At 55.1% G+C, this 57,671-nt stretch carries 53 protein-coding genes, 4 tRNA genes and 3 pseudogenes (1 of these 60 running past the window's edge); 17 read left to right on the forward strand and 43 right to left on the reverse strand.

The window, feature by feature from the left end; genetic code table 11:
• From HU748_RS16650 to gltX, 4 genes are all read right to left on the reverse strand, one after another.
• Window positions 1-76: transfer RNA gene (locus HU748_RS16650), tRNA-Ala, on the reverse strand.
• Window positions 77-129: 53 nt separating this feature from the next.
• A tRNA-Glu gene (locus HU748_RS16655) sits at window positions 130-205 on the reverse strand.
• Between the two features lie 71 nt (window positions 206-276).
• Window positions 277-352: transfer RNA gene (locus tag HU748_RS16660), tRNA-Ala, on the reverse strand.
• A gap of 236 nt (window positions 353-588) precedes the next feature.
• Entirely contained in the window at window positions 589-2,070 is a 1,482-nt protein-coding gene (gene gltX, locus HU748_RS16665; RefSeq protein ID WP_054893088.1) for a glutamate--tRNA ligase, read from the reverse strand.
• A gap of 143 nt (window positions 2,071-2,213) precedes the next feature.
• Here gltX and HU748_RS16670 point away from each other — a divergent pair, with 143 nt between their 5' ends.
• Complete coding sequence (locus HU748_RS16670) at window positions 2,214-3,287, forward strand: HlyD family secretion protein (RefSeq protein WP_186666792.1); 1,074 nt, start codon at window positions 2,214-2,216, stop codon at window positions 3,285-3,287.
• A gap of 49 nt (window positions 3,288-3,336) precedes the next feature.
• Complete coding sequence (locus HU748_RS16675; protein ID WP_186667005.1) at window positions 3,337-4,827, forward strand: MDR family MFS transporter; 1,491 nt, start codon at window positions 3,337-3,339, stop codon at window positions 4,825-4,827.
• Window positions 4,828-4,863: 36 nt separating this feature from the next.
• On the opposite strand, the gene uvrB is transcribed toward HU748_RS16675, so the two are convergent.
• On the reverse strand, window positions 4,864-6,879 hold the full coding sequence (gene uvrB, locus HU748_RS16680; protein WP_186666793.1) for an excinuclease ABC subunit UvrB: 2,016 nt from the start codon (window positions 6,877-6,879) through the stop codon (window positions 4,864-4,866).
• A gap of 288 nt (window positions 6,880-7,167) precedes the next feature.
• Here uvrB and HU748_RS16685 point away from each other — a divergent pair, with 288 nt between their 5' ends.
• Window positions 7,168-8,364: an amino acid aminotransferase gene (locus HU748_RS16685; protein ID WP_186721168.1), complete on the forward strand. Its 1,197-nt coding sequence runs from the start codon at window positions 7,168-7,170 to the stop codon at window positions 8,362-8,364.
• A 62-nt stretch (window positions 8,365-8,426) separates the two neighbouring features.
• Window positions 8,427-8,502, forward strand: a tRNA-Asn gene (locus HU748_RS16690).
• A gap of 80 nt (window positions 8,503-8,582) precedes the next feature.
• Here the strand turns inward: HU748_RS16690 and HU748_RS16695 are convergent.
• The 7 genes and pseudogenes from HU748_RS16695 to HU748_RS26310 form a co-directional block, all read right to left on the reverse strand.
• A complete protein-coding gene (locus HU748_RS16695) occupies window positions 8,583-9,143 on the reverse strand; it encodes a DUF1285 domain-containing protein (protein ID WP_186721173.1) in 561 nt (186 codons plus the stop codon).
• A gap of 10 nt (window positions 9,144-9,153) precedes the next feature.
• On the reverse strand, window positions 9,154-9,759 hold the full coding sequence (locus tag HU748_RS16700; RefSeq protein WP_186666796.1) for a DUF4823 domain-containing protein: 606 nt from the start codon (window positions 9,757-9,759) through the stop codon (window positions 9,154-9,156).
• 65 nt (window positions 9,760-9,824) lie between these two features.
• Entirely contained in the window at window positions 9,825-10,793 is a 969-nt protein-coding gene (locus HU748_RS16705) for a radical SAM protein (protein ID WP_186721174.1), read from the reverse strand.
• A gap of 130 nt (window positions 10,794-10,923) precedes the next feature.
• The gene (locus HU748_RS16710; RefSeq protein WP_065861191.1) at window positions 10,924-11,559 is read right to left on the reverse strand and encodes a TetR/AcrR family transcriptional regulator; all 636 of its coding nucleotides are present in this window, start codon (window positions 11,557-11,559) and stop codon (window positions 10,924-10,926) included.
• Between the two features lie 571 nt (window positions 11,560-12,130).
• Window positions 12,131-12,913, reverse strand: a complete 783-nt coding sequence (locus HU748_RS16715) for a TatD family hydrolase (RefSeq protein WP_186721175.1) — start codon at window positions 12,911-12,913, stop codon at window positions 12,131-12,133.
• 39 nt (window positions 12,914-12,952) lie between these two features.
• Window positions 12,953-13,939 carry a DNA polymerase III subunit delta' gene (locus HU748_RS16720; protein ID WP_186721176.1) on the reverse strand — a complete coding sequence of 329 codons (987 nt, stop codon included), beginning with the start codon at window positions 13,937-13,939 and terminating at the stop codon, window positions 12,953-12,955.
• A pseudogene (locus HU748_RS26310) lies at window positions 13,932-14,270 on the reverse strand (dTMP kinase); the annotation flags it as partial. The gene HU748_RS16720 and the pseudogene HU748_RS26310, both read right to left, overlap by 8 nt.
• A 115-nt stretch (window positions 14,271-14,385) precedes the next feature.
• Between HU748_RS26310 and HU748_RS16730 the strand changes: the two are divergent.
• Genes HU748_RS16730 through HU748_RS16750 form a run of 5 tightly spaced genes read left to right on the forward strand, consistent with a single transcriptional unit; the run spans window position 14,386 to window position 21,466 of the window.
• A complete protein-coding gene (locus HU748_RS16730) occupies window positions 14,386-15,189 on the forward strand; it encodes a deoxynucleotide monophosphate kinase (protein ID WP_186721177.1) in 804 nt (267 codons plus the stop codon).
• Window positions 15,190-15,198: 9 nt separating this feature from the next.
• Window positions 15,199-17,154 carry a hypothetical protein gene (locus tag HU748_RS16735; RefSeq protein WP_186721179.1) on the forward strand — a complete coding sequence of 652 codons (1,956 nt, stop codon included), beginning with the start codon at window positions 15,199-15,201 and terminating at the stop codon, window positions 17,152-17,154.
• Window positions 17,147-19,168 (forward strand): tyrosine-type recombinase/integrase, encoded by a 2,022-nt coding sequence (locus HU748_RS16740; RefSeq protein ID WP_114942732.1) that lies wholly within the window; start codon window positions 17,147-17,149, stop codon window positions 19,166-19,168. The genes HU748_RS16735 and HU748_RS16740 overlap by 8 nt, the downstream gene beginning before the upstream one ends.
• On the forward strand, window positions 19,168-20,160 hold the full coding sequence (locus HU748_RS16745; protein WP_114942731.1) for a hypothetical protein: 993 nt from the start codon (window positions 19,168-19,170) through the stop codon (window positions 20,158-20,160). Before HU748_RS16740 ends, HU748_RS16745 begins: the two co-directional genes overlap by 1 nt.
• Before the next feature lies 1 nt (window position 20,161).
• Window positions 20,162-21,466 (forward strand): site-specific integrase, encoded by a 1,305-nt coding sequence (locus HU748_RS16750; RefSeq protein ID WP_114942730.1) that lies wholly within the window; start codon window positions 20,162-20,164, stop codon window positions 21,464-21,466.
• A gap of 219 nt (window positions 21,467-21,685) precedes the next feature.
• Here the strand turns inward: HU748_RS16750 and HU748_RS16755 are convergent, their stop codons facing one another.
• The 6 genes from HU748_RS16755 to HU748_RS16780 all read right to left on the reverse strand — a co-directional run bounded on the left by HU748_RS16755 (window position 21,686) and on the right by HU748_RS16780 (window position 26,780).
• Window positions 21,686-22,540 carry a hypothetical protein gene (locus tag HU748_RS16755; RefSeq protein WP_186721181.1) on the reverse strand — a complete coding sequence of 285 codons (855 nt, stop codon included), beginning with the start codon at window positions 22,538-22,540 and terminating at the stop codon, window positions 21,686-21,688.
• Between the two features lie 78 nt (window positions 22,541-22,618).
• On the reverse strand, window positions 22,619-23,350 hold the full coding sequence (locus HU748_RS16760; RefSeq protein WP_114942729.1) for a hypothetical protein: 732 nt from the start codon (window positions 23,348-23,350) through the stop codon (window positions 22,619-22,621).
• 407 nt (window positions 23,351-23,757) lie between these two features.
• The gene (locus HU748_RS16765; protein ID WP_114942728.1) at window positions 23,758-24,105 is read right to left on the reverse strand and encodes a hypothetical protein; all 348 of its coding nucleotides are present in this window, start codon (window positions 24,103-24,105) and stop codon (window positions 23,758-23,760) included.
• Between the two features lie 262 nt (window positions 24,106-24,367).
• Window positions 24,368-24,658, reverse strand: a complete 291-nt coding sequence (locus tag HU748_RS16770) for a hypothetical protein (RefSeq protein WP_114942727.1) — start codon at window positions 24,656-24,658, stop codon at window positions 24,368-24,370.
• Between the two features lie 189 nt (window positions 24,659-24,847).
• Window positions 24,848-25,516, reverse strand: a complete 669-nt coding sequence (locus tag HU748_RS16775; protein ID WP_238343393.1) for a KilA-N domain-containing protein — start codon at window positions 25,514-25,516, stop codon at window positions 24,848-24,850.
• A gap of 292 nt (window positions 25,517-25,808) precedes the next feature.
• The gene (locus tag HU748_RS16780; protein WP_114942726.1) at window positions 25,809-26,780 is read right to left on the reverse strand and encodes a hypothetical protein; all 972 of its coding nucleotides are present in this window, start codon (window positions 26,778-26,780) and stop codon (window positions 25,809-25,811) included.
• Between the two features lie 293 nt (window positions 26,781-27,073).
• On the opposite strand from HU748_RS16780, the gene HU748_RS16785 reads away from it, so the two are divergent.
• Window positions 27,074-27,886: a hypothetical protein gene (locus HU748_RS16785; RefSeq protein WP_114942725.1), complete on the forward strand. Its 813-nt coding sequence runs from the start codon at window positions 27,074-27,076 to the stop codon at window positions 27,884-27,886.
• Between the two features lie 230 nt (window positions 27,887-28,116).
• On the opposite strand, the gene HU748_RS16790 is transcribed toward HU748_RS16785, so the two are convergent.
• From HU748_RS16790 to HU748_RS16800, 3 genes are all read right to left on the reverse strand, one after another.
• Window positions 28,117-28,986, reverse strand: coding sequence for a radical SAM protein (locus HU748_RS16790; protein ID WP_114942724.1), 870 nt, complete (start codon window positions 28,984-28,986; stop codon window positions 28,117-28,119).
• 7 nt (window positions 28,987-28,993) lie between these two features.
• Window positions 28,994-29,866: a hypothetical protein gene (locus HU748_RS16795; RefSeq protein WP_114942723.1), complete on the reverse strand. Its 873-nt coding sequence runs from the start codon at window positions 29,864-29,866 to the stop codon at window positions 28,994-28,996.
• Window positions 29,867-30,268: 402 nt separating this feature from the next.
• The gene (locus HU748_RS16800; RefSeq protein ID WP_114942722.1) at window positions 30,269-31,333 is read right to left on the reverse strand and encodes a hypothetical protein; all 1,065 of its coding nucleotides are present in this window, start codon (window positions 31,331-31,333) and stop codon (window positions 30,269-30,271) included.
• A 148-nt stretch (window positions 31,334-31,481) separates the two neighbouring features.
• On the opposite strand from HU748_RS16800, the gene HU748_RS16805 reads away from it, so the two are divergent.
• The 5 genes and pseudogenes from HU748_RS16805 to HU748_RS16825 all read left to right on the forward strand — a co-directional run bounded on the left by HU748_RS16805 (window position 31,482) and on the right by HU748_RS16825 (window position 37,217).
• Window positions 31,482-32,632, forward strand: a protein-coding gene (locus HU748_RS16805) for an IS3 family transposase (RefSeq protein ID WP_114942721.1) whose coding sequence is annotated in 2 segments (ribosomal slippage) — window positions 31,482-31,719 and window positions 31,719-32,632 — 1,152 coding nt in all. Because the reading frame shifts where the segments join, the coding sequence is not laid out codon by codon here.
• 116 nt (window positions 32,633-32,748) lie between these two features.
• A complete protein-coding gene (locus HU748_RS16810) occupies window positions 32,749-33,534 on the forward strand; it encodes a hypothetical protein (RefSeq protein ID WP_186721183.1) in 786 nt (261 codons plus the stop codon).
• Between the two features lie 548 nt (window positions 33,535-34,082).
• Window positions 34,083-35,213, forward strand: coding sequence for a DUF3800 domain-containing protein (locus tag HU748_RS16815; protein WP_114942719.1), 1,131 nt, complete (start codon window positions 34,083-34,085; stop codon window positions 35,211-35,213).
• A gap of 633 nt (window positions 35,214-35,846) precedes the next feature.
• A pseudogene (locus HU748_RS16820) lies at window positions 35,847-36,298 on the forward strand (FCD domain-containing protein); the annotation flags it as partial.
• Between the two features lie 205 nt (window positions 36,299-36,503).
• Complete coding sequence (locus HU748_RS16825; RefSeq protein WP_114942718.1) at window positions 36,504-37,217, forward strand: hypothetical protein; 714 nt, start codon at window positions 36,504-36,506, stop codon at window positions 37,215-37,217.
• 169 nt (window positions 37,218-37,386) lie between these two features.
• Here HU748_RS16825 and HU748_RS26250 read toward each other — a convergent pair whose 3' ends face one another.
• The 9 genes from HU748_RS26250 to HU748_RS16870 all read right to left on the reverse strand — a co-directional run bounded on the left by HU748_RS26250 (window position 37,387) and on the right by HU748_RS16870 (window position 46,549).
• The gene (locus tag HU748_RS26250; protein ID WP_189657718.1) at window positions 37,387-38,184 is read right to left on the reverse strand and encodes a hypothetical protein; all 798 of its coding nucleotides are present in this window, start codon (window positions 38,182-38,184) and stop codon (window positions 37,387-37,389) included.
• A 628-nt stretch (window positions 38,185-38,812) separates the two neighbouring features.
• On the reverse strand, window positions 38,813-39,367 hold the full coding sequence (locus HU748_RS16835; RefSeq protein ID WP_162801906.1) for a hypothetical protein: 555 nt from the start codon (window positions 39,365-39,367) through the stop codon (window positions 38,813-38,815).
• Between the two features lie 209 nt (window positions 39,368-39,576).
• Window positions 39,577-42,069 (reverse strand): NERD domain-containing protein/DEAD/DEAH box helicase, encoded by a 2,493-nt coding sequence (locus HU748_RS16840; RefSeq protein WP_186721185.1) that lies wholly within the window; start codon window positions 42,067-42,069, stop codon window positions 39,577-39,579.
• A gap of 145 nt (window positions 42,070-42,214) precedes the next feature.
• Window positions 42,215-43,318, reverse strand: a complete 1,104-nt coding sequence (locus HU748_RS26480) for a hypothetical protein (protein WP_238343394.1) — start codon at window positions 43,316-43,318, stop codon at window positions 42,215-42,217.
• Between the two features lie 3 nt (window positions 43,319-43,321).
• Window positions 43,322-43,939: a hypothetical protein gene (locus tag HU748_RS16850; RefSeq protein WP_162801904.1), complete on the reverse strand. Its 618-nt coding sequence runs from the start codon at window positions 43,937-43,939 to the stop codon at window positions 43,322-43,324.
• Between the two features lie 248 nt (window positions 43,940-44,187).
• Window positions 44,188-44,766 carry a recombinase family protein gene (locus HU748_RS16855; protein WP_186721187.1) on the reverse strand — a complete coding sequence of 193 codons (579 nt, stop codon included), beginning with the start codon at window positions 44,764-44,766 and terminating at the stop codon, window positions 44,188-44,190.
• 285 nt (window positions 44,767-45,051) lie between these two features.
• The gene (locus HU748_RS16860; RefSeq protein ID WP_114942671.1) at window positions 45,052-45,549 is read right to left on the reverse strand and encodes a hypothetical protein; all 498 of its coding nucleotides are present in this window, start codon (window positions 45,547-45,549) and stop codon (window positions 45,052-45,054) included.
• Complete coding sequence (locus HU748_RS16865) at window positions 45,550-46,140, reverse strand: MbcA/ParS/Xre antitoxin family protein (RefSeq protein ID WP_114942670.1); 591 nt, start codon at window positions 46,138-46,140, stop codon at window positions 45,550-45,552. It abuts the gene before it with no gap.
• Window positions 46,133-46,549 (reverse strand): hypothetical protein, encoded by a 417-nt coding sequence (locus HU748_RS16870; RefSeq protein ID WP_114942669.1) that lies wholly within the window; start codon window positions 46,547-46,549, stop codon window positions 46,133-46,135. Before HU748_RS16870 ends, HU748_RS16865 begins: the two co-directional genes overlap by 8 nt.
• 92 nt (window positions 46,550-46,641) lie before the next feature.
• On the opposite strand from HU748_RS16870, the gene HU748_RS16875 reads away from it, so the two are divergent.
• Complete coding sequence (locus HU748_RS16875; RefSeq protein ID WP_240320387.1) at window positions 46,642-46,953, forward strand: helix-turn-helix transcriptional regulator; 312 nt, start codon at window positions 46,642-46,644, stop codon at window positions 46,951-46,953.
• A 329-nt stretch (window positions 46,954-47,282) separates the two neighbouring features.
• Here HU748_RS16875 and tmk read toward each other — a convergent pair.
• The 10 genes and pseudogenes from tmk to HU748_RS16925 form a co-directional block, all read right to left on the reverse strand.
• A pseudogene (gene tmk, locus HU748_RS16880) lies at window positions 47,283-47,576 on the reverse strand (dTMP kinase); the annotation flags it as partial.
• A gap of 9 nt (window positions 47,577-47,585) precedes the next feature.
• Window positions 47,586-48,770 carry an endolytic transglycosylase MltG gene (gene mltG, locus HU748_RS16885; protein WP_186707949.1) on the reverse strand — a complete coding sequence of 395 codons (1,185 nt, stop codon included), beginning with the start codon at window positions 48,768-48,770 and terminating at the stop codon, window positions 47,586-47,588.
• 3 nt (window positions 48,771-48,773) lie between these two features.
• Window positions 48,774-49,595, reverse strand: a complete 822-nt coding sequence (gene pabC / locus HU748_RS16890; RefSeq protein ID WP_186666802.1) for an aminodeoxychorismate lyase — start codon at window positions 49,593-49,595, stop codon at window positions 48,774-48,776.
• Window positions 49,595-50,839, reverse strand: a complete 1,245-nt coding sequence (gene fabF / locus HU748_RS16895) for a beta-ketoacyl-ACP synthase II (RefSeq protein ID WP_186666803.1) — start codon at window positions 50,837-50,839, stop codon at window positions 49,595-49,597. The genes pabC and fabF overlap by 1 nt, the downstream gene beginning before the upstream one ends.
• A gap of 175 nt (window positions 50,840-51,014) precedes the next feature.
• The gene (acpP, locus tag HU748_RS16900) at window positions 51,015-51,251 is read right to left on the reverse strand and encodes an acyl carrier protein (protein WP_186666804.1); all 237 of its coding nucleotides are present in this window, start codon (window positions 51,249-51,251) and stop codon (window positions 51,015-51,017) included.
• A 204-nt stretch (window positions 51,252-51,455) separates the two neighbouring features.
• Window positions 51,456-52,196 (reverse strand): 3-oxoacyl-ACP reductase FabG, encoded by a 741-nt coding sequence (gene fabG / locus HU748_RS16905; protein ID WP_054925392.1) that lies wholly within the window; start codon window positions 52,194-52,196, stop codon window positions 51,456-51,458.
• Between the two features lie 17 nt (window positions 52,197-52,213).
• Complete coding sequence (gene fabD, locus HU748_RS16910) at window positions 52,214-53,152, reverse strand: ACP S-malonyltransferase (RefSeq protein ID WP_186721191.1); 939 nt, start codon at window positions 53,150-53,152, stop codon at window positions 52,214-52,216.
• Between the two features lie 127 nt (window positions 53,153-53,279).
• Window positions 53,280-54,290 carry a phosphate acyltransferase PlsX gene (gene plsX, locus HU748_RS16915; RefSeq protein WP_186666807.1) on the reverse strand — a complete coding sequence of 337 codons (1,011 nt, stop codon included), beginning with the start codon at window positions 54,288-54,290 and terminating at the stop codon, window positions 53,280-53,282.
• Between the two features lie 3 nt (window positions 54,291-54,293).
• On the reverse strand, window positions 54,294-54,476 hold the full coding sequence (rpmF, locus tag HU748_RS16920; protein WP_008096416.1) for a 50S ribosomal protein L32: 183 nt from the start codon (window positions 54,474-54,476) through the stop codon (window positions 54,294-54,296).
• A gap of 13 nt (window positions 54,477-54,489) precedes the next feature.
• On the reverse strand, window positions 54,490-55,017 hold the full coding sequence (locus HU748_RS16925; protein ID WP_081255215.1) for a YceD family protein: 528 nt from the start codon (window positions 55,015-55,017) through the stop codon (window positions 54,490-54,492).
• 95 nt (window positions 55,018-55,112) lie between these two features.
• On the opposite strand from HU748_RS16925, the gene HU748_RS16930 reads away from it, so the two are divergent.
• Window positions 55,113-55,691: a nucleoside triphosphate pyrophosphatase gene (locus HU748_RS16930; RefSeq protein ID WP_186707957.1), complete on the forward strand. Its 579-nt coding sequence runs from the start codon at window positions 55,113-55,115 to the stop codon at window positions 55,689-55,691.
• 33 nt (window positions 55,692-55,724) lie between these two features.
• Here HU748_RS16930 and HU748_RS16935 read toward each other — a convergent pair whose 3' ends face one another.
• The 3 genes in view from HU748_RS16935 to rluC are tightly spaced (at most 6 nt apart) and all read right to left on the reverse strand, a layout consistent with a single transcriptional unit that may run on beyond the window.
• Window positions 55,725-56,720, reverse strand: a complete 996-nt coding sequence (locus HU748_RS16935; protein WP_186707959.1) for a S49 family peptidase — start codon at window positions 56,718-56,720, stop codon at window positions 55,725-55,727.
• Window positions 56,721-56,722: 2 nt separating this feature from the next.
• Window positions 56,723-57,403 (reverse strand): HAD family hydrolase, encoded by a 681-nt coding sequence (locus tag HU748_RS16940; RefSeq protein ID WP_186707961.1) that lies wholly within the window; start codon window positions 57,401-57,403, stop codon window positions 56,723-56,725.
• A gap of 6 nt (window positions 57,404-57,409) precedes the next feature.
• Window positions 57,410-57,671, reverse strand: the final stretch of a protein-coding gene (gene rluC, locus HU748_RS16945; protein WP_186666811.1) for a 23S rRNA pseudouridine(955/2504/2580) synthase RluC. Its footprint extends 695 nt past the window's final position; the window shows 262 of its 957 coding nt (coding positions 696-957); its start codon lies beyond the right edge, outside the window; its stop codon occupies window positions 57,410-57,412.

Consider the following 57,671-nt stretch of genomic DNA (forward strand, 5'->3'; position numbering starts at 1 on the left):
TGGTGGAGCTAAGCGGGATCGAACCGCTGACCTCCTGCATGCCATGCAGGCGCTCTCCCAGCTGAGCTATAGCCCCGGATTTCTAGCCTCTCGGCCCAGCGACATCATGAAATATCGCTTGTGCAATACTGGCGTCCCCTAGGGGACTCGAACCCCTGTTACCGCCGTGAAAGGGCGGTGTCCTAGGCCACTAGACGAAGGGGACGAACCTTCTTACCTTCAAGACATGGTTGCTGGACCAGTCTTTCTTCACGACCTTGATCATGAAGCGGAATTTGGTGGAGCTAAGCGGGATCGAACCGCTGACCTCCTGCATGCCATGCAGGCGCTCTCCCAGCTGAGCTATAGCCCCACAATGTCGCTTTGAACCGAATCACCGGCTGGGTGCCTGATGCTTCATTTTCGTTCATCGCTGTGGACGGGGCGCATATTAAGATCGGATTGCAGCACTGTCAAACGAATTCGTGAAAATATTCAAAATTTTTTTCACAGATAACAATCACTTACCGCCCTGCCCTGCTCCTGGGGAATGCCGGGTGCCGTGGCAGCGGGACAAGCCCGCTGCCACGGCATTGTGTGACAAGCCAATCAGGCAATGTTTGCCAGCAGCTTTTCCCACTCTTTGTTCTCTTTCTTCGACACACCGCCCAGCAGCTCCAGTGCCTGACGCAGACGGTAGCGGGTCAGGTCGGGGCCGAGAATCTCCATGGCATCGAGCACCGACACCGAGCTGGCTTGCCCCGAAATCGCGGCGAACATCAGCGGCATGGCGTCACGCAGCTTCAGCTCCAGGGCCTCGACCACCGCCTGGATGCAGCCGGTAATACGCTCCTTTTCCCACTGCCGCAGGCTTTCGAGCTTCCACAAGATCAACTGCATGACCTGACGCACCTGATCGGGCGACAGTTTCTTGTGCTCGAACAGCTTGGCATCGAGCTTGAGGGCGCCCTCGAAGAAGAACCCGCCCAGTGGCGCGATCTGGCTGAACGTTTCGACACGCCCCTGTACATGCGGTGCGATCTTCATCATGTAGTCGCTGTTGAACGCCCACTTCTGCACACGCGCAGCAAACTCCTCGACCGGCAGGTCGCGCAGCCACTGGCCATTGAGCCAGGACAGCTTCTCGATGTCGAAGATCGGCCCGCCAAGGGAAATGCGCGACAGGTCGAAATGCTCGACCATTTCTGCCAGGGAGAACTTTTCACGCTCGTCCGGCATCGACCAGCCCATGCGCCCCAGGTAGTTGAGCATGGCCTCAGGCATGAAGCCCATACGCTCGTAGAACGTGACCGAAGTCGGGTTCTTGCGCTTGGACAGCTTGGATTTGTCCGGGTTACGCAGCAGCGGCATATAGCACAGCTTGGGCTGCTCCCAGCCAAAATACTCGTAGAGTTTGATCAGCTTCGGCGCCGACGGCAGCCATTCCTCGCCTCGCAGGACGTGGGTGATGCCCATCAGGTGGTCGTCGACCACGTTGGCCAGGAAGTACGTCGGCAGGCCGTCGTTCTTCATCAGCACCTGCATGTCCATGCGGTCCCACGGAATTTCGACATCGCCACGCAGCATGTCAGGCACCACGCAGATGCCCTCGCTCGGCACTTTCATGCGAATCACGTGAGGCTCGCCAGCGGCCAGTCGACGCTGCACTTCCTCGGCGCTCATTTTCAATGCGCGGCCGTCATAGCGCGGTGTTTCGCCGCGAGCCATCTGTTCGGCACGCATCTGATCCAGCTCTTCGGCGGTGCAGAAGCAATAGAACGCATGGCCGGCATCGACCAGTTGCTTGGCGTACTTGGCGTAGATCTCACCGCGCTCGCTCTGCCGGTACGGGCCATGCGGGCCGCCAACGTCCGGACCTTCGTTCCATTCGATCCCGAGCCAGCGCAGGGCGTCGAAGATCTGCTGTTCCGACTCGCGGGTCGAACGCAACTGATCGGTGTCTTCGATACGCAGGATGAACTCGCCGCCGTGCTGCTTGGCAAAGCAGTAGTTGAACAGGGCGATGTAGGCGGTGCCGACGTGGGGGTCGCCAGTGGGCGATGGCGCGATACGCGTGCGAACGGTGGTCATGGACAGTCTCGGACGAAAGATGAAACAAAGGCGAGATGTTAGCAGGGTGCGGGCATCGGGCTCCAGCAATGGCGCTATCGTCACTTGTGGCGGTGCATTGCCGAGCTGTTAAATTTGCTTACATTTCTGGAACGATAGTCCCTATGCCTGCTCAACTCAAACGCCGCCTGCTGATCTTTCTCGCCTTGGTGGTGCTGATCGCCCTCGCCTTTCTCGCCCATTGGTACTTCAAGGGGCGCTTCTACGAAAGTACCGACAATGCCTATGTGCAGGGTGAGATCACACGCATTTCCAGCCAGCTTGGTGCGCGGGTCGACGAGGTTCTGGTAGAGGACAATCAACACGTCATGCGAGGCGACCTGCTGGTCCGCCTGGAGGTCGCCGACTTCCAGCTGGCGGTCGAGCGCGCCCGGGCGGCACTGGCGACGCGAGAAGCCGAGCGTGTCCAGGCGCAAAGCCGACTGATCCAGCAAGACAGCTTGATCGCCGCCGGTCGAGCCCAGGTGGCCGCCAACCAGGCCACTCTCGATCGCTCGCGCTTGGACCTCAATCGTGCCGAGGCCCTGCGCAAACCCGGGTTCGTCTCGGAAGAGCGAGTCACCACCCTGTCTGCAGAAAACCACGTCGCCCGCTCCCAGGTCGACAAGGCCCAGGCCGACCTGCAGAGCCAGCGCCAGCAGATAGATGCACTGACGGCCGAACTCAAGCGCCTCGATGCACAAATTGCCAACGCCCGAGCAGACCTGGCACAGGCAGAACTCAACCTTACCCGCTGTGAAATCCACGCCCCCATCAGTGGCACCATCGGTCAGCGCAGCGCACGCAACGGTCAGGTGGTGCAGGCCGGCGCCTATCTGCTATCGATCGTCCCGGACGAAGACATCTGGGTGCAGGCCAACTTCAAGGAGACCCAGATCGGCAACATGCATCGGGGCCTGCGTGCCGAACTGACCTTCGACAGCTATCCCGACACCCCGATCGAGGGCCGTGTCGATAGCCTGTTCGCTGCATCCGGGGCGCAATTCAGCCTGCTGCCACCGGACAATGCCACGGGTAACTTCACCAAGGTGGTACAACGCATTCCGGTCAAGCTGACCTTTGCCGCCAATAACCCCTTGCATGGCCGTATTCGCCCAGGCATGTCGGTAACCGCCACCGTCGACCTGCGCGACACGGCCGATCAGGCAGAGCGCGGCGAGCCCCACGATGGCCGGTGATCAACTGCTGCGACCGACCGCGGAGCCGAGCAGGCGCGACTGGATTGCGGTGATGAGCGTGATGCTCGGCGCATTCATGGCAGTGCTGGACATTCAGATCACCAACTCCTCGCTCAAGGATATCCAGGGGGCACTGTCTGCCACCCTGGAAGAGGGCTCGTGGATCTCGACCTCCTACCTGGTGGCGGAAATCATCATGATCCCGTTGACCGCCTGGCTTGTGCAGCTGCTTTCCGCCAGGCGCCTGGCGGTGTGGGTGTCGCTCGGTTTCCTGGCGTCCTCGTTGTTGTGCTCGATGGCCTGGAACCTGGAAAGCATGATCGTGTTTCGCGCCCTCCAGGGCTTTACCGGCGGCGCCCTGATTCCGCTGGCCTTCACCCTGACCCTGATCAAACTGCCCGAACACCATCGGGCCAAGGGCATGGCAATGTTCGCCATGACCGCGACCTTCGCGCCCTCCATCGGGCCGACCCTGGGCGGCTGGCTCACCGAAAACTGGGGGTGGGAATACATCTTCTACATCAACATCCCGCCGGGGCTGGTGATGATCGCGGGCCTGCTCTACGGGCTGGAGAAGAAACAGGCGCACTGGGAGCTGCTCAAGAGCACCGATTACGCCGGCATCGTCACCCTGGGGGTCGGCCTGGGTTGCCTGCAGGTGTTTCTGGAAGAAGGTCATCGCAAGGACTGGCTGGAGTCCAGCCTTATTGTCGGCCTGGGTACCATGGCCCTGCTCTGCTTGATCACCTTCGTCATCCTCCAGCTTTCCCGAGCCAATCCCCTGATCAACCTGCGCATCCTCGGCAACCGCAACTTCGGCCTGTCGAGCATCGCCAGCCTGGGCATGGGTGTGGGGCTTTATGGGTCGATCTATCTGCTGCCGCTGTACCTGGCGCAGATCCAGGGCTACAACGCCCTGCAGATCGGCGAGGTGATCATGTGGATGGGTATTCCACAGCTGTTCCTGATTCCGCTGGTGCCGCAACTGATGAAGGTCATTGCACCCAAGCTGCTCTGTGCACTGGGGTTTTGCCTGTTCGGGGCTGCCAGCTTCGGCTCGGGAGTGCTCAACCCGGACTTCGCAGGGCCGCAGTTCAACCATATCCAGATCATTCGTGCACTTGGGCAGCCAATGATCATGGTCACCATCTCGCTGATCGCCACGGCTTACATTCAGCCTCAGGATGCGGGCTCGGCCTCGAGTCTGTTCAACATCCTGCGCAACCTGGGTGGCGCCATTGGTATCGCCTTGCTGGCCACCTTGCTGGATGCACGGACCAAGGTGTATTTCGACTACCTGCGCGAATCAGTGGTCCCGAGCAACCCGCAAGTGGCGGAGCGACTGGCCCAACTGGCCGAACGGCTAGGCAGTGACAGCGCAGCACTGGGGCGCTTGAGCGAAATCACCCACCAGCAGGCACTGATCATGGCCTACAACGATGCGTTCCACCTGGTAGGGATCGGTTTGGCAGTCAGCATGGTGGCAGTACTGCTGACACGCAAACTGCCACAGGGGCTGAAGGCCGGGGAGGCACATTGACCAGTATCCCGGCCGCTTCTGCACCGATGCGCGCGCTTAGCTGGCAATAAGCCGCTCACGCAACTGCCCGATCTCATCGCGCAACTGAGCGGCGGCCTCGAACTCCAGGTCGCGGGCCAGCTGGAACATCTTCTCTTCCAGCACTTTGATGCGCTTGGTGATCTCGCCAGGGGTCTGCAGCTCTGCCTCGTAGCGCGCAGCCTCCTCCGCCGCCTTGGCCATGCCCTTGCGCTTCTTGCTGCGCGCACCGGGCACCGTGGCACCTTCCATGATATCGGTGATGTCCTTGACCACCCCCTTGGGCACGATGCCATTCGCTTCGTTGAACGCGACCTGCTTGTCCCGACGCCGCTCGGTCTCGTCGATCGCCCGCTGCATGGAGCCGGTCACCTGGTCGGCATAGAGGATCGCCTTGCCGTTGAGGTTACGTGCTGCGCGGCCGATGGTCTGGATCAGCGAACGCTCCGAACGCAGGAAGCCTTCCTTGTCGGCATCGAGAATGGCCACCAACGACACCTCCGGCATGTCCAGACCCTCGCGCAACAGGTTGATGCCCACCAATACATCAAAGGTGCCCAGACGCAGGTCTCGGATGATCTCCACACGCTCCACGGTGTCAATGTCCGAGTGCAGGTAGCGCACACGCACATCATGATCTGCAAGGTAGTCGGTAAGGTCCTCGGCCATGCGCTTGGTCAGGGTCGTCGCCAGCACCCGCTCCCCCACCGCCACTCGCTTGCCGATTTCCGACAGCAGGTCATCCACCTGGGTGAGGGCTGGACGCACCTCTACCTGAGGATCGACCAGACCGGTCGGCCGTACCACCTGCTCGACCACGCGCCCGGCATGCTCAGCCTCGTAGGGGCCGGGTGTCGCCGAGACGAAGATGGTCTGCGGGCTGACCGACTCCCACTCGTCGAAGCGCATGGGCCGGTTATCCAACGCCGATGGCAGACGGAAACCGTACTCCACCAGCGTCTCCTTGCGAGAACGGTCGCCCTTGTACATGGCGCCGACCTGGGGAACGCTGACGTGTGATTCATCGATCACCAGCAACGCATCGGCAGGAAGATAATCGTAGAGCGTCGGCGGCGGTGCCCCAGCCGGGCGGCCGGACAGATAGCGCGAGTAGTTCTCGATACCGTTGCAATAGCCCAGCTCCAGGATCATCTCCAGGTCGAAGCGCGTGCGCTGCTCCAGACGCTGGGCCTCCACCAGTTTGTTGGCCTTGTTGAGGTACTCAAGCCGCTCGCCGAGCTCCTCCTTGATGCCGTCCACCGCCTCGAGCAGGGTCTCGCGCGGGGTCACATAGTGGCTCTTGGGGTAGAAGGTGAAACGCGGCAGCTTGCGGATCACTTCGCCGGTCAAGGGGTCGAAGGCGGCGATGTTCTCTACTTCGTCGTCGAACAGCTCGATACGGATGGCCTCGAGGTCCGATTCGGCCGGGAAGATGTCGATCACGTCGCCACGCACCCGGAAGGTGGCGCGGGCAAAATCCATCTCGTTTCGGGTGTATTGCAGGTCGGCCAGCCGGCGCAGCAGTGCGCGCTGGTCGAGCTTGTCACCGCGATCGACGTGCAGAACCATCTTCAGGTAGGTTTCCGGGCTGCCCAGACCATAGATACACGACACCGTGGTGACAATGATCGCGTCGCGCCGCTCAAGCAATGCCTTGGTCGCCGACAGACGCATCTGCTCGATGTGGTCGTTGATCGAGGCATCCTTCTCGATGAAGGTGTCCGACGACGGGACGTAGGCTTCCGGCTGGTAGTAGTCGTAGTAGGAGACGAAGTACTCTACCGCGTTGTTCGGGAAGAACGCCTTGAACTCGCCATACAGCTGAGCAGCCAGCGTCTTGTTCGGCGCCAGCACCATGGTCGGGCGCTGGACCTGCTGAATGACGTTGGCGATGCTGAAGGTCTTGCCGGAGCCGGTCACCCCGAGCAGGGTCTGGTGCGACAGCCCCGCCTCGATACCCTCGACCATCAGGCGAATGGCCTCGGGCTGGTCGCCGGCGGGCTGGAATCGGGTGACGAGCTGGAACTCGGACATGACGGGACCTCATGGATGTCGCGGCAACTGTAAATTTAGCCAGTAGTCTATACGCAAAAAGGCGCGCCGGGGTGGCCTTCGCCGCTGCAGATGTGAACGCTCATTGCAGTGGACCCGGCAATTCGACCAATGGTCGAAAAATATTTGCGCAAAGCGCCTGAAAACCTGTGCCAGAGTGTCGCAGTGACCGGTCGGTATCACTATACTGACTCCCCGTTTGCACCGCTTCAGTGCACTGGGCTGGAGGGTGCATCTCCTATCACTCTCCTATTCAGAGCCAAGGTAACAATGAGCCTGTTTTCCGCTGTCGAGCTGGCACCCCGCGACCCCATCCTGGGCCTCAACGAAGCATTCAACGCCGACCCACGTACCGACAAGGTCAACCTGGGCGTCGGTGTCTATTGCAATGAGGAAGGCCGCATCCCGCTGCTTCGCGCGGTGATCGAAGCCGAAACCCAGCGTGTCGCCCAACATGCCTCCCGCGGCTACCTGCCGATCGACGGCATCGCCGCCTACGACCAGGCCGTGCAGAAACTGCTGTTCGGCGCTGAATCCCCACTGCTGGCTGCAGGCCGCGTAGTGACCGTGCAGGCTGTCGGCGGCACCGGCGCACTGAAGATCGGTGCCGATTTCCTCAAGCGCCTTTCGCCGAACGCGGTCGTCGCCATCAGCGATCCGAGCTGGGAAAACCATCGCGCCCTGTTCGAGACTGCAGGCTTCCCAGTACAGAACTACCGCTATTACGACGCACCGAGCAACGACGTCAACCGCGCCGGCATGCTCGAAGATCTGAACAAGCTGCCATCGGGCTCGATCGTCGTCCTGCACGCCTGCTGCCACAACCCGACCGGTGTCGACCTGTCGCTCGACGACTGGAAGAACGTGCTGGAAGTGGTCAAGGCAAAGGGCCACGTACCGTTCCTCGACATGGCCTACCAAGGCTTTGGCGACGGTATCAGCGAAGATGCCTTCGCCGTGCGCCTGTTCGCCGAGTCGGGCCTGGAGTTCTTTGTCTCCAGCTCGTTCTCCAAATCGTTCTCGCTGTATGGCGAGCGCGTTGGCGCACTGTCGATCGTCACCGCCTCGAAAGACGAGAGCACCCGCGTGCTGTCGCAGGTCAAGCGCGTGATCCGCACCACCTACTCCAACCCGCCGACCCACGGTGCAACCATCGTCGCCACCGTGCTCAACAGCCCGGACCTGCGCCAGATGTGGGAAGCCGAGCTGGGCGAGATGCGTGAACGCATCCACGGCATGCGCAAGCAGATGGTCTCGCTCCTGGCCGAGTACGGCGCCAACCGCGACTTCAGCTTCGTCGGTCGCCAAGTCGGCATGTTCTCCTACTCAGGCCTGACCGTGGAACAGGTCGCGCGCCTGAAGAACGACTTCGGCATCTATGCGCTGGACACCGGTCGCATCGCCGTGGCCGCACTGAACCAGAGCAACATCCACGTGGTCACCAAGGCCATCGTCGAAGTGCTGTAACTGCTTGATTTGCCAGGGGGCGGCTTGACTTCCCCTTGGCATTCAGTAAGATACGAGCAGATTCCGCGATAGCTCAGTCGGTAGAGCAAATGACTGTTAATCATTGGGTCCCTGGTTCGAGTCCAGGTCGCGGAGCCAGACACTGAAAAACCTCCAGATGCGCAAGCACTGGAGGTTTTTTTGTTTTCCGGGATCAGAAAGATCGTCGCAAGATGCGCTCAGCGGTCGCGCCCGATAGGGTAGAACACCCCACCACTCCAAACCCCCAACCACTCCTCGCCATCGATCACGCGCGGCACGGCAAGCTCCACCAGTTGGTAGAACACATTGCGGTGGATGAGCGCTTCGAGGTTGCTGCGCATCAGCAGGTAAGGCGATGGCTCATGCGTTGTCGGATCGGTCTCTACCCGAATAGGGTGATCAGCACCGGCATCGACCTGATCCTCGACATTGCTGGTGAAACGCAGGACCTGCTGCTCACCACTACCCTCCACTTCCAGGCTGACCGCCACGAACGGCGCATCATCGACACGAATGCCGACCTTCTCCACAGGCGTTACCAGAAAATAGTCATCACCGTCACGACGAATGATGGTAGAGAACAAGCGCACCATTGGCTTGCGCCCGATCGGCGTCCCCAGGTAATACCAGGTGCCGTCGCGGGCGATGCGCATGTCGATATCGCCGCAGAAATCAGGATTCCACAGGTGCACGGGAGGCAGTCCCTTGTCCTTGGGAATCTGCGCCAGAAGATCGTTGGCCTTACCCGTACCTGTCATCACCCGTTCCTTACCGACTCATTCCCAGGAGACTACGAGCGTACTCGCGCATGGGTGCCGCGAGCAAATCCTGCGGCGTGTTGTCGTGGAACGTCAACAAACCGCCACGGCTCTTGATGCGCGCTGTATCGATCAAGTAGCGAGTGCTGGTTTCGATCAGCATCATCTGCACTACACCGGTATCCCAGCCAAGGCGATCCACTGCCTGCTCGTCGTACCATTCATCGCCATTACCAATGCGGTCATCGGTGCGGGCGAAGCGGGTATAGAGCACGTAATGGGCGCCCACCGAACGCGCCTCGGCGATGGCGTCCTCCAGACCCAACGGCGCCTTGGCGCGACGCACCAGCGGGAAATACTCGACGAAGCTCTTGAATGCCTCTTCGGCAACGGCATTCTGCTGCGGCACCGGGCCTTTTCCAGGCGGAACGAAAGCGCCCTGGCCAATGAAGATGAACGAATCAGGCTGCAGCCGGACCGACAAGGTTCGAGTGGTATCACTGTGATCGAGCAGACCGGCGTCGCTCATCTGATAGCGAACACCTTCGCCCATGTCGCTGACTTTCATGCAGCCGCTCAACGCCATCAGCGCCAGCAGCAAGACCAGGCTACGCATCTTTCCTCCAGTGACCGGTGACGAAAAACCGGCGAATAGCCGCCAGATGCAGCTTTTGCGCCAGCTCAGCCGCCGATCACCTTCATCACGGTCACACCACCCGAGAACGCCAGCTCCTGCTTGTCCGCCAGGGCCTTGACCAGCAGCCGCTGAATCAACGGAAGCGCCTGGTGACGCGGCTTGTCGAGCAGGTCGCCGATAAAGTGACGATTCCCCGAGGACAGGCAGCCATGCAGCCAGCCGGTAGACGACAAGCGCAAACGCGAACAGGTCCGGCAAAACGGCACGCTCTCGTTGGCAATCACACCAAAGTGACCTTGGCCGGGAATCTGGTAGCGCAGGGCCGTCGCATCCAAGGCCGCTGGCGCCTGCTGGAAGTGATATTGATGGCCGATCAGTGCCAGCAATTGCTCGAGACTGACGAACTGACGCAAGAATGCATTCGAATCAAGCGCCAGATGGCCCATGCGCATCAACTCGATAAACCGCAGTTCGTAGCCTCTCGCCAGGCAGTAATCGAGCAGCGGCACCACCTGATCGAGGTTGTGTCCGCGCATCGGCACCATGTTGACCTTGATACGCATACCCGCTGCACTCGCCTCCTCCATGCCCCTCAGCACGCTGGCCAGGTCGCCGCCCCGGGCGATGCTGCGAAACGCGGTCGGGTCAAGGGTGTCGAGGGAGACATTGAGCCGGTCGATACCTGCCGCGCGCAACACGGCAAGCTTGCGACTCAACAACTGGCCGTTGGTGGTCAAGGCGATATCCTTGAGCCCCAAGCCACCGACAATCTTCAGGAACGGCTCCAGGCGAGGGCTGATCAACGGTTCGCCACCGGTAATGCGCAGGCGCTCGATACCTGCGGCATCGACCAGATAAGCCACCCCGCGCGCCAGCGCATCGGCGCAGAGCTCATCCTGTGCAGCCACCAGGCGCTTGCCATCGGGCACGCAGTAGCTGCAAGCATAGTTGCAGGCAGCCGTCAGGCTGACGCGCAGGTTGCGAAAACGCCTGCCTTGACGATCGACGATCATGGATGACTCCGGCATGAGAAAAAGCGAGCCGGCAAAACTTGACTCAAAGATCAAGTTTTTGCAAGCCCTGTCGCCGAAGCGGGCGTGGCTGGCGTAGCCTGCCCATCATGGACAGTGCCCCGCAGGGGTTTCAGGCTGCCGGTTCCGGATCGCGCTTGCGCTTGTTGCCCATGCGCACGCCGATGTCCATCAGGAACTGGAAGAAACCTTCCTGATCCTCGAGAACGTTGCTCCAGAACGGCGAGTGATACAGCGCTACAGCGCCATGCACCAGCGCCCAGGCAGCACAGTAGTGGAAGTACGGCGGCACATCCTCGAGCTTGCCTTCGCTGATACGGCCCTTGATCAACTGGGTCAGGCGCTCGAAATTGGAGGCGCGGATACGGTGCAGTTCCTCGACCATCTCCGGCACTTGGTTACCCTTGACCACCTTCTCTTCAAGACGGTCGAACAAGCGGTAGCGCTGAGGATCACGCATCCGGAACTCGAAGTAGGCACGCGACAGGGCTTCCTTGTCGCGGTCGACGTCGTCCGAATGCAACAGCGCATTCAAGTCACGCTCGTAGTCGAGCATCAGGCGCAGGTAGATCTCCGCCTTGGACTTGAAGTGCTTGTAGATCGTGCCTTTGCCGATACCGACAGCGTCGGCGATCATCTCGACGGTGACACTGTCTTCACCCTGTTCGAGAAACAGCTTGAGCGCCGTGTCGAGGATTTCTTGCTCGCGGCGGCGAAACTCACGGACCTTACGAGGTTCTTTCTGCATAGGAAGGACTGGATGACAATCGAAGCAGATTATTATGCCTAACTTGCGGCAAATTGCACGGATCATCCAACCATATCTATGTTTCATGATGAGTTTGCATGCAAACCGTGCCTGTCCGGCTTGAATCGCATGAGTGCGTGCGACGCCCCGCGCCCGGCCGACTCTCGCCTGCAACCGACGCAGCACGGCTCGCCAAGGCCACCACGCTCATCGAATTGCGCACGTCGGCACGAAGAAAGCGTATGAGTCGCGCACTCTTCAACCTTTTCACCGCACCTCTATACAAATCGGCACCTGATAGGCACAAATTCACCCAGAGTCCGCCCAATGCCATGCCCTGATGGCCCATTGGCTGTCAGGTGTATTCCAAATCTGTTTAAAAAACGACCAACTGGCGCTGGCAGTGCGAGGATACTCGCCAATACTTGAAGTGTTGGCGCGGCGCATCCCCCCCCAAGTGGCGCGCCGATAAAGGTGCCCAGGGACCGCGTACCTTTGTTTTACTCCTAATGGTCTTAACCCGGATTCCTCCCCCAGAACCCGGGTTTTTTTTGCCCGCCCGGCCTTATCCTCAGGCGACGCGCGCCAACGGGAACAGGCGCTTGAAGTTGGCGGTCGTCTGCTCGGCCAACTGCGCATAGCTCACCCCCCGCAACGATGCGATGTACTCGGCGACCTCACGCACGTACTGCGGCAGATTGGGCTTGCCGCGATACGGGATGGGCGCCAGGTACGGCGAGTCGGTCTCCACCAGCAGGCGCTCGACAGGCACCTGGCGTGCAACCTCGCGCAGCGCATCGGCGTTGCGGAAGGTGACGATTCCGGAGAGCGAGATGTAGTACCCCAGATCGAGTGCGGCCTTGGCCATGTCCCAGTCTTCCGTGAAGCAGTGCAGCACACCCGCCTGCGGCAGGCTGGCCTCGCGCAGCAGCGCCAGGGTGTCCGCCCGCGCCGCGCGAGTGTGAACGATCACCGGCTTGCCGGTCTGCCGGGATGCCTCCAGGTGCAGGCGGAAAGATGCCTGCTGCAGCTCGGCGGCCTCCGGCTCGTAGTGATAGTCCAATCCGGTTTCGCCGATAGCCACCACGTGCGGGTGGGCCAGCTCACGCAGCAGCCACTCCAGCGCAGGCGTCTCCCCCGGAGCCAGGTCGAGGGGGTGCACGCCTACCGAACAGTCGACGTCGGCGTACTGCTCGCTCAGGGCCTTGACCGCCCCGGCGTTCTCGGCGCTTACGCCGATGCATAGAAAATGCCCGACTCCACGCTCGCGAGCCGCCTGCAGTGCGGCATCGAGCGAGCCGGCATGGGCGCTCAGGTCAAGTCGGTCGAGGTGGCAATGGGAATCTACGAGCATGGAATGAGAGCACACATGAAAATAAACGATGGGGGGGAATCAGCGCGTGGCCAGCATCTGCAGCCAATGGGCCAACAAGGCTTCGAGCAGCAACACGCGATTGAGGTTGGCCTTGCCCTGCACTTTCTGGCGCTGTTCGAGAATCCAGGCCTGGACCTCGAGCACCCTGCCCTGCCTGCTCTTCTGCGCAAGGTATTGTACGACCTTGCGCATGTCGGCCAAGCCTAGCCCGTCCTCGTCCTGGGTCAATTGATAGCGCAGGATCAGGTGCGACCAGTCGCAGAACCAGTCGAACAGCAACAGCAGCGGCACATTGCTCCAGGCTTCAGCCAACTGAGAGGGCGATTGCTGCTGCTTGATCAGCTTCTTCACCCCCTCGGTGACCAGCGCGCGCTGCTCGCGCACACCCTGGGACTGCAAGGTGACGGCCATCAGTGGCGATCCCGCCGCCAGGGTCAGCAGTTCATCACGCTCGATCTGATCGAGCTCCGGCAGGGCCGTCGCCAACCAGGCGTGACTCTGCGCAAGCGTCGGCTGGGCACAGGCGACCTGCTGGCAACGGCTCTTGATGGTTGGCAACAAACGGCTGGGCTGATGGCTCACCAGCAGCAGCACGGTATCGCCCGAAGGCTCTTCGAGGCTCTTGAGCAAAGCGTTCGAAGCATTGACGTTCATCGCTTCGACCGGCTCGATCAGCACCACCTTGCGCCCGCCCAACTGCGCAGTCTGCACCACGAACGAAACCAGATCTCGCACCTGGTCGACCTTGATGGGCTTGTCGGCCTCTTCCGGCTCCAGCACGAAGTTATCGGGGTGGCTGCCAGCCTTGAGCAACAGGCACGACTTGCATTGCCCGCAGGCATCCACGCCATGCGGCTGCTGGCACAACAGGCGAGCCATCAGGCGTTCGGCCATGGCTCGCTTGCCGATGCCCTGCGGCCCGTGCAACAGGTAGGCATGGGCATGCTGGCTGCGCCCGGCCAACTGCTGCCAGAGCGCTTGCTGCCAGGGGTAGGCCTCAGCCACGGCAACGCTCCAGGATACCTGGCAGCAATGTGTCGATGGCGCGCTGTACCGCCTCGAGCGACTGCCCGGCGTCCAGCAGGCTGTAGCGCTGTGGTGCCTGGGCTGCGCGTTGCAGATAGGCCTGACGCACCGCCTCGAAGAATGCCTGGCCCTCCTGCTCGAAGCGATCCAGGCGTCCGCGAGCGGCAGCACGGGCAAGGCCGACTTCCACTGGCAGATCGAAGACCAGGGTCAGGTCCGGGCGCAGCGCACCCTGAACGAAGTCTTCCAGCACCGCGATGCGCTCCACCGGCAGGCCACGCCCACCGCCCTGATAGGCGTAGGTGGCATCTTGTATTCGTTTTGAAGAAGATGTAAACATCAAGCTAGTATACGTTCCTTTCAGTCAGTGTAAACATATATACTTTCTCCATTAAACCCAGCAAATTCGCGGCTTGGAGCCCAATATGTCCACCATCATCGGCCTAGCCGCCGTCGCAAGAAGTGGTAAGGATACAGTAGCCTCAATGCTCCTAGAGCACCCTGAAGTAGCAGCGTATGCCCTAGCAGACCCACTCAAGCTAGGGTGCCAAGCTCTATTTGGTCTAACGGATGATGAAGCCTGGCTGGACGAGATCAAGGAAACGACTATTGATCTGTGGGGAATGTCCCCACGTCAAATGTTCCAGCGCGCAGGCACTGAATGGATGCGGCATGATAATCCAGACCACTGGCTACTGCGAGCGGACAAGCAGCTAAATCACGCTGCAAGCCCCTCCTCCCCACCCACACCAACCGACCTAGATTCCCCATCCGCCACTATCTGGCTGGCAGTGCAAGCCTTTTGGGGGCTGAGTTACGACCAGACCTGGACCGCCGGCTCTCGCAGCGAGAAGGACCGTTTCTGGGGGCGAACCCCACAAGAAATGTTTTCCGTTCTTCAGGGCTACGTTCTGAGAGATTTCCCCCAGTACAGCGACCTACGCCCCCGCCGCCCCGTGCAGGGCCCGACCCGCAGCCTCATAGATTCCAGCGGAAAGTCGATTTTTATCATCAAGGATATCCGCTACGAAAATGAAGCATCTTTCTGGCGCTCGCACGGTGGAGTTATATGGCATATAACCCGAAATAACGCCAAAAAGGTCAACGCACACTCTTCGGAAGATGGAATTTCGCTCTTGGGAGTTGATTTCCATATAGAAAATAATGGTACACTTGAAGAACTGAGACATAAAGTCCAACACGCCTGGAAGAGCGTGACCAGTCTTTGAGTATGATTAATGCTAATTCCCGAATCACTATCCACCCAGGAAATAGAGGCGCGCTGCGGTAGAACTGTCCGCGCGCAATACCTAGAGCACGCGTATTTCGACTCTAACTCGAACTTATGCCAGACGCTTCATTACGTGTTTCTTCGCTATACGCCTGGGGTAGTGTTTGCCAACGGATGGATGCTCGCCAAGGGAATTAAACATTTCTTCGATTACTTGGTTGAGCATGCAAGCATCAACCCCGAGGAGCTACGACCCTCTACGTTCGGCGACATCACAATCGAGATTTTCCTGGGCTTCCAGGATTTCTTGCTCCGAAAAAAAGAGCGGATCGTATACGCAGAGAAGCTGAAAAGCGCCTTTGGAGTTGTGGCCAAGCAGCATGGCACCATCCCTCTGCTGCTTTTTCCAATTGTCGCCCGCCCGCAGTTCAACAAGACCGAACCTCTAGGCGATGATGCGTTCAACGATCTGGAACGGGGCCTGAAAGCACATATTGACCAGCTTTATAAGAAACTTGCTTACCGAGAGGTGGTAGCCGAAGCTGAACCCTACCACTTTGACTCCATTCCACCTAACGACTCAACCAATCCCCTTCTCATTGGAAAGTGGGAAATAGATCACGCCAGAAGCCTTCGCACATTGTTGGATTATGGCTTCCCAATGAGCCAATCGCTAGAAGAGCTAGCAGCCATGATGAGCCCGACGAACATCATGAGTTTCGAAAGGGACTGCGATACGATTCTTAAGACAATTTTCCACAAGTACACGCTGCGCAATAAAAATTTCAGGCTCGATAATCTGTTAGAAATGTACTTTCCAACAACCACAGATCAAGCCGCGATTATTCTCTTCCTCCTTCTCCAATCGGGATGGAACAAAGAATCTGTAATCGATATTGATGGTGATGATTTCGAGCACATCCTTTCTGGCTCTGTCGATGAGAGCCTGTCAGTGATATTTTCTGAGAAGAACAGGTCTCAAGGCTTAGATCTCCCTTACGACGCCCCGAAACAGATTACGGCATTCAGTGATCGAGAAGATCCGTATTCGATCCATAACTTGATTTTGCTGGCTGGACGGCTCTCTGCTCCGCTTAAGGGGTACGAGTTTGATACAGGACCAGGGGTGTCCACACCAGGAGAGCGCAACGAACTCTACCTTTGCTTACGAGCGTGGGGGGACTGGTTCAGGGTTGGGAGCCGCCACACCTCTGCCTCTGTCATGATCGCCTACACCAATGGCGTTCAGCAGTTCCTGAAGAAATATCAGGTACTTGAAAATGGCAAACGACTTACCAAGTCAAAAGATGTCACTACCCGCCTGCGACCAACGTGGCTTCTGAGAAAAAAGATAACTACCGCTCTGAGTATAATCAGTACCCATTTCGGGCACGCTGACAGTGGAACCACGGATATTTACTACGACTCCAGCGGCGCTGCCATGCAGGAACGTAAAGGGCGTTTGCGCGATGAGCTTGAGGCTATCACAGGCCTGCTTATCTCCCGACAGTTCAAGGGGCTTCTGAGCAAGCAAGCGAATGAGCAGGCAAGCTGCGAGGTAAAAATTTTCACCCTACCAGGTAAAGACCGCCCACTTTGGGGCTGCGAGAACCAATTGGCACCTGACTGGCCTGGTCACGAGAGTTACGTCCGGCCTGGCCAGAAGTGCTTCCAGCTGGAGAAATGCCTTGGCTGCTCTAAGGTTCGAATTTTTGAGGACTCGCTGCCTTATCTGATGGAGCGCATGGCTCACGTTGAATATGAACTCGAAGTCGAAAGCGACGGCCCTCGCAGTGCTGAACTCTATTGGGAGATGCACACCCTGGACTTTCTGATCAACTACTCCCATGAGGAGGATGAGATCAAAAAAGCTGCGCGATATCGTCGCCGCCACGCACCGCTGCTACCCCGAGATCTGGCAAGTCTTCGCATTATTTTTGAGGATGAGGCATTAAATGAGTAAGGACAACATTGACGAGCAGGATCGCCTCATCGCCGAATTTGAAAAAGACGAACAGGAAGCGGCGCTAGCGGAGTTTGAGGGCTTCCTTCAGGAGACCCAGGGAAAACTTGAGTCTTCTAAAAGCGGGTTATTGGCTAAGCTGAAATCATTCCCGGATGGAGACTTTCCCGTTTCTCTCTTCTCCCAATACCACCAGCCCTACTGGACCTTTCAAGATGGGGGGCGCGGTAGGACTGTGACTATATATTTCGATTCTGATCTTCCTGGCTCCGGGGAGCTTAAACGGTCGATCGTTTATCACCTCGTACCATCATTCACACCCTTTGCGCGAATCAAAGCCTTCTCTTCGACCAAGCAGAGAGCGTACGAGTACAGATTCATCGAAGAGTATGTATTGAAGCCGAATAAGCTTTCGGCGATCCCAGAACACATCGCCATGATCACTACGCCGATGCTCAACCAAGCATTGGATGATGCAAAAATGAGCGGTCAACCGAGTCATTACTCTGGACTTTTTTTCACTCTACGATTCTGGCTGGCGATTTCGGCACACAGATTAATTCCAGATCATCTCCGTCTGCCCGAGCAAATTTCTGCAATCGATACGCGCGAAAGGCACCAAGATGTCTTAAAGCATTTTGAAGGCTCACTTCAAGCATGGCTACCATTTTCGGAACAAGAGCTTGAACAGCTTGTGAACCATGCATTGTTTTGGCTGGAGCAAGCCTCCCCCCGGCTACTGGAGACAGCTAATTATCTGAAGGAGAGTGGCTTCGAGCAACTCGGTACGGTGAGGCGCGCCGATCGCCAACTCGACCTTGAACGCATGACTGACATCGAAATTGACGGCAGAAGAGTCATGAATTACTCCAGGACTTACGGAGTAAGGACTAAAGGTGGACAGGCGTATCGCTACTACTGGATTTCAGAATATGCACAGGCAGTCGATAAAGTTAGAAATGCTGTGTTCATATTTGTGGCCTTAGTCACTGGACTTCGCCGCAACGAGATGGGCGCGCTAAAGTTCGATCACGTGACTAAAGATGAAGCCGGACGGTATAGTATAGATGTTATTAGATTCAAGACATCTATTGACCCGAATTATAACGGGGAGAGCGATTCTTTACCTCTACCCACGTATGTTGGCGAGATTATTGAAAACCTCAAAAGCTTGCGTTCTATTCATGGTTTTTATCGCCAAGGTTTCATTTTTCAGACTGCATACACAACGACACCTGTAACGCATGAGCATCCTGATCTACCTCCTAAAATCTTGTTGGATTTGGAAGATGCGACTGGCATTGAGCGAATTCATGCACACAGGTTTAGAAAAACCATCGCGGAGATTCTGATCCATCGAAGCGAGCGAAACATTGATGTTATCAGACTCCTTTTTGGACACCACTCTTACGCAATGACGCTGCGTTACATCAGTCGCAACCCCTACCTTGTGCGTACAGTCGCAGTGGCCTTGGAGCAAAGCTATTCAAAGGAATTCCACGAGATCGTTACCGCGGTCCGTGATGGCGGTTATTCTGGACCAGCCGCAGAAAGGCTGCATGCTCAGATCTCCAAACGCCCGGACGCGTTCAAAGGCAAGCGGCTCAAGGTTTCGATCCTGGTCTACGTCAGCCACCTGCTGACCGCTGGCTCCCCTGTCTACATTGGACGCACCGCGGTAGGTACGTACTGCGTCACAGGAGAGGAATTTGATGAGGACGCCCTACCGCCATGCCTAGCCGGTCGTGGCCGCCCTGAAGGTCGAATATTCCCAGACCCCAGCAACTGTCAGATCGAGTGCCGCAACGCCGTTGTGCTCGCGAAAGCGGGGACGTCAATGCAGGAAAGCATCACCTTTTACGAAACACTGCTGGAAAACGGTGGTGACTCCGTAGGCCTACGTGCGAAACGCAAGATTTTGATAAAAATTGACGCTCTCAAACGCCACCTGGCCAACCTACATGATACCGAAGCCACCAGTTCGCTGCGCATTCCTCTGCTTGAGGTGTCCTGATGGAGATGAATGCTACACGCCGAAAGCTGATGGACCTCATCATCGCCCATCATTCCAGCTATCCAGGCAAAGCACTGACCATTAACAAGCTTTCTGAGATGGCTGGAATCTCTCGTCAAGCCTTCAACCGCTATTACGCGGATCTTAAGGACTATGCCGCGGGTAAAAAGGCCCTGGCTGACCTTATGGGTGACACCTCCAGCAGTCAGACTAAGGAACTCATCAACCAGTACCACTCGTCGCTAGTCGAACTCCAGCAGAAGCTCGACCAATCTGATTCTGATCACGAAAAGGAGATGAAAAAGACGCTAGATAGCTACATCTCATCGCTCATGATGAATGATTTGACGATTCATGGTGCGAACGATTTGCGCGTGACTGCGGAGAAGCGAGCACTCCACAATGCAGAGTTAATCAAGCAGATAAATCAGCTAGAGATCGAATTAACTCGCGCAAAGCAAGCGGTGGGACCTGGTGCGGCAAATGGCACCCGACCCGAGCAAGGTATTGGCGAGAAAATCAAGGTTGACGTTGATCTGAGCAAGGCGATTAAAGCCTATGAAGCCTCGAAAAACGAAGATGATTTTGAAGACAAAAAAGACTTGGCAATCAGTGCAGCACTGAATAGCGTGAAAAAGCTCGCCTCAGACAAAAATTGCCATATCGTACTCTTTGCAGAAAGGTACCTCACTCGCTTCTCAATCTTCTTCGACAACTTCACGTGCCCGGATGAACTTCCGCACATCATCGTACGATTCCCAATTTTTGATCGAACTGAAGTTACCGCTTTCATCGACAAGCTACCGCCCACCAGATCCCTCTCCATCTACATTCCTTATTTGAAATCTAAAAGCGAAACCAAAGCCCGGCGCAGCTTCTTCTTTAACAACGTCCCCGAGATAGAGACAAGAAACGCTGATGATGCTGATCCATTGACAATGAATCTTGATGTCACCCGCATCGTTCATTACCGAGCCACTCAAGGTGATTAAGATGCTAACCATAGAGCGAAAGGTAGTGAAGTACATATCGCCAGAATTAGGCATCCCGGTGAGTCACTATGTGCTAATCGCTCATACGGGGCAGAAAAGCCAGCTACTGAGCTTTCCAAATCTTTTCCTTTACTCCACCAGCAGACTGTCAATCAGCACATCTTCACGCTATTCGAGCATCATCTCGATGTTCTATCGGTATTTGGCTACTGAAGAAAATTTCAAGGAGCATGACCCATCCGTCTACCACGCCATTGTGACCGACCGTGAAATCAAGCGCTGGCAGTACAGCCGACAGACTGCGCGTGTTGCCGCCCAAAGCCTAAAACCGACTACCGCGACCATCTACGAAGACCTTAAAATTCTTCTGAAATATTTTCAGTGGCTCAACACCTCAGGCTACGGCACGAACATCAACGTTGAAACTCGCACCTCCGTTGCCAGGTTCAACCGCACCAAGCTGCTGAGCTACATTCAGGCAAAAGCACGGACCACGATTGATGCAAAAAACTACCGAATGCTTGATAAAGAGGCTAGGCAAAAGCATCGTCGAACCCTAATTACCAATAGCGAAATTAAAACCTATTTGCAGTGCTTTATCGATCCTGTGTACGCCACCCTCTTCAACCTAGCGCTCGGCACGGCCATGCGCCCGATGGACTTGTGCAAATTCCCATTCTTAGGAAACGGCGCCAACTCGCACATTATGCCATTTTCCGAAATGGATAAGACTCCAGAAACATTTGAGTACACTGTCTATAACAGCAAGGGAAACAAAACTCGAACAATCGTGATTCATAGGGACGACCTTAAAGCACTGGACGAAAGCTACATCAAGCCGCATCTCAACGAAAGAAGAAGGAAGTATCAAGAAAGATTTGGCCACGAGTGCCCATTATCAATTCTGTTTCTAAACAAGCATGGCGTACCTGTTACAGCCGCAAAAATTGCGTCGCGAGGCAACGCTGCGAAGACTAGAGCCCTAGAAATAGACGAAAACTTCCGAGAGTCAATTAACTTCTACGAATCCCGACACTGGTGGCCGACCATGTTCCTTATTCGCTTCTTCGGCGAGAAAATATTGACTGAATCAGCGGACGTTATGTGGGCGGCTGCCGGAGAAGTCCTGCGCAATCAGATGGGCCACGAAGATCTCGAAACAACCTTCGAGCACTATATAGATATGGCTCGGGTCGTTACGCTTGCGAATAAAGGTAGGACCACTGAGCTGTTAAAGCACGCTCATAGCGGGGTGCACAGCTTCATCGAACAACTGAATCGCGGAGAGATTGCGCTGAACGAGTGAAGTCGCCTAATTAGACCCAAGGACGCCCATTCTCGCAGGGAATTGTGACGTCGGCTGAGCGGGCCTTCACGCACCTTGATCAAGCCAAACTCCTCTCGCTGCGCTTACGAAGCACATCAACCAGTGGCCGCTTTTGGGCGGACACGCCCGGTAGATAATCGTGCCTCCTCTTTGCAAGCCTTGCAGATGCCGCTCTCGCTCAACTCGCGACGCCAAAACTCAACCCTGATGGCGAATCTTAGCGATTCGGCCGCTCAACTCAACCTTCAGCCTCTCAATGCCCTCGCCGTTGTTGTGGTACCTAATGTTCCGGAGATGAGCTAGGTCGAATGGAATATCAGCAGCGTTCTGCGTGATCAATATGACTTCCTTACCTAGTGCATGAGCTATGCCTATTTCATAGAAAACGTTGGCGTTCCGACCAGTACAATCACCAACGATCACCGCCGACCTGTCGATCAACGCTACTATGTCCTGGATGATTTCCTGATGCTCCCAGATGCTGTCCGCTCTATCAGCCTTCATTTGGCTGTTTTCAGCCACCTGCTGAATGGCAGCCCAGACAGGGTCGAAGCCCGCAAAAGGCATCATGGCCGAAATAAGATTGGAATCGATAGTTTGTGACGGCGGCAGCTTGAAGACCGTTGGTGACCGCTGATTACGCAAGGTTTCCGTCAAAAGCACGTGATAAATATCAATATCTTTGATCGACCAATGCGTTCGCGTGTAGTGGCCAAAGCGACCTGACGGCATTCCTAGCAAAGGAGCAAGCCTGATCAAGTCCTTTTGGGGAATTGGCGGTATCGCCGGATCAAAATGATATTCAAGCGTAATCTCGTCACCGCCGTTTCGCACCACCCTGCTGATACGCCCTACTCTCCCGTACTGCTGACGATCGCGACTGGTTTCCTCAATGAACAAAGCAGGATGTTTTATTAGCGACTCGAAATCAGGAACATTATTTATGGTGAACTGCCCCTTCAAATCGTCGTTTGTATACTCAAAAACCCTGCTCTTCCAGAAAATGTCTCTGCCTTCGCTCCACTCAGCAGCTTTTATCAACATGTTGAACATTTGCGGCACCACCCTGTGACCTAACAGACTACTGAATTGGAGGCTAGTGAAACACAAACCTCCAATAGCCAATTCGAATCAGCTGATCATCCGAAGTTTTTTGACCAGATCTTCCTGAAGCTTGGCAAGGCCCTCGCCGTTTTTCAAGTAGATAAGCGCTCGGTGGTGGACCATGTCCGATGGGATGTCTTGGACTATTTGAGCGAGAGGCACGACCGTTTTCCCAAGCGTGTGTGCAATGCCTGTTTCATACATCACGTTTGGGTTTTTACCTGAGAAGTCAACAATCACGATCTTCGCACGGTAAATTAGGCTAAAAATATCCTGAATGATTGAGGAGTTGTCCCAGATATCATCAGCGCGCAGGCACCTGAAGCCGACCTCTTTGCAAGCGCCCTTGATCGCCTCGTAGACACCATCAAAACCAGCGAAAGGCATCATCACGGTAACCAAGTCATCTTCTACATCCCCATCAGGGATAGAAAAGACGTTTGGTGCAAAAGAAATCTTTCGCTCTGAGGGCTTTGCGGAGATGTAGGTAACGTTTTGGTCTGGATACCACTGGTCCAAGTAGTCCTTGACCACGGTCAATGCGCCCGGATTGTGGTCCGACATAGCCCTGAGCACAGAAATGATGTTCCCACCGTAATCTGAATCTCCGAAGCTCAAGCTTCTCAACAGCCTGGAATGCCCAGTGATGATGTGGGAACTGTCCGTGAGTAAGCCTACCTCTTCCCAATTGGTGGACGTGAAGTCTTCTTCGATGCGTCGCTTCAATTCAAGAATCAATGGTGCGTTGTACTGATTCATTGCTGCCTTTCCTTGGATGGGTGCGATTGCAGTTCGAATTTAGCCTGCTAGGTAGCCATACGCCACCACTTCATATGATTGACTTCCCTGACCTTGGCTCTGACGAGGAAGGTGCGCTCCACTTGACCGGGTAGGCTTCCCCTTAGGTCCAGACGAGCTTCTGGGCAACGCTAGCAGCTGCACTCCCCGCTCCAGGCAGGCTGCTCGAAAAGGCCACGGCACACCAAGACAGCCAGAGTACAAATGTACTCAAAGCCCACACTGCATCCCCCAGCTTGCCAATTGGAACCGCCGTAACTCAATGAACGCGAGACCGCGCCGGATATGCAGCATGGATGTCCCACCTCAAAAGCGCCCCACCAAGGTTGAGACCTGCCCAAGAGATGGTGAGGCGCAGGATGCGCGGTTTACTTCTCAGATTCGCTCAAGGTACCAAGCCAGAAGTACACCCCATTCAACAATGCTGCCATGACCCCTAGCATTGCCGCCTTGGTGTTCAACTTTGCAGCCGCAACCGTGATTGCGACAACCATGGCCTGGTCCGGATTTTGGACCTGGGCGATATCTTCTTGCCAGGTCGCCGAAATGTGCCACAGCACCGCAGATGCGATGGTGATGACGATGCTGAAAACCACCAACAGCTTCTTGAAAGCAGGTATGACCCAAGGGTTATCCAAGCAGTAGTTGCGGACGAGGGAAACGAGCCCACCAGCAATGCTGGTAGCGGAGCGGAACAGCTTGTACAGCTTTTTCATTCTCTAGCCTTATCAGGTGAAACGGCGGCCGATTTTCGGCTCGCCCCACCACACTATTCGGCACAGTCAGGCATAACATTTACTGTCTTTCGAAAATTTTCTCACCACCAGTACTTCGCTAGCAGGTGGACCTGTCCACATAGGTCCAATGCGACGTTCGCCGCCGATTTGTGCCAAGAATTGCTCCGAATGCGACTCCGAGTGTCTGACACGCGCGGCAGGCCAAATGGCTCCCGCATTCAAGAGAACCGCTTATAACTCCTCAAACCCTATCAACTGAAACCACGGTGACATACCTAAACTTCTTTTTGTACTTCTTCTGCGCTTCAAGCTCCACAACCAGTCGACTTAAATTACTGCCATCATAAGTAACCACCTTATAGTCACCTTCATACTCGTTGGTCACATGCAATGTAACGCGAATCAACGAACCAAGCCGAGCCGCGACTGATTTCTTTAAAGGACCATCACTACTTCTGGAATCAATCTGCGCAGGCGTACTAACGCCAAACAGTGCCCGGCGCATATCTTCTTCATTCAACTCGTTGCTCATAGCTGCGCTCTTTGCTAAATCTGATACTGGAAGCACTCAGGGTTATAATAGCAAATAACATTCATAAACGTGCAGGGCCTACCGGCCATACAATCCATGTGTGCAAACCCGGGAGAACTGCCAGGCCTACACTGGACGCGCGGGCCTAGCTCAACGAAAACCTGTTAGAAAGCATTTCAATTCACCTGCTCACCCTAATTGGCCGTAGTGCTGTACCCGGCCATCACAGAGCTGGCCGAGGTACTCAGAGAGAGCAACCTTGCGATCCGAGTAGCCCTTCCCCTGACCGAGCAGCAGTACATCCCTATTTTCCATCAGTGTAATCAGTTCAAGCTCAGCGATTGTCAGCTGGTTTCGGTCCCTGCCTTGGAAGACTCCCGTGAGCACCTCGTTGATGAGCCTGGCCTCATTCATATAGTGATGGGCTTTCGTTTCCTTCCCTACCGCTCGATGAGTGATCACCAAAGCTTCGCAGAGGCTTCGATAGCTCGTCGAAGCTTGGCGACGTGCCGCTTGAACGGCCACAGCATCTCTCGATGTCAGAGCCTCTACTTGATCCTCGAACCAGATCTCAAAATCGATCGAAAGCCAGCGAGCAAACTTAGCTGCCAGTTTAGGATGAAGCCAGAGCCCACGAAGCCTCTCATTCCCACGTCGGCTCACCATCAACGTCTCCAGCGTCAAGGCTCTCCTGCTGGCCAATCCAGTGATGTACTGCTGAGTCAAATCAAGCCCAAACCAGTGCCCAGGCTCTTTCCCAAACAAACCGCCGGCATGCGACGCATTCATCCACCCTTCCATATCGAAGCTTACTGGCATGCCTTCGTACTCGTGCGTCACGATCTTCCGCATTTTCATGCAATACCTCCTGGCAAAATATCATTGCTTTTCAAATTGGCTTCGGAGACGCGTGAGCCTGCGACAGCCCCGCAGGCCACCACTGTTGGAAGGTCTCTTTGAGCGTTCAGACTCCTCGTCTGCTGAGGCTTCTCCAGCACGGAGAGAGAGGGACTAGGTATGTAAAGAAGGGGCATCGCAACGTCCTCCAGACGTCAAAATGTGATTGACGACGAGGATGCTGGCAGGGATATCCAACGGTTAAAACTGCTGAACGGGGCCGGAAAACTACATATCCGGCCGGATGTGTAGTTTATTTATTTGGATCAGATTTCGAAGGCCTGCCTCGACGCCTTGCTGAAGGCGGGGCGACATCCGACGACAACCACTTGGCCAGTGAAATGTTCGTCGCCGGCAAAAGCTCTGCGTATTTGGCATCTATGTGATCTCTGACCAGCTGGGCCATTTTGCCGGTACGGCAGGCGGCAAGATCTGGGCTGGCCCAAAGCGCCATCGCGAGCTTCGCTGCCTCGCACCGGGCCTCACGGATAGCCAAGTTACGCATCTCGACATTCGAAATGGGACGCTCCGCTGGTCGCACTGCTTCCACGAAGGCCGGAACCACTCTAGACGACACTGCTTCTTCCCTGGTTTTACGAAGCTGATCATTCTCCAAGGTCAGCATCTTCAGAGTCATAGCCTGAGCGGTACACAGCTCATCGCTCTGCGACTTGGCTTCTTCCAGGCTGGTCAGTTGGGCTCGAAGGCTTTCGATTTCTCGGTCGCGCGCATCCTCTCCAGGGAGGACAAGACTCCTCTCTATCTGGATTTTGAGTCGCTTTAGTTCGGCACGAACTGAATCAGGAGTTTGATCTTCGAGCTGCGGAAAAAGCGGAGTGACGCTGGCCTTCTGTGTCCCGAAGGAACGCAGTGCTATGGGTTGTGCTACACCCGGTTGCAGAATCGCTAGCTCATTAAGCGCCATCAACCACCTGCGATTGATGAACACATTTTCGGCACGGAAAACTCCTGCTTCCGTCTCGATGAAGACCCCTGCATGCTTAGTGACAGCGAGGTCAAGGTAGTCACCTAGGTGGGAGTAAGTCAGAGTGAAGCCGGGAATCGGTTTGCCGTATGCACGAGAGCTGACCAGCTCGCTCGACACCACATCAGACTGTCGATACGTCCTAACAGCGCTAGCAATGGCCTTGAGGAACGCTGGAGCGGTCTGCCTCAGCGATCCGATTGCAGACTCCAGAGGGACGAAGTCATCAGTTGAGTGCATCCACTGGCCTCCCACATCTAGCTTGAATGATCGGGTCCAAGAGGCACTGCTTCCCTCTCAAACTGTATGCCTATACACACCCGGATGTTAACAGGACCAAAATGCGACACCAAGCGTCATTGAGCGAACGAAATGCAATTTGAGTACAAATGTACTCCTGGCTGCATCTTGCTACTGGAGCAGCCTCAAAAACCGCTCGCCCCCTCATCACCAAGCACGAGCCAGTGGCCATCACAGCCACTTACCTTTACCCTGACCGCTTGCGCTTCAAAGGCCTCTGACGGGGGATCGATATGACTGCATCATGTCTTGAGAAGTACCGAAAGGATTTGGACGCCCTGGTGGCGGAAGCATTCTGGGTAGAACAATCCCTTACTCTCATGTACACCGACAGAGACAAATACGTCGCAGACCTGACCAACTCTCTAAAAGGGGATGCAGAGAAAGTCGCTGTTTTCATGAAAAAAATTCAGCCGTTTCCCACGGCATATCAAGAGTGGTATTCGGAAGCCGTTACCTTGGTCAGGCAGTTAATGCCAGATCGGCTTAATGACTTCATCAAGCTTTACGAAAAACCTAAGGCACGAAAGGAAGTGTCTGCGGAAAGCTATCGCATCGAAGATGCTTGCCAAGGCCTGAGCGCAAGCTTCGCAGGTGTGGTCAGGGTTGATGCGAAGGCAGCATCTGTTTTACTTCGGCAGCAGGTTGCGATCGTTAATGCGATCAAACGACGCTTCGAAAGCTCACTTTTTGAAATCAAGCAGCTCGTACAGGCAGACGTCTTCGATGACGAACTGGATAGCGCAAGAAGCCTTTTGAAAAATGGTTATACCCGCGCTGCCGGCGCCGTCGCCGGGGTCGTCCTCGAAGGTCACCTCAAAGAGCTAGCGGCCAAGCACAACCTGCCCAAAACAGCAAAAACCATTAATCCGATCAACATCGCGCTGAAAGCGGTAGATGTGATTGACCTTGCGCAGTCCAGGCACATTGATTTCCTTGGAGACATCAGGAACAAATGTGGCCATAAAAATGCTGCCGAACCTACACCAGGGGAGGTAGAAGATCTCATCGCTGGGGTGGAGAAGGTGATTAAGACAATTTTCTAGCGCCGTAGGAGCGCGCTGTTTAGAACCGCCCCATTGAAAACTGGACGCGAGCTACTGACCCAAATGGAACATCAGGAGAGAGCAGCTTCTAACGCGACGGTCAGCCCCCTCTTTCTGTACCCGACCTTGCGCGTTGACTGTTTTTGCCTGCGAGGTGCAATGCCGGGTCAGCAGGATGGCTACTAAAATTCCGTACAGCGCCGAGAAAGCCACACCCGATTGGACCTCCGTCAACGCGTGTAGCGCGGCTTCGCTTCAATCCTCTCAGCACCACACCGATCATCAATCTTTTGACGAGCGTCAGCATCAAAAATTGATCCGATGCAAACAAGGCTGTTTACCTCGTTGCCGGAATGCACATTTATCGAGCCGTCGTGGTAGATCAAAGGATAGGTCGAGCGGCGCCGCAATTGTTTAGACACTTCAACAACCGTGGTGCCTGCGCCACTAGCGATGATGCTAGCCTCCTCTGCCCTCACAGCGAATTCTTCAGCGGAGGCTTCGTGCCTCACAGCAACTGCCTGTGCAGGCCCGAGTGGCCAAAATTGATAGATGCTCCAGCCCCAAGGCGCAAGCGTGCGTACTAAACGAGCAAGTTCGGGTAGTTCGGACACGTTCTGGCTTGAGATCATGGTGTTGATCTTCACCCTCGTGCCTAAGCCCTTAAGCCAGCCCAGCCTCTGCACCACGATATCGAAATGACCAATGTAGCCGCGCATGCGATCATGGATAGCTGCCGAGGCGCCGTCCAAAGGTAAGCCGATCAGATCTACACACTCGGTGATCAGCTCAGCGTTAGCCCGCGTATGGCGGAGGGATCGCGCGTGCGTATCAAGGTGGACATTCAACCCGAGCTGATCGGCCAGGCGAACGACGTCGCCAATGAAAGAGTATTGAAATGGATCACCACCCCCTAGCGTGATGGAGGTGAATCCAAGCTCAACAACGCGTGACACGACAGCCAGGACGGTATCCCGCTCAGCTTTCGGAGATCCGAAGGGCACGTAACACCACTCACAGTTGAGCGAGCACCTGTGAGTGAAATTAAGCACGACGCGGCTTGGTCGATTGGCCTTATCAAGCGGACCAGAACGGTGCATAAGCCCTCTACGCCGGGTGATTTTGGCGGAGCTTACGAGGTTTTACCTGTGGCAGTCCTGGAGGCAACTGGTCCTTGCAGCGCACCAGCCAATGTTCCAGCGACTCCCCAGATCCTAGAAGAGTAACCAGATGGCTCCTGTAGATACGGTGCAGGCTCGGGCCGTCAGTAGACTGACAGTTTTCAATCTTCAACGTGAAGCTGCGGTTTTCGATTCGATCATCGATCACCCCTACGGTGTAAGGATCGACGTACAAAACATTGTCCGCGGCAAAGACAGTCGTATGCATGCCAAATTTGACGAACTGAATTTCAAGGTTGGGGTAGCGGTTGTGCAGGTTGATGAGATTGGCCAAATTCATCTTTGAACCAAACTGATCGCCGCTGACGTTGAGATCATTCCGATACTGCTTTTCACCTGAGTATGGGTCCAACATCACGACCCGGAACTCGACCCCCTCGTTCAGTCGCTTTTGGATCGCCGGCCAGTGCCGGTAGACCCCCTGATCAAGGTAAGAAGCGCCAGAGTTCGCACAGAGCAGCATCGATGATGCTTTAGCGATGTCAGCTTGAGTTTCAGCGTTACGCCTAGCCTGCTCAGACGCATTCAACATGTCAAAATAGTCGACAACGCCTCGCTGAAGAGCAGAGGAAGCGATCTTGCCCGCTAGGGTCTCATGCACCCAGATTTCCTTGAACCTCGGAAAGGCTTGGGCGATTTTCAGGCCCAGGAAGGCCACACAAAGGATGATCGATATGCTAAAGAAGGGCCCCCAGTAGCCCTTCGAGCTAAGGTAGGTGGTAGCTATCGCCCCGACAAAAAGCAACAGTTCGATGACAATGAACGTAATTTCGATACCTTTTCGCTTGGAATGCGACATCTATCCTTACCTTAAAGCTTTTGTCTTTATTAATTATGCAAGGGCGAAAATTTGTGCTTACGAACGTGAGCACAGATCTCGGCGCTCTCGGGAGTAGGACACCCATCTGAACGGTGAAGGGAGCACATCCAAGCCAATCCCTGCCACAGCAGCACCTGTCCTCTGGACCTGCTGCGGAACCAAACCCTTAGCACCCAGGCCGGGCACTATGATTGGCGATAACGCTTCGAAACGCCACTATTTTGGCATGATTGTGAAATTCTGAGCCTCTTCTGAAAAATCTAACCTCGCTTCTGCATCGGAGACCGGGCCAGTTCGTGCTCGATAATCCGCGCCAACTGAATCGGGCTCCTCGTCGCCGCAGCTAGTTTGCCCCTGGACGGCGAGCCGGAGTCAGTATGATCAATCTCCTTGTGCCTTCACAGAGCTGATAGCCCGCCAGACCTTTGCCCAAAATCCCGCCTTGGCATTCTCCAATTCGCCCTTCAAGCTTTTGATCTCGTTGCCCCTGCTCATATACGCCGCCTTGTATTTTCCCAGCTCGACCTTCAGTTGTTCCACTGTTTGCGTCAGACCATCATTTGAAGCCAATAAAGCAGCCTTGTCCTTTGCCAGCAAACGTTTCGCTTCAGCAATACTGTCTCGCTGCTTGGAAACATCAGAAGCAAAAGATTCCGTCTCACGGCACTTTCTGACAGCCGCCAACATATCCTGTCTGGTTTTCTCTGCCAGCTCCACTCGATCCTTGTCAGCTTGCCTAACATAATTCTGATGATATTCAATACTCACTGGGTCAGAGAGGACTCTGCAAAATAACTGGGTTGAAGCGATATCGTTAATTTTCCGGTAGCCCCGCTCAATACTTCCCTCAATGTCATTTTTATCATAATACGTCTCTATATTAATGCTTTTGGCAATCTTGATTTCGATAATGGGGATTCCGTGGTCACGGAAATCGACAATCTTTTGCATGCTGCACGGATTGGAGTAGCAGACCTCAATCGCCAGCTTCCCTCCCCACTTCTTGTAGAACGGGTTGTCAGAGGTGAACTCGCCATACAGGTCAGGGACATAGACATTGCCGTTCCCGAATCGCAGCCGAGTTTCCTCCGCTACAAGGCGTGTGAACGTGAATGGGACGACTTCATCACCAATCTTGAAATTGATCGTTTGAAGCTGTGAGAGGATGGCTATCAGATAGGCGTGTGGAAGGGACTCTCCATCGCTATCACCAGATCGAGTAGCCTGAACATCGGCGCTCTTGTACCGAAAATACCCATTCTTGACGGCGATCATCTCGCGGCGCTTCTCTACGCGGGAATGGGTACTGAAGAAAGTAAGCGCGCTAAATTCGGCAGGGTTCAGGCGGCGAATCTTGAGGACTTGCCAAATGAAGAACAGTTTGTACCGACCATCCTCCCGGTTTATGAAGCCGTTAGCATCCTTTGCACACGCCCAAATCTTCATGCCTCTCCCTTACCATGAAACGCTCTAGATCGGACCATACCAGTGCTCGACGGAGATTTCAAAGCGTGGCAGGCTCACAAAATCTTGAATCGCCCCTGGTTTCGTAGACACCTCCAAGCCTCATAATGAGGCCCAAATAGGAGGTGCCATGAGTCGTCAGCGTTACCCCGAAGAATTCAAGATCGAAGCGGTCAAGCAAGTGACCGAAAAAGGCAAACCTGTTGCCGAGGTCGCCCAGCGCCTGGGCATGTCCGTGCACAGCCTTTACGCCTGGATCAAGGTCTACAGCAAGCCCCAAAAGCAGCGTCAGCAAGACAATGATCAGCAGGCTGAACTGCGCAAGCTGCGCGCTGAACTCAAGCGGGTGACAGAAGAGCGAGACATATTAAAGAAGGCCGCCGCGTACTTTGCCAAGGCGTGCGGCTGAAGTACGCCTTCATCAACAAGCACTCGACGGATTACCCAGTGCGTCGCCTTTGCCAAACCCTCAAGGTGCATCCCAGCGGCTACTACGCTTGGCTGGCCGAGCCTCAATCTGCCCGAGCCAAAGAAGATCAGCGCCTGCTTGGCTTGATCAAGCAGGCCTGGTTAGAAAGCGGCGGCGTGTATGGCTATCGCAAGATTCACGATGACCTGCGAGAGCTAGGAGAGATCTGTGGGCGAAATCGAGTCGGTCGCTTGATGCAGGCAGAGGGGCTGCGTTCGCAAACGGGCTATCGCCGTCGTACTGGGTTTTATGGCGGAAAACCAAAAGCGGCATCGCCCAACCATCTGGCCAGGCAGTTCAAGGTCAGTGAGCCGAATAAGGTCTGGGTGACCGATATCACCTACATCCGCACCTACGAAGGGTGGCTGTATCTGGCGGTAGTGCTGGATCTGTTCTCTCGCCAAGTCATTGGTTGGTCAATGAAGCCCAGGATGAGCAGCGACCTAGCCATCGACGCCATGCTGATGGCCTTGTGGCGACGCAAGCCACAGCAGCAAGTGATGATTCACTCAGACCAAGGCAGTCAGTTCAGTAGCTCAGATTGGCAAAGCTTCCTGAAAGCCAACAATGTGATAAGTAGCATGAGCCGAAGGGGAAACTGCCACGACAATGCCGTAGCCGAGAGCTTTTTCCAGCTTTTGAAGCGGGAGCGAATCCGACGAAAGATCTACGCAACGCGTGACGAAGCCCGAAGTGATATTTTCGATTACATCGAGCTGTTCTATAACCCCAAGCGTCGACACAGTAGTGCTATGCAGCTGTCGCCAGTAGAGTATGAGAAACGCTATTTTCTGAGCTTGGAGAGTGTCTAGGAAACCAGGGGCTATTCATCTGCCCTGCGGGAGGGCGAACACAGAAACCTGTACTAAGGTGCCGGATCCACACGCAGGCAATGCACTTGCCTACCACAACATAGGGAGATTCGAACGTGAAGCATGAGGAACTGAACTCAATCTTTGCCAAAATAGATGATTGCGACTTTGTTGGTGCCAAAGCCGAGCTTCACGCGCTGGCAAAAGAATTGGCACTCAAGGGAGAGCTAGAATATTCTGATTTTCTTGCCGACTATGCTTATCGAGCATCAAGAAATTTTGGAAACTCGCAACAAACGATGCCAAGATCTGAAATAGAAAAGAAATTTAAAATTCTCGATCAAGAATTTCACAACCTGATAGAAAAACAGAAAAGCATTCTTGTAAGCGCATATGAATACTTCAAAGAATATGAAAAAATAGCGACGACAACACCTTCATATAGAACGTATTTTTCGTGGTTTAACACAGAGCACGACGATAATTTTCCATTTATCGACGCCTTCATGAAAAACGAACCGCAAACCCAGATAACGAACAAGAACATTTCCGCCGTCTTTATCAACCAACTTAAATTTTACGCACGCTTAAAAAAAGCAGGGACTACGACCTTCTTAAATCACGGCCAAAGAATTACAAATATTGAAGCGGGTAAGTTTTGGAGATATGTAGAGCTTCGAAAAACCTCCATGACACAGAAAATTGCACTAGACGAAATTGATACGATTTCTGAAAGACTAAATGGGCTAGAAGCCGAAGCAAATGAAATCCGCAGCTACTATTGGATAAACGATCGTAACTCTTCAGAATTCAGGAATGATTTCACAGAATGTCTTGAAGCATTCCATAAGGCGCCGGCAAATAGCTCAAACCTGCTAGGCAATGACAATAACAGACTCTGAAATCTTGCCGGATAACCCCCTACGAAAGGCAGAACGTCACTCATGATCTGCCTTTCATTGAGCGCGAGTCAGTAGCCAAGCGTGTCCTTGGCCTGCTCACAGGTTCCCAACCGACCACGGACCTGAGCAGCCAGGATACGTGTCTGCATCGACTGATAGGCTTTGGTCGAACCGTACTGCTGCTTCACAGTATCTAGTTGTTCTTCGCCTCAGTCATCTGTGTCACGCAATCATTAATGTATTTATTCTATTTATTCGACAAGGTTCGCGTGCCCACCTGATTAGGTGCGCCTTGAGTGCGATTCTCGTACATCTTCTGGACCTCAGTGAGGCTTGCCAGCGCAGCGGCTTCATCCTGCTACACACTGCTTAATCAATGGAATTTTCCTTTGTCATTGATGAGGTTTTCCATCCTACCGGCAACCGTCACCTACGGGCTACCTGAAAAGTCAACCGCACGCAATGCAAGCCATAGGCTATCATCAACAAATGCTGCGTCTGAAAGCATTCAACGCAACCTCGTACAGCTTAAAAACAAGGAATGTATGATGAGCAAAGTTTACCCCATTGAAGATGCTGTTCCACTGCCATCTGATGAAGACGAGAAAAAACCGGAGAAGAAGGTTTTAACCAAGGACGAAAAAATTGAGAAGGAGAAAAAAGAGCTTCTATCTTCTGTAGCTGCCGCCGACTTCTCCTCCTTGAAGCCAAGGGTTGCATACGTATTAAACCTTTACCCTCACACTCGAAATAGCGACATTTCGCTTTCATTGAAATACTGGGAAATATTCCAACCGGACCTTTACAAAGAAAGCGGGATTCAACCGAAAGACCTATTCAGGCTGGAAAGGCTTCACTACATAGTCCGTGCCCGCGCTAAAATACAAAACGAGTACGAACTATTTTTAGCGGATACTGAAATCAAAAAAAGGCGCAGACGAAATGAGGAAAAAATGGAAGGTGCAGTCATTGATGACTCACCACCCGTCAAGAAGGTGCATATATTTTCAGATGAAACAGGAAAAACGCACAAATTCGTAATTGTCGCATCTGTGTGGATTCTCAATGGCAGAGCAGTATTCTCCACCAGCAAAGCCATAAGCGATTGGAAAGCGAAATCTGCCTGGAAAAACAGAGAAGTTCACTTCACCAAATTTGGTAAAAGCGATTACGAAACTCTGAAATCCTACCTTGGAGTGATTGTAGAAAATCGTGAGTATCTAGGTTTTAAATACATAGCAGTCGAGCGGGCGAAAACCAATCGTCCGATTGAAGAAACAATTCTCAAGCTGCATGAGCTGATGCTTGCGCGTGGTGCTGCTCATGAGCTGGAAAGCGGAAGGATAGATCTACCAAGAGAGATGGAGGTAACTGTGGATGAAGAGCAATCGCTGGACTCCTTTGTTATTTCCGACCTAAGAGACCGCGTAGGGGAAACCTTCAGAAAACGGTATGAGGATAAGCTGCAACTGACCTCGTTGCAGACCGCCTCATCAAAAAACAGTGCTCTTATCCAACTGTCAGATGTGATCGCTGGAGCGATAGGTCGAATTCTTAACCATGACGGTGAACGTAATTTTAAAGACGACATGGCTGATCTCGTTATCCAGATGCTAGATCTAAAACTCGAAGAAGGTGACATTGGTGGACTTGATTCAGCGGCACGGTTCAACGTCTAAGGTCGAAGGGCAAGGCATGCTCAGGGTATGGGTATGTCCGGCACCGCCCGGCCACTTGCATAGCCTGCACTTCTTCACCAAGAAGCGCCTTGAGTACGTTCGTCTTTTCAGATTCGAGCATGGTCAAGGGACCGCCACTTACCGCCAGATTTAACCGAGTACCGAAGCAGGAGTCTCGCGTGCACCGACAGCAATCGACTGGAGTCAATTGCGGCTACGCCGCAGTATGTGAGCAACCTGAGCACGATGCGACGGTAAACATGTTACCGTCTTTTTGGATCAACATCAGTCGACTTCGCAGCAAACCCCGATATTTCCTAAAGGCTCAGCTGCTGAAAAACTTTAACTAACCTAGAGGAACCCTGCCAGAGAGCCCAAAACTAGAAATTTTCTTCTCGTGCATACAATTTTTTTGTGGACTCTGAATCAACCTATGAATTGGCGCGAAAGGTAGTCCTACGCACTGGGTGCAAGCTATCAGCTGGCCCCTGAGTTGGTGCAGCGGGCAGGCGTCGCGCTGATGACTCACCAGCTGGCAGCACTCAGAACGCTCGTTTCCCAATTGCTGACCGCAAAAGCCTCAGCATCGGCGCTGGCTGGAAGGCATGTGATCAGATCACTGTCGATGTCGCCTATCGCGTGGCCCCGATGTCCATCGAGGAAATGCACGATATCTACGACGCCAGGGCCAATCTGGAAGCCATGATTCTTCAGCTGGCAATTGAACGTTGTGATGATTCGTGGGAAGCGATGATCCTTGCAAAGGCACACACGCTGTCGAAGGTGGTAGAAGTGCAGCCCCAAGAACAGATGCTGCAAATGTGGGACGACCGGCACAAGGCTTTCCACGCCTCCATTGCTTAGGGGTGCAGCTACCAGTCGGAGCGGTATCGCCACCTCTGGCTCAAGAGCACTGTACTGTCTCCTGAGGCCTTGGAAAAAAGCGTGTTGAGCATGAAAAATTGGTGTGAGCAATCCTTGAGCGCGATGTTCCACTGGCAACGACGTTGATTCGTGATCACCTGCTCACCCCGCTCCCGATTATCACAGATATCATCAAGAGTTCGCGATCAATCGACTTCTGAGATACTGAGCGGCGGCTGCTGATCCCGGAGGTCCGGCAAGCCACCCTTGGGGTAATTCGCGGCGGCTGCCGCGGCATTCAGAGAGGGTAGTCACCACCGATGAGAATGGACCTGGTTCTGATCCGCCTGCGCCCACTGGAAGCGACTCACAGGTCCTAAATGCTCTGCTCAAAACTTTTTAGCAACACACTTCTGAGGAGTCACCATGGATTGGAATCGTGTTTACGTATGGACTAGGACCTTTTACGCAATCGTACACTCACTCCATATGGCTAAAGAGGAAAAATTCGGCGATCTCGCCTCGCTAGACGCAAGATTTCGTGACGCAAACAACTGGGTATCACCAATTTGCTCCTACAACTCAACACTCTTGCCCACTAAAACGGAAGGTAAAGAATTAACGTTTAGGCGCGACCCAAACGCATACTTCGGAGAAATCTCTAGCCAGCTAATTAAGATGTTACTACAGGACCTGACAGTAATTTTTGATGAAATGATGAGCGAGGCCTTAATCAAACTTAAGCTACAAGCTGGGGACATGCCGCAATCTAAAGTTGAAAAACTTGCCACTCTCGTAAGCGCAGAATACAAATGGGCAAATCAGGGGTGCTTGGAGCTAATTGCAGTCAGAAACTCTTTGTGCCACGCAAATGGCCGATGGAACGAAAAATCGTTAAAGATAATTGAAGGTTTCGTTAAACCCCTTCCAGCTGTAGGCGATGAAATAATCGTCGGCTTTGAGATGCTTTTTAATTATCGAAAGGCTATGCGTACTTTCCTCAACGATGCATGCCCACCTGATCCTAAGCCGAAGGCAATTAAGACAAAAACCAAAGCATTAAGGTCTAAACGGAGTGAGGCTCGTAGCTTAAAAGAGCGTCGCAAGGCCCTTGTGAGAGAGGTCATGCAACCGACGTGATGCATAGGCAAGATTTCTAGCGCCACGCTGATGGTGCCAAAAAGGAGAAGGGGCCGGAAGCTCTATCACCGGCCCGCGTTTTGCCCCATCACGACTTAGCCAGAAACAACGCCGTAGGGGACCAGAAAACTTAATTAAAATGGCAAGCGCATCGAAAACTTCACACCATCTATAGTGAGACCAGATCCCCTTTATAAGGCGATTCGTAACGAGAGTCGAACACAACTGCTGCAAACTTGGTCTTTTCAGGAGGCAAAATGGTTATGAGATCGGCAACGTGCACAGCTTCAGCTAAGCAATCAGCCAAATCAGACAGATACATCCCTTTTTTTTCTCGCACTTCGTGCCAGTGAGAAAGCCCACCGCCAATGTACAAGAACACTCCATTTGTAACAGCCGCACATCGCAATTTTGAGACTGCGCCAACATGATCAGCAATTAGCTGTATCTGGTGGTAGTTCTCGACGAGAATGCTTGCACCCTTGTCCGCACTGCTGATGAGGGTGAGTAAATCATCGAGTGAAATGGGGTCAATTTCCCAACGCAACCAAGGCTCATAATCCTGGACTGAATCATCGGACACCCCAATCAGGTTTACACCAGTCGTCAAACGTGGCCAGTCGTCATCTTCCAACGCACATTCATCGATAGTGATGAAATCAAGCTTGCTCATCGTCGCAAGCATCTGTCGAACGAAGGCGTGTGGGCTTTGGTTTGGAATGATGATCAGCGATGAGGTCGCGTCATCACTTTTAGCATGAGCCCTCTCCAGCAAGATTTGGTTCGCAATTTCGGCGAGAAGCTCACGCCTCGGAGCATGGCTGCGAGAAGCGACTAAGCACAAACCTGGGTACTCAAGCTGAGGATGGTTGATCCACGCCTTTCTTCGGGACTCTCGCTCACTGAGGAGGTCATCGAGGCGGTCAATCTCAGACGTCAAGAACTTGTTGAATTTTGAAGCCGTCACAGTGCCCTCTGATCCTTTCGATCTATAAATCTTGCACCGCGAGCTATCCTGCGGTGCAACCTTGATTCCAGAGGGCATCAACCCTCGACTAAATTTTCACTAGAATGCAACACGGAGCGCGTGCCGCGGATAGCCCCATGAAGGATTATTCTTTACGGTTCCTCCCATTCCAAGCTTGTGTGACCTCCAGAATAGAGCCTCTCTGATTCGACATTCGCAGCTCAATCATCGGGAGTGCTGGTGTGAGGGCCTTAGAACTCTGGTGCGTCAGGCAGTTGATCAGGATCGTCTCCCCGCATAAGCGGGTTTTCAGCTAGTGCACACGGGTGGAAGGTGTCCATGATGACGTGTGCATCATCCAGTTGCTCGATGAGCCGTCTCATTTCGCTTTCGGCCAAATCACTAACTAGCTCAACCTCAGCGTCTGGGAACCCGGCATCAGGCAAGATCGTTAGACGTCGTACAGCTCGCATTCCAGGTAGCAGCATCAGATCAAACACGTCTTGGATATGGTCTGCTCTATGTTCATTGGATTTGAGGTTCTACTTGATCGTTGGTGGTAAGGGCATGCGCGGCTTGATCCACACGCAACAACGCGGAAGCGAAATCGAAGCCCGGTAGCGCACGCTCAGGGTATTTCAGGGTTTCTTCCTGATGCGCAACCAGCGCCTGAGGATGCGGCCTGAATCTCGGAAAGGCGCGGTTCTCGACCAAGCCTTTGCGCATTGATGAAATCACATAAGTGATTCCGGATGGAGGCGGAGTGCTTCTTGGGATGAAGTCGGTCTGCAACAGAGTTACGAATTTGGAACGTGGGGAACGCATTCCGGTACTCATCAACAAGGAGGCTCCAACGGCGATCCACGACCTCCATTCCTACGAATTCCTTGACCGAGCGAGATGTAGCCTTCCGAATGTTGTACCGTGCCTGGTCTCTTTCCCAAATCCGTTCGTGCTCAGCTTGGCTCTCCTCCTCCAATACATCCTCTCGCTGGTCAAGCCACGCCAGAACTTGATCGGCAGCGGCAATCAAGGGCCCGTCGCCATGCATGGTGGCGACGTTCTTGGCAAACTGCGCCGCGCCTTTGAGCTGCTCTGCATAGCCGCTGAATTTGGATGGATTACGCCGGTGGCCATCAAGCTGCTCTTCCAAGACCAAGCGCATGGATTCAAGAACGCTCATCCTTCCTTCCCTCTCCGTTTTCTCTAATCCACCTGGCAGTGTCGGCGCGGAACGTACCACGATCGGGCTCTCTCTCAAAGCCGCCGAATAGAGCTATCCATCAACCCCTGGGCACATCCGCTTGCGGTATGACCCAGTGTGAGCAGCGCAGAGTTCCCGAGGCGATATGTGTTGCTCCCACACGAAGCATAAGCCTTCAAGCCACACGATTAGTCGTAGTTGAACCGCTTCGGCGGTGGCGCATCTGCGTCTTCAACCGGCCGATAGAGCTTCTTACCAACCCTGACCGCATAGCCCTTTTCCTTGATAGTGGCGAATGCCATGGCCACGTTAGAACGCCACTCAGCTGCCGTGACGTTCTTTAGTGACTGGTAGCGTTCGTAGATCTCGTCCGCGATTGCGTCCACGGAGAGCGTCCCCCCAGCTAAACAGGTTGCGATCCTGGACTGAGCAAAAACAAAAGCCGTCTCATACAATTGACGGCCAGAAGGCATTGCAAGCAGCAAAACTCTATCTCGAACTCGATGCTTTTTAGCATGCAGGAACGAAGCAACAGCGGCCACTTCAAGAGGCAGCTGTGACCTAAGTTCAAGGCTGCGTTCCCTCGAAAACTGGGAGGTGATAGCACCATCATACGTACAGACCTGGGCCAGGATGTGCGGGTCTGGTGGTAATAGCCTGCTTTCCACAGTGGCACAAAGCACGCAGTGGCTTTCCGGCGAACTAGTGCAGGGAGTGATGCTATCGCACTCCTTACACTTCCCCATGACTAAAGGAAGATTGTAGTACGATTCAAATTCACCATCCGTAACGGTTGCAACCGCATAGAATTTATTAAGTGTGTCTTTGAACCATACAAAAACAGGGTGACTAATTACCCGGTTCAAATAGTTGACCCATAAGCGCATTTGGCTTTCATGCGTTTCCAACTCAACAAGCAAGGTCTGCCAGTCCTCGGCCCACATCAGATCTAGACTTTTCGTTCCTAAGCTTATTGTGCTAGTACTAGCTTGCACCAAACTCCTTATGCGGAGAGGCTCTTGAGCCTTTGTCAAGATCGCTTCACTCTCTGAGTTTTCTTGAAGTCGAGCCTGGAAACCTAGGTGCCCCTTCCACTCAGGGTTTGTAGCGTTGTAGATAGCGATAAATTTAGTCGTAGCTCGGGAGTAAGCACTAAATAGCTCTGCGGTATCGAGCGCTTCAGCCCCTAGCACGATTACAACTGGCGATTCAAGCCCGCGATACTTTGCGATACCCTCAACAGTTAGGTTACTAGAACCTAACATTTCGATGTATTTTCTAGGATCCCTTGAACCGACTAAAATTACAATGTCAGCGGCATCCACCCCACCAGCCATCAATCTTTCTTTAATACCAAAAAGCTCTTTTCCGGGATCTATCGTAACAATCTCAAGTGCTGTGTCCGCCTCAGACAAGCGAGGAGATGATAGCTGGAATTTCGGAGGCATCACTTCTGACAAGATTTCCGTAACAGCCTTTGGCATTCGCATGACGATAGTGAGCGTAAATACATCAACAGCAAGAATTGCTTTCAGTCTCTCAAGAGGTACGCCATTGCGCTCAAAATTAAAAACCTGCGTCTCGTCACAGAAAAACACCTTAGGCCGTTGACCAAACCAATCGATTAAGACTTGGCACCACGACTCTGCCAGTGCTTGAGACTCATCAACAATCAAAGCATCAAAGTCACCAAGAAGACCCTGACTAATCGCCAGCTTAAAATCCTCCAGACACTGGACCCTAAACCAGGCCTCGCCTTCGAAAGAACGCTCCAGTGCCCCTGCTGCCATCCGACAAAGCCCATGCCACGTCAATACGGTGCAGCCATCATAGCCGTCTAGTTGATTCCGAATATGGTCAGTGAGTTTTCCATTGAAAGAAAGTAGCAGTACCCTTTTGCCCTCGGCAGTATATTTTCTGGCAGCTTCGATGGCTAATACAGTTTTTCCCGTTCCCGGCCATCCAGTAATCAATGAATTCTGACTTTTTAGCACATTTCTGACCACGGCGCTTTGCTCAGCAGTCAATTGAAGCCATGTTTTATTGTCGTATCGAATTCGGCTTGCCCATGTGGGCTGGCCATCTACCTTGGGCGCGAGATAATCGATCAGGACATCAGCTCTGGAACGTCCCAAATCAGAGTTTTGAAGCGCTCGCTTCCAATACTTCATTAACCCGACGATCTTGTGGGCTACGTCAGGATAGGCCTCAAAGTCAATGTAAAGCGGCTGAGGTGGGTTTGCCCGCGTGTCGTACATCCCTGGAATATTAGATTTATCAAAATCTGAATCAGGGAAGACAAATCCGTAACCGATCTTTAGTCGCAGGGACGGATCAGCACCAAGCCATGTAGCAAAACCGTGGACGTTTCTTTTCGTTTGGTTTAAGGGATCTATTTTAAAGCCGTCTCTAACGTGCACAAAAACGGAGTTCTCAACACGATAAACTCCACTTTTTACCTCTAAGGCTAGAACACCATCCTCAGGATGAATTATAAGAAAATCTATCTCGCCCGTGGGCCTGGCACGACCGTCGAGTTTGTTAACTGCGGAGCACAACCACGGCAAACTATGAAAAACAACATAGTCATCGGACAAATTTGATTTTAGTACCGAATAAAGATGGCGCTCACCATGGCTTTCTGTAAGGTTCGGTCCATGCTCCGGTATCATCCTTGCCATCTACATCGCTCACTCAATTCAAATCTTCTAACGATTTTGTATCAATTTCAAACATCGCAATCGCGTAACGCATCAATTCAGCCCAGTAGTACAAAACCGGGCGAATTGGCGTTCACGCACGAAAACTGCCAACCTGCGCAGCCTATCAATACTCAGATATGTAAGACTCTCGCAGAGTCCTAAGGGTATCAGCGTCATCTATCCAATAACGCGAGGTCAATTCGATTGCAAGGTTCTTTGCAAGCTCACTTACCTCATCCCTGAGCAACTTGATGGAATTGAATTTCTCATCAGAGTCGATAACTTTGCGAATGCCATCCGGCGTCAACAGGCTCATGGTCCAAGGCTTATTGTCAATAAAGCGAGTGAGCTGCTGCTTGGTCGCCGCCACCAGCGCTAATTCATTGTAGCCGGGCACTGATATCGGCAAATCCTCAAAGTGATACACCAAACCCGCAATCTCATAGCTATTGACCAAGATTGATGCGGGATTATCACTATCGGCTTTTAGGTTTTTCAACATGCGAATAACCTTCTTTGCTCCCCCGTACGTACGCGTCTCCTTTTGATTAATTTTATCAATGTGAAGGAATGGGCGGTTCAAGAAAGTATTGAATGTGTGCTTCTGGAAAACCTTCACCTCACGATCTTTTTTATCTTGGCTGATCTGGTAAGCCGCCGAGTCGTGCCAGTGGGACGGAACGACATCCACATTTCTGGACAGGCTGCCACCAGACAAAGCAATAGCTTTGTCCTTAGAGATGTCTACGGTCGCCGCAGGAAATGCCGCTTTCAAGGCCGTTTCTAGCTCGCTCCTCAAGGTCGAGAGCTGAGCGACTCCACTCGGCCCGACCCAATCGCTGTAATCATTCGTGTTGGCACGCGCCCCTTGCATATCGATGGTCAGATAGCGATCCAGCAACACCAGGATATCGATGTCGCTTACCCCACGAATGTGGACATTCAAGGGCACAGAGCCCTGGTACTCGAACCGAACTCCGGTGGCGACGCGGTTGGTGATCTGGTTTTTGACCCTCTCCCCTTCAGCCACCGAGTTCTTGGTGTACGTAGGGTCAACCTCTTGCATGATGCCAAGGGCATATTTAACCCACTGCCCCGTCGAACGGGTCTCAAATTTTTCCTGAAGAGACCTGGCGTTGGTTACGAGGCTGTCCATCGCAAACGTACTGCTACTACCTTGGCGCCTTGACTTGAGATCTGTCAGCCGCCGATTAACATCTTTGCCCATCCTTTATCTCCTGGTAAATGTCATGGTGCCAGCAGTACCTCGCCCTTTCGCTGTGAAGTACTCACCCTTGGCAGTCTTCAGATTTTTGACCACCCTCATCTCGCAGTAGCCTTGGTGGGCATCGAGGTGTCCGTTGCCCACCTTGGGCTTATTGATGTAGCTATACATCAGCATCCAGCAACCATCCGGCTCGGGGATTAAAGCGACTGAAACGCTGTGTGAAATGGAGGACTTCGTTTCGAGGCGAACCCTGATTTTTTCCCAAGTCTGGGAAATCGAAAGCTCGGCTACCCAATCGTGAGCCACGGAACCGTCGTCGTTGAGCGTCTGCCCCACACAATTCCAGTCCCCGGAGATATTGGGGACCTGTGCTATGAAGCTGAGCGGACGCCAGCCGTATTTGTTGAAGAACCAGTGCAGGGCCGTATAGGTGAGGCTGGCGGTGATGGGGATGACAACGAAGTACTTGCCCCACTCGGGAACGCCCAGCTCAGCCATCAACTCAGAAAGGCCAAACCCCACCGCCGGGAGAAAGGAAACAACAATGGTCGCCAGCATGCCGAGATAGCGGCCAACAGTGCTCCGGCGGTGACCTATTACCGAATATTCGTGATCTTGCATGCCATCCCTCGCACTTGCAGCCCCTAATCCAGCGACCGATGATAGCACTATGAAATTGAGGGAATCTGCGATTTCTTCTGAACCAATGGTAGAAGCGCACGTTGCTGCGGGTTCCTCCACAGACTCCCCTATCGGGGAAATGAGCCCAAGCATCTGGTTAGGGTGGTGCAGCGCTACATGCTCACCCCACTGCCCCCGCTGGCCCCATCTAGCCGCAGGCTAATCTGCTGTGCCACTTTGCCTTCAGCTCAAGCGGCACTGCGTTGAGGTAGGGCCGCCGACCGACCAAGGATTCGATAGAGGGTGGCACGATGTACGCCAAGCAACGCCGAAACTTGTGCCACTGGTTTGCCCTCTGCCACCAACTCCTGCGCATGGGCTATCTGATCAGGACTAAGTGACGGCTTCGGCCCAAACTTGATCCCCTTACGCCTAGCAGCTTCCCGTCCCGCTCGTGTGCGGTCGACGATGAGACTACGTTCGAAGGCAGCTATACCAGAAAAAATGGTCATGATCATTTGACCGGCTGGAGAGGAGGTATTAAGCCAAGGCTCCGCTAGAGACCTAAGACCAGCGCCAATCTCATTCAGACGATCTGCGATCTCTAGAAGATGGAGAGTTGATCTCGCAAGCCGATCAAGACGCGTCACCATGAGCACATCTCCCTCTCGCAAGTGATCCAACATTCTTAGCAGTTCAGGACGGTCATTCTTGGCGCCACTTACTTTTTCTTCAAAAATCCGCGCACATCCCTCTTGACTAAGAAACTCTCTTTGCATTTGCAAATCTTGGCCAGTCGTTGAAACCCTCGCATATCCAATATCCATATCTCTATCTTTTCTGTCGCGTTTATTCTTTCAAGTATAACATCATTTGCGACAAACTTATGCGACACCCAAGCCCCAATGAAATCATGAAAGAAAAAACTGTCGCATAACTTAATACTCATGCGACATTTCGAAAACATAGTGCAACAACAATACGACAAGCGCTTCTTAACCGAAACACTCCAAATGCGCCATGTAGCCACCAATGCCCCCGAGATTTCACAGCCACAAACATCAAAGGGTCACTTACAGCGACGCGCCTGTGGAACAAATAATTGAGAAAACCTAAAATTCGTCAGCATAATATCCAAAAGGGGACATTAATTCATTCACAGCTGAAGAAATTCTAGACTCTGCGAGCAATTCCGAGCGCTTATAACTCAGAGCAACTCCAACCCTCATAGAAAACGGATTTAGAACCAACGGATCAACAGACCAAACTTGAACCTTCATCACAGACTGATCACGAAAATCACAGCACTCCACATACTCTATCTTTTCCTCGATCTGCTCCCACTCATCACAGAATATTGCATAGGTCTTTTGCATGCTATCCGCCAGCATCGTATAAGCATCTAGAAATGAATCACCAGCCAAGACTAACTTAGGATGACTAAACGCTTTTACTGCGAATGACATTAGCCTTGGTGACGAGACAAACTCGCGCACGACTGCAAAATCGACCGCTCCTATTTCAAACTCCCACGTCAGACTACTTTGGAGGAATTCCTCCAAACACGGTCGATCAACCTTAACCATCATGAACGAATTTAAGTTCTTCAATTAAACAAGCACTCCATGCTCAAGCCTCTTCAAAAGATCGTGTACTGCTTGACAGCCCTGAACAGTGGTTAGTGCCTCAACAGGCCGGACACGCCCCAATGCTGCACACTCCTGATTCAACCAAGCTGCGTAATTTTCTTTGAAGAACCAAAGGACTAGAGAAACTGATTTTGCGAAACTTTCGGCATAGGCCTCATTGTGACCAAATCCCACTCCCTCAAACTGATTAGGAAGCTGATGATGGAGACAGCGCACTTGGAGCCATCCGTTAATTTCATAATATCTGCCAGATCCCCCACAGACCTCACAAGTACAGCTTGAAACTAACTCAGCAACGTCTAGGATCCAGTCGACGACGACATCACCACCCCGAACATACGCTCGAAGGAGGCCGAACTTTTCTTTCACCTGTTCGACCTGAATCTCTAAGCAATGCTCTGCACTGTATCTACCGACTAAACGCAGCATGCCGTCGATCAGGGAAACCCAACCGTCGCCGCATTCGAAATCGAACAGCTGGCCAGGAACCATGACGCCACAAAGCAGTTTTCGATGTCGATCCGACAGGGTCCGCTCATTAATACTATCCATCGCTCCTGCCCTCACTCCGCCACATTATCTTCGATGGCTGCTCGGCTAGCTCTGATGGATAGAAATTGCCGTCACTAAGCTCGTAGCAAAAGCGCCTCCCGACGATGCGAATTCCGGTGAGCGGCTCCATCCTCCACGCCCCGTCTTCGTTCAACCAGGGTGGTGATACAAGCTGCACCTCTCTGACCGCTTCATCAGGGCCGTCTCGCGACGTCAATCCCAGTAGATACTGAGGTCCGGGGATCAGCAACTGCTGCGTATGCACCGTCTCATCTTGCACAACATCATAAGTCACGAAAAACCATTCGTGATTCGACGTCAGGGCGACATAGGCCCACCGATGCGATCCTGGTTGCGGAGGAAAAAAAGGGCTCTCTTCTAGACGACCGGAATCGTTGGTTTCAAACATATTATATGTCTCCTGAAGGGCCATGCGTACTATAGTACGCTGAAACTCAAGAGACAATGTGGCTACATACCCTCTTTTGGCGGAGAGTACGTGTGCGCGACCTGAAAGCAGCGTTTGGGCTGGCATTGAAACAGCTACGGATGCGGGCCGAGCTAGCACAGAACGACTTCCCCCCTGAAGTGAGCAGAGAGTACGTGAGTCTGCTAGAGAGAGGTCTGCGCGCCCCAACGCTTGAGACGATCGACTCTTTGGCAAAGGTAATGGGCATCTCACCCTTAGCGCTGGTGGTACAGTGTTACATGTGGCGTGAGCCGGACAGGAGCCTTGAAGAGCTAATGGACGAAGCGGGGCTTCAGGTAAGGCGGGATCTGATTGAACCACCGCCAAAGAGCACCAAGGACTGAGATTCGTGAGCAGTCACACTCCTTGCCGCTGCCGCGGAATCGGTGCGCCAGGATGGCTAACGGAGACGTAGGAACGGGATGTTTACATTCCGCTCTCAGCCTGAAGGCGGAATACTCGATGACAAGCGATATTTCTGTTTACATCAGCCCGACTCAGCCAAAAAATCAGGCCTTGTTTACATTTTTCAGTCTTACATCGATCTTGAAACCGCTTCAGAACGATTAGCCCCTCGAAAACTATGGCTTCGCGACTGGTTTATCTAGCCCTGATAGAGATAAGGGGCAAAGCGGCTAGGTTTACACCATCCTGTAAAAAAATATAGAGCTTGGGTAAAGCGGTCGCACAGCACCACGGCGCCCCGCGCCAGCGCCGGGCGAATGACCTCGGCCAGATGCTGGGCGCGTGCAGCGAACATCAACAGAAGCTCGGTGTCGGCCGCCATGGCTTCGTCGCTGGGAGCGAGCAGCAACTCGCGGATACGCTCGGCCAACGGCGTACCGCCAGGCTCACGGGTCATGACCACATCCACGCCCTGCTCACGCAGGCGCGCGGCCAGGTACTCGCGGTTGGTGCTCTTGCCCGCGCCTTCGGGGCCTTCCAGAGTGATGAACAAACCGCTCACGGGCATTCCTTACTGTTTATCGGTGGGCGCCGGCGCTTGTGCGGGCGCGGGCTCTTCGGCGGACTGGGTTGGTGCGCCTTCAAGGGCTTCGCCGGACCGAGGCGCGGCTTCAGTTGGCGGCTCGGCGTCCGGTGCCTGATCGGCCGTGCCCTGCGGGACTTGTGGCGCCGGGCTGGAGCGGTAGTCGGCGCGGCGCTTGAGCTGATATTCGCGCACAGCCGTGTTGTGGTCGTCCAGGTCATCGGAGAATACGTGGCTGCCATCGCCACGCGCGACGAAATACAGGCTGGTACCGTCTGACGGATTCAGGGCAGCGTGAATCGCCTCGCGCCCGACCATGGCGATCGGTGTCGGCGGCAGGCCGGTCATGGTGTAGGTGTTGTAGGGTGTCGGTGCACGCAGGTCGGCACGCGTGATCTTGCCGTTATAGCGCTCACCCATGCCGTAGATCACTGTAGGGTCGGTCTGCAGCATCATGCCCAAGCGAAGGCGGCGCACAAATACACCTGCGATCTGCCCTCGCTCCTGGGGGATACCGGTTTCCTTCTCCACCAGCGAGGCCATGATCAGCGCCTGGTAGGGATCACGGTATGGCAAATCGGTTACCCGGTCTGCCCACTCCTTGGCCAGCACCTCCTCAAGGCGCATGTAGGCTTGCTGCAACAGCTCCACATCGCTCATGCCGCGCACGAAGCGGTAGGTGTCCGGGAAGAAACGCCCCTCAGGGAACACACCGGTATGCCCAAGCTTGTCCATCACTTCAGTATCGGACAGCCCGTCGAGGGTGTGCTTGATCTTTTCATGCCTGGCCACGGCCGAGCGCACCTGGCGGAAGGTCCAGCCCTCGACCAGGGTGAGGTTGTACTGCACCACATCACCACGGCGCCAGGCATCGAACAGCGCTTCGACGGTCATGCCGGGCGTCAGGCGGTATTCCCCCGTGTGCAGTGCAGTGCCAGCCATGTTGAAACGCCAGTAAAGTCGCAACCAGAAGGCGTCGTCGAGCAACCCTTCACTCTGCATGCGATAGAACATGCGGTTGGGGTTGGTGCCATTGGGCACATCGAGCAGGCGCTCTTCGGTGACATGCAACGGCTGCTCCAGGACCGAGTTGACCTTCCAGGCCGACCAGCCTACGGCCAGGCCGGCAAGGATCAGGCCCATTTCCAGCAGCAGCAGGATTTTGCGTCTCACGAATCAGGTATCCAGTAACGTACGGGCAACGGCCTGCAGTTTACGGGTGAGCGGCCCGGCCGGCCAGTCGAGGTTGAGCGCAGCGAAGGTGCGCACAGGCCAAATTCCATACACGCTATTGCAGACGAACACTTCATCGGCCGTCTCCAGATCGGCTTGCACGAGGTCAGCTGTTCGGACCTCGATACCCAGCGCCGAGGCTTCGTCCAGCAGCGCAGCGCGCATGACGCCTGCCACGCCGCAGCGGCTCAGGTCGGCGGTCAGCAGCACGCCATCGCGGACCAGGAACAGATTACTGTAGACCCCTTCGATCAGGTGCCCTTGCACATCACGCATCAAACCCTCGGCGCAGGCAGGGTCCTGCCATTCGGCGCGAGCCATTACCTGCTCCAGGCGATTGAGGTGCTTGAGCCCGGCCAGCAGCGGCTGCTGCGCAAGACGGGTCTGGCAGTCGAACAGCCCGATCCCCTGCTCCGCGTTGGCCACGGGATAAGCAGGCATTGGACTGCTCTGGAGAATGCGTCGGGCCACGGCTTCGGAGGCGGGCGCATAGCCGCGCTGGCTATCACCGCGAGTGACGATCAGTTTGGCTACGCCTTCACCGAGCTGGCTGGCGTAGCGCAGCAACTCGTCGCGAACACACGCATGATCGATATCGATCGCAAGCCGCTGACAACCCTGCTTGAGTCGATCGAGATGTCGCGACAGCAGGCTGGGCCTGCCGCCGCGCACGGCGATAGTCTCGAACAGACCATCGCCGTAGGCCAGGCCGCGGTTCTGCAGGTTGACTGCAGTCGCCGGCTGGCCATCGATCCAGCTGTGCATCAATCGGCGAACCGGCGGAATACCAGCGAACCGTTGGTACCGCCAAAGCCGAAGGAATTGGACAGCACGACATCGATCGGCATGCTGCGCGCCTGGTGCGGCACGAAGTCCAGGTCGCAACCTTCGTCCGGCTCATCCAGGTTGATGGTCGGCGGCGCCATCTGGCTGTTGATCGCCAACACGCTGAAGATCGCCTCTACCGCACCGGCAGCCCCAAGCAGGTGACCGGTCATCGATTTAGTCGAGCTGACGGCCAGCTTGTAGGCGTGCTCGCCGAACACACGCTTGATGGCAGCCACTTCGGCGATATCGCCAGCGGGGGTCGAGGTGCCGTGGGCGTTGATGTAGCTGACGTCTTCAGGCTTCACACCCGCATCGCGCAGGGCGTTGACCATGCAGCGTGCAGCGCCGTCGCCGGTATCCGGTGGCGACGTCATGTGGAACGCGTCCCCGCTCATGCCGAAACCGACCAGTTCGGCATAGATGGTCGCGCCACGTGCCTTGGCATGTTCAAGCTCTTCCAGTACCAGGGCGCCGGCACCATCGGACAATACGAAACCATCACGCCCTTTGTCCCACGGACGGCTGGCACGGGATGGCTCGTCATTGCGAGTCGAAAGTGCCCGCGAGGCGCCGAAACCGCCCATGCCCAGGCCGCACGCGGCCATTTCCGCGCCACCGGCGATCATCACGTCAGCCTCGCCATAAGCGATATTGCGTGCGGCCATGCCGATACAGTGAGTACCGGTGGTGCACGCCGTGGAGATCGCATAGTTGGGGCCCTGCAGACCCAGATGGATCGACAGGAAGCCGGAGATCATGTTGATGATCGAACCCGGCACGAAGAATGGCGAAATCCGGCGCGGCCCTTGCTCGTGCAGGGTACGGCTGGTGTCTTCGATATTGGTCAGGCCACCGATCCCCGAGCCCATGGCCACGCCGATGCGCTCGCGGTTGGCGTCGGTCACTTCCAGGCCAGCATTGCGCACCGCCTGGAAACCGGCCGCCAGGCCGTACTGGATGAACAGGTCAAGCTTGCGAGCTTCCTTGGCCGACAGGTACTGCTCGACCTCGAAGCCCTTCACCGAGCCGCCAAAACGGGTGGAGTAGGCACTCAGGTCCGTGTGTTCGATCGGACCGATGCCACTGCGGCCAGCCAGAATGCCCTGCCAGGTGCTTGGTACATCAGTACCCAGTGGCGACAGCATACCCATACCGGTGACCACGACGCGTCTACGCGACACAGCACTCTCCTTTTCTAATAACAGAGTCTCTTGCGATTGCACTCAGCACGGCCGAATGAAATGGCAACAGGCTCTCGATTGCCCGGTGAATGACGCCAATGGCTCGCAAAGAAAAAACCGCACGCCGGCAAAGGCAGTGCGGTTTTTCCCGACAAGAAGCGTCGACTGAAACGTCTTAGGCCTTGTGGCTGTTGACGTAGTCGATTGCAGCTTGAACGGTAGTGATCTTCTCGGCTTCTTCGTCAGGGATTTCGGTCTCGAATTCCTCTTCCAGAGCCATCACCAGCTCAACGGTGTCAAGCGAATCGGCACCCAGGTCTTCAACGAAGGAAGATTCGTTCTTGACTTCCTCTTCCTTGACGCCCAGTTGCTCGGCGACGATTTTCTTGACGCGTTCTTCGATGGTGCTCATACCTAGTTTTCACTCCTAATGGACATATGTCAGGCAGCTGGCCGGTGACCAAGTTTATAGGAAGACGCCTGCTTTTCAAGCGTAACGCGCCTTCACGAGAGACACCCGGCCTGCCACCTGGAATCTGGTTGCAGCTTTATAACGGATTTTAGGCTCGCAGTATGACTGTTTTTTTAAGCAATCCGTCACATTGAGTTGCTGATGTTACATGTACATCCCGCCGTTCACTGGCACGGTAGCGCCAGTGACATAGGCTGCGCCGTCGGATGCCAGGAAGGAAACCACTTTCGCGATCTCCTCGGCCTGACCCAGGCGGCCCAGCGGAATCTGGGTCTGCAGCGCTTCACGCTGCGCCTCGGGCAGCTCGCGGGTCATGTCGGTATCGATGAAGCCCGGGGTGACCGAGTTTACAGTGATACCGCGCGAACCCACTTCACGCGCCAGGGCACGGCTGAAGCCTTCGAGGCCCGCCTTGGCAGCGGCGTAGTTGGCCTGGCCGGCGTTGCCCATGGCCCCGACGACCGAACCGATGCTGATGATACGACCCCAGCGCGCCTTGGTCATGCCACGCAGCACGCCCTTGGACAGACGGTAAAGGCTGTTGAGGTTGGTGTCGATGACATCGAACCATTCTTCATCTTTCATGCGCAGCATCAGGTTGTCGCGGGTGATACCGGCATTGTTGACCAGGATCGCCGGCGCACCGAACTGCTCGGTGATCGCGGCCAGAACGGCACTCACGGACTCTTCGCTGGTGACATTCAGCTCAAGACCGGTACCGGTGATGCCATGCTCCTTGAGGGTCTCGGCGATGCGCTGGGCACCCGAAGCGGAAGTGGCGGTACCGATTACGGTCGCGCCCTGGCGGCCCAGCTCCAGGGCGATGGCCTGGCCAATACCACGGCTGGCGCCGGTGACCAGTGCAACTTTACCTTGCAGGCTCATGCAAGTTTCTCCAGATATCAGGCCAGCGCCGCACGGGTGGCGGCGACGGCGTCAGGGGTATTGAGGTTGTAGGTGGTGACGCCATCGGCGCAACGCTTGTTCAGGCCAGCCAGGACCTTGCCCGGGCCGCACTCGACCAGGTTGACCGCACCGCGGGCCGCCAGGGTCTGCACACACTCCACCCAACGTACCGGCTGGTACAGTTGCGCCAACAGGTCGTGCTTGAGTGCGTCGAGATCGGCCGCAACGGCGGCGGTGACGTTCTGCACCACCGGAATCTGCGGGGCCTTCCACTCGATGGCGTTGACCGCTTCGGCAAAACGCTTGGCCGCCGGCTTCATCAGCGCGCAATGCGACGGCACGCTGACCGCCAATGGCAGCGCACGCTTGACGCCCTTGGCCTTGCACAGCTCGATCGCACGATCGACCGCCGCCTTGTTACCGGCGATCACGACCTGGCCCGGGGAGTTGAAGTTGACCGCACTGACCACTTCATCCTCGGCCGCCTCGGCGCAGATGGCAACCACATCGGCATCATCCAGGCCGAGAATCGCAGCCATGGCACCGTGACCCGCAGGCACAGCCTCCTGCATCAGCTGACCACGGCGCTCGACCAGACGAACGGCGTCCTTGAGCGACAGGCTGCCAGCCGCGACCAGGGCACTGTACTCACCCAGGCTGTGACCAGAGACCAGAGCAGGTTGCGCGCCGCCCTCTTCCAGCCACAGACGCCAAAGGGCGATCGAGGCTGTCAGAATGGCCGGCTGGGTCTTGTCGGTTTGATTGAGTTGCTCTTCCGGACCTTCCTGGACCAGCTTCCACAGGTCGTAGCCCAGAGCCTCGGAAGCTTCCTTGAAGGTCTCGACGATCACCGGCTTTTCAGCGCCGAGCTCGGCGAGCATGCCCAGCGACTGGGAGCCTTGACCAGGAAAGACGAATGCGAGGGATGCAGACATTGAACAAGCCCTTATGATCTTGTCGTCGGATAGGGTGCGCCCCACCAATGGCGAGGCGCGGAATCTGAAAACTTGGATGGAAACGCAGACCAAGCGGTCACATTTAACCACTTCATCGCCAATATGCCTAAAGCAACAGGTCTTCGAGACGACCATGCAGCCGCTGCGGCAGATTTTCCTGGATCTCGATCAGCGCACGCTGAATCGCACTCTGCAAACCTTGCACGCCCGCCGAGCCATGGCTCTTGATGACGATACCCTGCAAACCGAGAAAGCTTGCGCCATTGTGTCGCGCCGGCGCCAGGTCGGCCTGCAGGCGCCTGAGCAACGGCATCGCCACCGCCCCGGCTGCACGGGAAAACAGCCCCCCCTTGAACAGCGCTTCTATACGCGCCCCGATCATGCTCGCCAGCCCTTCGCTGGACTTGAGCAGGATATTGCCGACGAAGCCGTCGCACACCACCACGTCGGCCTCACCGCGATACAGACCATCGCCTTCGACAAAACCGATGTAGTTCAACCCACGGGCATTGTGCAACAGACTGGCCGCCAGCTTGACCTGCTGGTTGCCCTTGATGTCTTCGGTACCGACATTGAGCAGCGCCACGCGCGGGCGCTGGATCCCCAGCGCCTGAGCCGCCACCGACCCCATCACGGCGAACTGGTAGAGGTTCTCGGCACTGCAATCGACATTGGCACCCAGATCGAGCAACTGACAATAGCCAGCCTGGGTTGGAATCGCCGCCACCATGGCGGGGCGATCGATGCCCGGCAGCGTCTTGAGGACAAAGCGCGACAGCGCCATCAGCGCCCCGGTATTCCCGGCGCTCACACAGGCCTGCGCCTTGCCGTCGCGCACCAGCTCGAGGGCGACGCGCATCGACGAATCAGGCTTGCCGCGCAACGCCTGCGAAGGCCGCTCGTCCATGCCCACCACCTCGCTCGCCGCGACGATTTGCAGGCGCGCACGATCGGCAGCTGCAAGGCCACTGACAAGTTCTTCAAGGAGAGAGGGTTGACCGACAAGGGTCAGGTGCAGCGAGGGAGTAGCCGAAAGGCAGGCAATGCTAGCCTGGACAATGCTGCGGGGACCGAAGTCCCCGCCCATTGCGTCGATCGCGATGATCTGAGCGGACAAGGATTACTCGTCAGCGCCCTTGTCGATCACTTTGCGACCACGGTATACGCCTTCTGGCGAAACGTGGTGGCGCAGGTGTACTTCACCGGTGCTCTTCTCTACGGACAGCGCGTTTTCCGACAGGGCGTCGTGCGAACGGCGCATGTCACGGGCAGAGCGGGATTTTTTGTTCTGCTGAACAGCCATAATTGATTAACTCCTAAACGTTTGGGTCACGCTTTAACTGCGCCAAGACACTGAACGGGTTGGACCGCGATACCTCGTCCTTGCTCGATTCGGGCTCGTCTGCGCCCGCCGGCTGCTGGCATTCTTCCGGATGATGAGCAGGCACGATAGGGAGGGCGAGCAACAGCTCCTCCTCGATCAGCGCCTGCAGATCCAAAGGATCTTCGCCCAGTTCCAGCACGTCATAGCCTTTCGGCAACGACTGGGTATTCGCACCCTCCTTCACCACGGCGTAAGTACATTCGCTGTGAATCGGCAGGGTGACCAGCTCAAGACAACGCTGGCAAACCATTTTGACTTCGACGTTCAGATCGCTGTGGATAACCACAACGTGCTGCTCGTCTCGCTCAAAATCGAACTTCGCCTGCACCGTACCGACATTATCGGAAAGCGGGTCGCAGAGTCTTTCCAAATCAGCGAGTTGCAGCGAACCTTGGAGGGTTACGCCACGATCGGCCAATTTGCGCGGGTCAACGTGAGGTGGAATCGGGTCATTCAACATAGGCGCAGCATTCTAGGGATGCCCCCCGCCCCTGTCAAAGGAAATTAGGCGGCATCACGCATGTTAGAATCGGTTCAATTGCGAAGGAGTCTACCATGCTTCCCCTGCTGCTTGCTTCAAGCTCCCCCTACCGGCGCGAACTGCTCCAGCGCCTGCGCCTGCCTTTCACCTGGGCAAGCCCCGATATAGACGAAAAGCGCAACGCCGAGGAGCCTGCCACCGAACTGGTCCGTCGCCTGGCCCGACAAAAAGCCGAAGCCCTGGCAAACAGCCATCCGCAACACCTGATCATCGGCTCGGACCAGGTCGCTGTACTGGGCGAGCAGATCCTTGGCAAGCCGCACACCTTCGAGCGCGCCTGCGAGCAATTGCTGGCCGCCAGCGGGCAGCAGGTCACCTTCCTGACCGGCCTCGCCCTGCTCAACAGCAGCACGGGAAAATGCCAGGTAGACTGCATACCGTTCACCGTAACCCTGCGCGAACTGGACCGCGAACGGGTCGAGCGCTACGTGCAGGCAGAACAGCCCCTGGACTGCGCAGGAAGCTTCAAGGCGGAGGGATTGGGGGTGACACTGTTCCAGAGCACCCACGGCTGCGACGCGACGAGCCTGATCGGGCTACCGCTGATTCGCCTGGTAGACATGCTGCACGCAGAAGGTGTGCAGCTACCCTGAAAGAGGGGGCTGCCCGGCAGCCCCGCTCATGACTCAACGCAGGGATGGCCCCTGGAAGCCCATGTACATGGCCAGGCGCTCGGCGACGCTGGCCCCGATACGCTTGGAGAAGCGGTCGAACGGCGATTCCTGCACCGTGAAGTCCACCAACTCTTTCTCGCCGACGATGTCACGCGCCACGTAGCTGGCACTGCCCAGTCCATCGATCAAACCCAGCGCCTTGGCCTGCTCGCCCGACCAGATCAGACCACTGAACAGCTCTGGGTGCTCCTTGTCTTTCAGACGCTCCCCTCGGCCCTGCTTGACCATGGCGATGAACTGATTGTGCGTGGTATCCAGCACGCCCTGCCAGAACGCAGTCTCTTCAGGCTTTTGCGGCGAGAACGGGTCGAGGAAGGCCTTATGCTCGCCAGAAGTGTAGGCACGACGCTCCACACCGAGCTTTTCCATGGTTCCGACGAAGCCGTAGCCGGCCGCAGTCACGCCAATGGATCCGACCAGGCTGGCCTTGTCGGCGTAGATCTCATCCGCCGCACTGGCGATGTAGTAGGCACCCGAGGCACCAAGGTCGGTGATCACTGCATACAGCTTGATCGCCGGATATTCGGCGCGCAGGCGACGAATCTCGTCATATACATAACCCGCCTGCACCGGACTCCCGCCCGGACTATTGATACGCATCACCACAGCCTTGGTCTTGGCGTCCTTGAACGCGTCACGCAGGCTCTTGATGATATTGTCGGCGCTGGCAGCTTCCTGGTCGGCGATCACCCCGCGCACTTCCACCAAGGCGGTATGATTGGCACTGCGCGAGGCCGCACTCTCCATGTCCATCAGCGGCGAGAACAGGAACAGGAGACCGAACAGGTAGAGGAAGGTCAGCAACTTGAAGAAAATCCCCCAGCGCCGCGCACGACGCTGCTCCTGAACACCTGCCAGGAGGGTCTTCTCGAGCAGCTTCCAGCTCTTGCGCTCTTCCTTGTCCTGCGCTGCGCCCTCGGGCTCAGGGGCTTTCCACTCGTCAGCCATGCTCACCTACCTTGAAATTGAAGCCGCGCGGGACCAGCCAGCCACTCACGCAACTGTGAAAAATGCTCGACGCACACCTGCGGCCCAAACTCGCTCAGCGCCTGCAGCGACATCGCGCCATAACCCACGGCAACCGAGTGCATACCCGCATTGCTGGCCATCTGCAGATCGAATGCCGAATCTCCGACCATCAGCGCGCTGCCAGGTTCGACCTGGCAATGAGCGAGAATTTCCTCAAGCATCAACGGATGAGGCTTGCCGCGGGTTTCGTCAGCGGCACGAGTGATATCGAAATACCCCTCCCAGCCATTGGCCTTGAGCACCCGATCCAGCCCGCGACGCGCCTTGCCAGTGGCCACCGCCAGACGATACCCCTCACCGCGAAAGGCTTCCAACGACTCCACCACCCCGTCGAACAGCGGTGACGGCTGCTGATCCAGCGCTGTGTAGATATCCGCGTAGTGCTGGCGGAAAACCTCGAGCTGCCGGGCGTCCAGATGCGGATAGAGCACCGAGATCGCCTCGCTCAGGGCCAGACCAATGATGCCCTTGACCGCGGCGTCGGCACTGGGCGCCTCGCCGGCACGCTCGGCAGCGGCGTTCATCGCCTCGACAATGCGCCCGATGGAGTCGGCCAAAGTGCCATCCCAATCGAAGATCAGCAGCTCGTAGGGTTTGCTCATGACAGGTCAGGTCGCACTCAGGCGCTCCACGGTCTTGGCCCACATCTCGTCCACCGGCGCCTCGAGCTTCAACTCGCCACCATCCGGCAGGGGCACGGTCAACGCATAAGCGTGGAGGAACAGGCGTTTACCCCCCAGATCACGAATTTCGCGACTGAAGTCTTCATCGCCGTACTTGCTGTCACCGGCGATCATGTGCCCGGCATGGAGCGTGTGCACACGGATCTGGTGGGTGCGACCGGTAATCGGTCGCGCCTCGACCATGGTG

Origin of the sequence: Pseudomonas sp. RW3S2, assembly GCF_014268955.1 — a bacterium.
GTDB classification, from domain to species: Bacteria; Pseudomonadota; Gammaproteobacteria; order Pseudomonadales; family Pseudomonadaceae; genus Aquipseudomonas; species Aquipseudomonas wayambapalatensis.

Excerpts from the sequence above, each read along its gene's own strand:
- gltX (WP_054893088.1), bottom strand. The coding sequence starts at position 2,070 with ATGACCACCGTTCGCACGCGTATCGCGCCATCGCCCACTGGCGACCCC.
- HU748_RS16670 (WP_186666792.1), top strand. The coding sequence starts at position 2,214 with ATGCCTGCTCAACTCAAACGCCGCCTGCTGATCTTTCTCGCCTTGGTG.
- uvrB (WP_186666793.1), bottom strand. The coding sequence starts at position 6,879 with ATGTCCGAGTTCCAGCTCGTCACCCGATTCCAGCCCGCCGGCGACCAG.
- HU748_RS16685 (WP_186721168.1), top strand. The coding sequence starts at position 7,168 with ATGAGCCTGTTTTCCGCTGTCGAGCTGGCACCCCGCGACCCCATCCTG.
- HU748_RS16695 (WP_186721173.1), bottom strand. The coding sequence starts at position 9,143 with ATGACAGGTACGGGTAAGGCCAACGATCTTCTGGCGCAGATTCCCAAG.
- HU748_RS16700 (WP_186666796.1), bottom strand. The coding sequence starts at position 9,759 with ATGCGTAGCCTGGTCTTGCTGCTGGCGCTGATGGCGTTGAGCGGCTGC.
- HU748_RS16705 (WP_186721174.1), bottom strand. The coding sequence starts at position 10,793 with ATGATCGTCGATCGTCAAGGCAGGCGTTTTCGCAACCTGCGCGTCAGC.
- HU748_RS16710 (WP_065861191.1), bottom strand. The coding sequence starts at position 11,559 with ATGCAGAAAGAACCTCGTAAGGTCCGTGAGTTTCGCCGCCGCGAGCAA.
- HU748_RS16715 (WP_186721175.1), bottom strand. The coding sequence starts at position 12,913 with ATGCTCGTAGATTCCCATTGCCACCTCGACCGACTTGACCTGAGCGCC.
- HU748_RS16730 (WP_186721177.1), top strand. The coding sequence starts at position 14,386 with ATGTCCACCATCATCGGCCTAGCCGCCGTCGCAAGAAGTGGTAAGGAT.
- HU748_RS16735 (WP_186721179.1), top strand. The coding sequence starts at position 15,199 with ATGCTAATTCCCGAATCACTATCCACCCAGGAAATAGAGGCGCGCTGC.
- HU748_RS16740 (WP_114942732.1), top strand. The coding sequence starts at position 17,147 with ATGAGTAAGGACAACATTGACGAGCAGGATCGCCTCATCGCCGAATTT.
- HU748_RS16745 (WP_114942731.1), top strand. The coding sequence starts at position 19,168 with ATGGAGATGAATGCTACACGCCGAAAGCTGATGGACCTCATCATCGCC.
- HU748_RS16750 (WP_114942730.1), top strand. The coding sequence starts at position 20,162 with ATGCTAACCATAGAGCGAAAGGTAGTGAAGTACATATCGCCAGAATTA.
- HU748_RS16755 (WP_186721181.1), bottom strand. The coding sequence starts at position 22,540 with ATGTTCAACATGTTGATAAAAGCTGCTGAGTGGAGCGAAGGCAGAGAC.
- HU748_RS16760 (WP_114942729.1), bottom strand. The coding sequence starts at position 23,350 with ATGAATCAGTACAACGCACCATTGATTCTTGAATTGAAGCGACGCATC.
- HU748_RS16765 (WP_114942728.1), bottom strand. The coding sequence starts at position 24,105 with ATGAAAAAGCTGTACAAGCTGTTCCGCTCCGCTACCAGCATTGCTGGT.
- HU748_RS16770 (WP_114942727.1), bottom strand. The coding sequence starts at position 24,658 with ATGAGCAACGAGTTGAATGAAGAAGATATGCGCCGGGCACTGTTTGGC.
- HU748_RS16775 (WP_238343393.1), bottom strand. The coding sequence starts at position 25,516 with ATGAAAATGCGGAAGATCGTGACGCACGAGTACGAAGGCATGCCAGTA.
- HU748_RS16780 (WP_114942726.1), bottom strand. The coding sequence starts at position 26,780 with ATGCACTCAACTGATGACTTCGTCCCTCTGGAGTCTGCAATCGGATCG.
- HU748_RS16785 (WP_114942725.1), top strand. The coding sequence starts at position 27,074 with ATGACTGCATCATGTCTTGAGAAGTACCGAAAGGATTTGGACGCCCTG.
- HU748_RS16790 (WP_114942724.1), bottom strand. The coding sequence starts at position 28,986 with ATGCACCGTTCTGGTCCGCTTGATAAGGCCAATCGACCAAGCCGCGTC.
- HU748_RS16795 (WP_114942723.1), bottom strand. The coding sequence starts at position 29,866 with ATGTCGCATTCCAAGCGAAAAGGTATCGAAATTACGTTCATTGTCATC.
- HU748_RS16800 (WP_114942722.1), bottom strand. The coding sequence starts at position 31,333 with ATGAAGATTTGGGCGTGTGCAAAGGATGCTAACGGCTTCATAAACCGG.
- HU748_RS16815 (WP_114942719.1), top strand. The coding sequence starts at position 34,083 with ATGAGCAAAGTTTACCCCATTGAAGATGCTGTTCCACTGCCATCTGAT.
- HU748_RS16825 (WP_114942718.1), top strand. The coding sequence starts at position 36,504 with ATGGATTGGAATCGTGTTTACGTATGGACTAGGACCTTTTACGCAATC.
- HU748_RS16835 (WP_162801906.1), bottom strand. The coding sequence starts at position 39,367 with ATGAGCGTTCTTGAATCCATGCGCTTGGTCTTGGAAGAGCAGCTTGAT.
- HU748_RS16840 (WP_186721185.1), bottom strand. The coding sequence starts at position 42,069 with ATGGCAAGGATGATACCGGAGCATGGACCGAACCTTACAGAAAGCCAT.
- HU748_RS26480 (WP_238343394.1), bottom strand. The coding sequence starts at position 43,318 with ATGGGCAAAGATGTTAATCGGCGGCTGACAGATCTCAAGTCAAGGCGC.
- HU748_RS16850 (WP_162801904.1), bottom strand. The coding sequence starts at position 43,939 with ATGCAAGATCACGAATATTCGGTAATAGGTCACCGCCGGAGCACTGTT.
- HU748_RS16855 (WP_186721187.1), bottom strand. The coding sequence starts at position 44,766 with ATGGATATTGGATATGCGAGGGTTTCAACGACTGGCCAAGATTTGCAA.
- HU748_RS16865 (WP_114942670.1), bottom strand. The coding sequence starts at position 46,140 with ATGGATAGTATTAATGAGCGGACCCTGTCGGATCGACATCGAAAACTG.
- HU748_RS16870 (WP_114942669.1), bottom strand. The coding sequence starts at position 46,549 with ATGTTTGAAACCAACGATTCCGGTCGTCTAGAAGAGAGCCCTTTTTTT.
- pabC (WP_186666802.1), bottom strand. The coding sequence starts at position 49,595 with ATGCACAGCTGGATCGATGGCCAGCCGGCGACTGCAGTCAACCTGCAG.
- acpP (WP_186666804.1), bottom strand. The coding sequence starts at position 51,251 with ATGAGCACCATCGAAGAACGCGTCAAGAAAATCGTCGCCGAGCAACTG.
- fabG (WP_054925392.1), bottom strand. The coding sequence starts at position 52,196 with ATGAGCCTGCAAGGTAAAGTTGCACTGGTCACCGGCGCCAGCCGTGGT.
- fabD (WP_186721191.1), bottom strand. The coding sequence starts at position 53,152 with ATGTCTGCATCCCTCGCATTCGTCTTTCCTGGTCAAGGCTCCCAGTCG.
- rpmF (WP_008096416.1), bottom strand. The coding sequence starts at position 54,476 with ATGGCTGTTCAGCAGAACAAAAAATCCCGCTCTGCCCGTGACATGCGC.
- HU748_RS16925 (WP_081255215.1), bottom strand. The coding sequence starts at position 55,017 with ATGTTGAATGACCCGATTCCACCTCACGTTGACCCGCGCAAATTGGCC.
- HU748_RS16930 (WP_186707957.1), top strand. The coding sequence starts at position 55,113 with ATGCTTCCCCTGCTGCTTGCTTCAAGCTCCCCCTACCGGCGCGAACTG.
- HU748_RS16935 (WP_186707959.1), bottom strand. The coding sequence starts at position 56,720 with ATGGCTGACGAGTGGAAAGCCCCTGAGCCCGAGGGCGCAGCGCAGGAC.
- HU748_RS16940 (WP_186707961.1), bottom strand. The coding sequence starts at position 57,403 with ATGAGCAAACCCTACGAGCTGCTGATCTTCGATTGGGATGGCACTTTG.